The following is a 57671-nucleotide window of genomic DNA, read 5'->3' as shown; positions in this document are numbered from 1 at the left end:
GTTCCGGTGGGCCGGTGGAGGCCCTCCGCAAGAAGATCGCGGGCGAACACCCACTCGACGGTTTCCTCGGCTCCGGTGTGGAAGGTGGCGTGCACGGCGTAGGGGTCGGCCGTGTCGTACCGCAGGCCTGCGGGGACAGGCAGGGAGGACTCGCTCGACACAACGAGGCGCAGGTGCAGCTCGCAGCTGACCGTGGTGTTCATAAGCGCCAGGGCCTTTCGCTCAGTGTGCGCTCGGGGATTCGCACGTCGGCGAAATCGACATGCCACCTACGGTGCCGTTGTAAACCCCTCTGAGTGTTTTGCGTGTGTTTACGTAACTCTTCCGGCCGAGAACCGGTTCGCGAGGTACGGCCATTCCGGTGACTGGTTTCCCTCCGGTAGGGTTTGGCCGTATGAATACGGGGAGTAACGGGTTGGGCGAGGTTGCCGTGGCGACTGACGAGACCAAAGTGGATGGTGTGAAGGGCGACAGCGAGCAGGGCCTCGGTTCGAAAGCGCCGGAGTTCATCAAGGCCCGCCGTGTGCTGCATGTCAGCTGGCAGGTGGGTGTCTTCGTGATCGGCTTGGCGATCGTCGTCGCCGGCATCATCATGCTGCCCCTGCCCGGCCCCGGCTGGGTCGTGATCTTCGGCGGCATGGCGGTCTGGGCGACCGAGTTCGTCTGGGCCCAGCTGGTGCTGCGCTGGACCAAGCGCAAGGTCACCGAGGCGGCCCAGCGGGCCCTCGACCCGAAGGTGCGCCGTCGCAACATCATCCTGACGTCGATCGGCCTCGTGATCGTGGGCGTGCTCGTCGGGATCTACGTGTGGAAGTTCGGCATCGTCATGCCCTGGAAGATCAAGGACCAGTGACCCGCGACGGGGGTGCGGACGTCGTCCGGTGCGGCTCCGCGCAGGTCACACGCACCCCCTGACATGGGGTAATGTTCTCTCTGCGCCCGGGCGATTAGCTCAGTGGGAGAGCGCTTCGTTCACACCGAAGAGGTCACTGGTTCGAACCCAGTATCGCCCACCCGGATACGGCGGCCCGTCTGCGACAGCAGGCGGGCCGCCGTCGTATGCGCGCTCCGCGCTGTGCTCGGGTCCTCGGTTCCCGCGGTGTCCATGCTCGGGCAGACGAGTTCCAGCCGACCAATTTCCGCGCACCGAGGGCCAGTTTGTGTTCGGTCGGCCGATCACACGTGTTCTACCTGCGGAGTTGGGCACTCCGGCGCCCCACTCGTTCCCGATGGGCCGTCAACTTGCCGCGCCGGTCCACAAGAAATTCCTGTCCGAATCATTGACGCACCACGGGCCCCCTCGTAGCTTGTGCCAGCAAGCGCTTACTTGAAACGATTCATGCAGACGGCGATGACGCTGCGGGGAGGGGGCCCAACCATGGGAACCAGCAGGAATGTTGAGAGGCGTACGATCCTGAAGGCGGCCGGGGCCTCCGCGGCCGCGGTCGGTCTGGGTGCGACGACCGCTTGCGGCGGTGACAGCGGTTCCGGAGACGGGACGGTGACACTCCGTTACGCGTGGTGGGGTGGCGAGCCGCGCACCATCGCCATCAAGAAGACGATCGCGCTCTTCGAGAAGAAGTACCCGAAGATCAAGATCAAGCCCGAATTCACGGACTATGAGGCGTTCTGGGAGAAGTTCCAGACCCAGGCCTCCGGCGGCAATCCGCCGGACGTTTTCCAGAATGCGGTCGGCTTCCTGCGCAAGTACGACAAGCGCGGTGTTCTGCTGGATCTCAAGACGCAGGCCGACGCGGGCAATCTGAGCCTGGACAACTTCCGCAACGGCGTTCTGGCGAACGGTCAGGTCGACGGCAAGCAGATCGGCATACCCGTCGGCGCCAACACCATGGCGCTCGTCATCGACCTCAATGCCTTCAAGAAGGCGGGCGTGGAGGCGAAGTTCGGCTGGACCTGGGACGAGTACTTCGACGCGCTGCAGACGATCCAGGACAAGCTGAAGATCGCCGGTGACACCGGCTACTGCAGCATCATGTACCTCTACGACCTGTACCTGCGTCAGAACGGCAAGGCGTTCTTCACCGACTCCGATCTCGGTTTCACCGAGGACGACCTGACGCAGTGGTGGGAGGACGGCTACAAGCGCGTGCGATCCGGGCTCGTCGCCGACCCGAAGAAGGTCGAGCAGGTCAAGCCCAAGTCCGCGCTCTCGGCAGGGCTCGCCGCGTCCGAGTTCACCTGGGACAACTTCTCCATCCGCTACGAGGGCGAGGGCGAGTCGGACTACGGGCTCGCGCCGATCCCCACCACGGACGGCAAGCAGACCGGCCAGTACCTCGGCTCGCTGATGCTCAGCGCCTTCTCCGGGACCAAGCACCCGAAGGAGGTCGCCCAGTTCATCGACTTCATGGTCCACGACCCCGAGGTCGGCAAGATCATGGGCTACGACCGCGGCATCCTCGCCACCACCGAGCAGTACGAGGCGTTCAAGCCCACCGACGCCAACAACAAGGGCGTCGCGGCCTACGAGGACGAGGTCGCCAAGGCCGGCGTCCTGGGGAAGATCACCCCGCATCCGTCCGGCGCCGATGTCATCGAGGCCGCCTTCCTGCGCATCGGCGGCGAGGTCACCCAGGGCAAGACCAAGCCGGCCGACGCCGCCAAGGCACTGTTCAGCGAGGCCAAGGCCGCGTTCGCGGGCTGAGGGGACGTACCACCATGACGCTCGTCAAGGAAGCGCCCGCGCGCCCGGCCGGGAAGCGGTCCGCCGCTCCCGCCGCCGGGCGGCGCGGGCGGCGCCGCGAGAACCTCGCCGGCTATCTCTTCATGTCGCCGTGGATCGCGGGGTTCCTGGTGCTGACGGCGGGGCCGATGGTCGCGTCGCTGTACTACGCCTTCACCCGCTACAACCTCTTCACGCCGCCCGAGTGGGTGGGCTTCGACAACTTCACGACGATGTTCCAGGACCCGCGCTGGCAGAAGTCGGTCGAGGTCACCCTGAAGTACGTCGTCGTGGCCACCCCGCTGAAGCTGCTGCTCGCGCTCGGCGTCGCGCTGCTGCTCGCACAGAAACGGCGCGGACAGGGCCTGTACCGGGCCGCGTTCTACATGCCCTCGCTCATCGGCGCCAGCGTCTCCGTCGGCTTCGTGTGGCGGGCGCTGTTCTCCGACGACGCGATCGTGGACCGTACGCAGAAGATCTTCGGCCTCGACGTGGGCGGCTGGATCGGCAACCCGGACTACGTCATCTACGCCCTGGTGGCCCTGAGTATCTGGCAGTTCGGCGCACCCATGGTGATCTTCCTGGCCGGTCTCAAGCAGGTCCCGCAGGAGCTGTACGAGGCCGCCGAGGTGGACGGGGCCGGACCCCTGCGGCGGTTCTGGAACGTCACGGTGCCGATGATCTCCCCGGTGCTGTTCTTCAACGTGCTGCTGGAGTCCATCCACGCGTTCCAGGTGTTCGGCTCCGCCTATGTCGTCTCCGACACCCGGTGCGGGCCCGCCGACGCCACGCTCGTCTACACCTGTTACCTCTACCAGAAGGGCTTCAAGGAGGCCCAGATGGGCTTCGCCTCCGCGATGGCCTGGACGCTGGTGATCGCGGTGGCGCTCGTCACGGCGGTCCTGTTCTGGTCGCAGAAGAAGTGGGTGCACTACGAGGAGGCCGCCAAGTGACCAGTGCCACCAGCCCTGCCCTGCGCACCGCGAACGAGCGGCGGCGCTTCGGGTCCATCGCCTGGCACGTGGGCGCGCTCGTCGTCCTCGCGGTCGTCCTCTATCCCGTGATCTGGGTCGTGGGCGCCTCGTTCAAGCCGAGCAAGGACATCATCGCCAGCCTCGACCTGCTGCCGACCAAGCCGGTCTGGGCGAACTTCTCCGGGCTCGCCGACGGCATCTCCGGCATTTCCATCAGCAGCTTCTTCTGGAACTCGTTGATGTACGCGGTCCTCGCCGTGGTCGGTGTCGTGCTGTCCAGCTCACTGACCGCGTACGCCTTCGCCAAGATCCGGTTCGCCGGGCGGAACCTGCTCTTCACGCTGATGATCGGCACGCTGCTGCTGCCGTACCACGTGCTGCTCATCCCGCAGTACGTGCTCTTCCGCAACCTGGAACTCACCGACACCCTGGTGCCGCTGGTCGCGGGCAAGTTCCTGGCCACGGAGGCCTTCTTCGTGTTCCTGATGGTGCAGTTCATGCGGGGACTGCCGCGGGAGCTGGACGAGGCCGCCAAGCTCGACGGCTGCGGGCATCTGCGCACCTACTGGTCGATCGTGCTGCCGCTGAGCCGGCCCGCGCTCATCACCAGCGCGATCTTCACCTTCATCAACGCATGGAACGACTTCATGGGGCCGTTGATCTACCTCAACACCCCCGAGAAGTACACCGTCTCGCTGGGCCTGATGATGTTCCGCGACCAGGAGGGCATCTCCAACTACGGCAGCATGATCGCGATGTCGTTGGTGGCGCTGGTGCCGGTGATCGCCTTCTTCATGGCCTTCCAGCGGTATCTCATCGACGGTATGGCGACCTCCGGACTGAAGGGCTGAGGCGGTCACCATGGCCCAAGCACGCGTGAACCCCCGCGCGCCGCGCAAGGAGTCCGTGTTCGGCGAGCGCTTCGCGGTCTTCGCCGAGTGCCTGCTCACCGGTGTGTGGATCGCCGTGGCCTGTCTCGGGGTCGTCACCTACCCCGCGGCCTTCGCCGCCGGCGCCCGTCACCTGCGGCGTCGTACCGCTCACGAGGGCGGTGGCCTGCGGGAGTTCCTCGCGGACCTCCGGGCGGCCGCGCGCGGCGGGTGGGTCGTCGGGATCGCCGGGTGGGCGGTGGCCGTCGCGGTCTGGGTGGACGTCCTGGCCGCGCGGGCCGGGATTCCCGCCGGACCGTTCGTCGGGGCCGTCGGCATCTTCGCGCTGATCGGGGCCGCCGTCGCCCTGCTGCGGGCGGCCGCCGTCTGGACGCCGGGCGCGGCCTGGCGGGCGTTGCTCGCGGACGCCGGGCGGCGGACCGTGCTCGATCCCGCCGGGTCCTTCCTGGTCGTCTGCGGGCTGGCCGTCGTGGCCCTGTCCGCCTGGTTCGTCCCGCCGCTGGCGGTCCCCGTCCTGGGGGCCGTCGCGGCGGCGGCCGTCGCAGTGGAGGAGCGGTACCGGCACCGCTGACGGGCGCCGCCCTCGTACCAGGTCGGCCCTCCGGGCGCCGTACCTATCTCTGTCATGCCCCTGATCGCACCCTCTGCATCTCCGTACGGAAGGAAAGGCTGGACTCCCTATGTCTCCCATCCCCCGTAGGTCCATCCTCAAGGCGGCCGCCGTCGCCGGAGCCGCCGCGCAGTTCAGCTGGGCGCTAGGGGCCAAGGACGCGCAGGCCGCGCCCAGAGCCGCCGAGGCCGACGAAGGTCCTGTGACCCTGGACTGGCTGGAGGAGGGCGGCCTGGGCGCCGCCCCCGGCTCCACCGTCGGTGTGCCCTGGCCCAAGGGCGTGTACCAGGAGGACCAGACCTTCGCGCTGACGGACGCCGACGGCAAGGCCGTCCCCGTGCAGTCGTGGCCCATCGCCTACTGGCCGGACGGCTCGCTCAAGTGGACGGCCCACGCGGTGAGTTCGGGCAACGGCAAACTCACCCTCGCCGCCGGCGAGGCCGCCGCCCCGGCCAAGAAGGTCACCGTCGACAAGAGCGGCGGCACGATCACCGTCTCCACCGGGGTCATCACCGCGAAGATCGGCAAGTCCGGCGCGACACTCGTCAAGTCGGTCACCCGTGGCTCCACCGAGATCGCCAAGAACGGCCGGCTCGTGCTGATCCGCCAGCCCGAGATCGAGGACGAGGACCAGGGCACGGTCAAGACCGAGCGCTACGAGGGCGCCATCTCCGAGGTCACCGTCGAGCAGGAGGGCCCCGTCCGCGCGGTCGTCCGCATCGACGGCAAGCACCGTAAGGGCAGCCGCAGTTGGCTGCCGTTCTCCATCCGCCTCTACTTCTACGCCGGTGCCGACTCCTTCCGTATGGTGCACACCATCACCTTCGACGGCACCCAGGAGCCCGGGAAGGGCAGCGGCGACTTCATCCGCGGCATCGGCGTGCGCTTCACCGTGCCGATGCGGGACCAGTCCTACGACCGCCACATCCGCATCGGCGGCGACGGCACCGGACTGCTGCGCGAGGCCGTCAAGGGCATCACCGGACTGCGCCGCGACCCGGGCGCCGCCGTACAGGCCGCCCAGTTCGCGGGGAAGAAGCTGCCCGACCCGTCCACCTGGGACCAGCGGGTCACCACCCGGCTCCAGTACATCCCCGAGTGGGGCGACTACACCCTCTCCCAGCTCTCCGCCGACGGCTTCACGCTGCGCAAGCGCACGAAGAAGGGCCACGGCTGGATCGGCGCGGGCGGCGGCAGGCGCGCCTCCGGCTTCGGCTACGTCGGTGGCGTCAGCGGCGGACTGTCCTTCGGGCTGCGGGACTTCTGGGAGAAGTTCCCCGCCCAGCTCGACATCCGCGACGCCCAGACCGACGCGGCCGAGGTCACCATGTGGCTCTGGTCCCCCGAGGCACAGCCCATGGACCTGCGCTTCTACCACGACGGCATGGGCCAGGACACCTACCCCGAGCAGCTCGAAGGCCTCAACATCACCTACGAGGACTACGAGCCGGAGTTCGGGACGCCGTACGGCATCGCCCGCACGTCGGAGCTGTTGTTCTGGGCCAACGAGTCCACGCCCGCACCGGAAGCCCTGGCCCAACAGATCGAAGCCGTACGCGTGCTGCCGCAGCTCGCCGCCCCGCCCAAGCAGCTCATCAAGGCCAAGGTCTTCGGGCCGGGGCTGTACTCCGAGCCGGACCGCTCCACGCCCGCCAAGGCGAAGATCGAGGACCACCTCGACTTCCTCTTCACCTACTACAAGGACCAGGTGGAGCAGCGCCGCTGGTACGGCTTCTGGGACTACGGCGACATCATGCACACCTACGACACCGTCCGGCACCAGTGGCGGTACGACATCGGCGGCTACGCCTGGGACAACTCCGAGCTCTCACCGGACCTCTGGCTGTGGTTCGCGTATCTGCGCTCGGGCCGCGCGGACATCTTCCGGTTCGCCGAGGCGATGACCCGGCACACCGGTGAGGTCGACGTCTACCACCTCGGGAAATGGGCCGGCCTCGGCACCCGGCACGGCGTCCAGCACTACGCCGACAGCGCCAAGCAGCAGCGCATCGCCAACACGACGTACCGCCGCTACTACTACTTCCTCACCGCCGACGAGCGGGTCGGCGACCTCATGCACGCCAACGTCGACTCCGACGAGACCTTCCTCGTCCTCGACCCGATCCGCAAGATCCGCACCGAGCCGTACACCCCCGACCGGCACGCGCTGTCGATCGGCTTCGGCACGGACTGGAGCGGGCTCGTGTCGGCCTGGCTGACGGAGTGGGAGCGCAAGGGCCCCAAGTGGGAGAAGGCCAAGGCACGGGTGCTGTCGACGATGGAGACCATCGCCGCCCAGCCGAACGGGTTCGTGCAGGGGACCGGGCTGTACGACCTGGACACGGGCAGGTTCGCGATCGCCTCGGCGCCGGTCGTCGGGGTCTCGCACCTGTCCGCCGTGTTCGGGTTGAACGAGCTGTGCGCCGAACTCATCGACCTCGTCGACCTGCCGAAGTTCAACGAGGCGTACTTCGACTACTGCCGCTACTTCAACGCCACGAAGGCCGAGCAGGCGGCACGCTACGGCTCCAACTTCGGTTCCCTGCTGCTCTTCCAGGGGCACTCGCGCCTCGACGCCTACGCCGCTGTGAAGACTGGGGACGAGAAGCTGGCCAAGCGGGCGTGGGAGAAGTTCTACAACTCCGACGGGTACAAGGAGTCGGCGCCCTGGCGGACGGAGAAGCTGAGCGGGCCGGACGCGCTGGTGCCGGGCAGCGAGGCGGCGTGGGTGTCGACCAATGACACCGCGCTGTATGGTCTCGCCGCCATCGAGAACCTGGCGCTGCTCGGGGACAAGATGCCGTAGGGCCGGTTCGGGCGGTAGGGGACTGCGGGGCTGTTGTGGCTGGTCGCGTCCACGCGGCGGAGCCGCATATCGATACAGCCCCGCGTCCCTGGGGGCGTTTCAGTGCAGGTTGCCCAAGAAGTCCCGCATCCTTCGGGCGTCCCTGAGACGTTGCTCGTACGTCGCCCCGAGTGCGAGCAGCAGCAGGCCGGCGAGGGCCGGCGGCACCCAGCGGGGGAGGGCGTCGGTCACCTGGACGATGTACGGGGCGAGTTCGTGCAGCGCGTCCAGGGTGAGGACCGTGCCGCCGAGCAGCAGGGGTGCCTTGAGGTGGTGTCCGGCGCCCAGCAGGGTGACGGCCAGGGCCGCGAGGCCGAGCAGCAGGGGGCGGGCCCAGTTGGGGTCGCCCCAGGCTGTGAGGAGGCTCGGCACGAGGCCGGTGGCGAGTCCGGGTCCGTACGCCGTCCAGGACGAGGCCCGCGGATCGCGGCGCCGGTGCAGGGCGCCGACGAGCAGGGCCGGGACGGCGACAGGCAGGGTGTACGCCTCGGGTGTCCCGACATCCGAGGCCGCCAGGCGCACCCAGGTGGCCAGGACGAAGAGCGCGGCGGAGGCGTAGGCGACGGGCCGGCGGTCGGCGCGGATCGCCGTACCGGCGGTGATCACCCCGCACAGCGCCAGGACCAGGGCGAGCATCGGCAGGTCGGCCGAGGCCGCCGCCAGTCCGACGGCGAGCAGTCCGGCGAGCGCGCCGGCGATGTCGACCGGGACCGTCGCCGGGGAACTCCCGAGCCGCGCGGCGGGCAGGGCCGCCGCCACCGGCACCGCCAGGACCAGCAGGGCGGTGTACTGCGGCTGCCAGTCGGCCGCGGCACCTGTCGCGCAGGCGAGCGCGGCGGCGTACGCGAGTGCCGTCGGGGCCGTGACCGGCGCGAGGTGCGGCCTCCAGGAGGCGGCCGCGAACAGTGCCGTGAGCGAGGAGAGCACGGCGAGGGTCGCGGGCTCGCTCGGCAGCGAGAGGAAGGCGAGGGTGAGCGAGGTGAGGAGGGCGAGGACCGTGGCGGTCGGGCCCGGGGTCGGGAAGTCGATGGCGGGGGCCGAGTCCGGCTGAGGTGCCGCTTCCTTCTCCGGGCGCTCGCACGGGCGTATCCACGCGGCTGCGGCCAGGGCGCCGGCCGTCGTGATCCCGAGGGCCACCAGGCCTGCCACGTACGGGACTTCGAGCACCGCCGGAAGCACCAGCGCCGTCGCCCACGCCAGCGCCAGCACCCCGCTCAGGGCCCGAGGCCGCCAGACCGCGTCCCGCACCGCGAGGACCAGTACGACGGCGACGACCGCCAGGACGACGGGCACCGCCTCCGCGCCGGGCGGCCACGGCGTGGACACCGACACGGCCTCCCGTACGTCACCCGGCGCGCCGGACCACACCCGCTCCGCCCACGCGACGGGACCCATCAGCGTGATCCCCAGCAGGGGCAGAGTCCAGAGCAGGGCGAGTCCCTGTACGGCGCCGGAGGCCCGAGCCAGCCCGTGCCGTACCGTCTCCGGCAGCCGGTCCAGCCGTACCGCGGCCAACAGGGCGATTCCGCACGCCAGATACGCGGGAACCGTCCACGTGTCCGGGAGCACGGAGCGGGCAGTGCCGCCGGCCGCGGCGACCGTGAGGAGGCCCGCGGTGACGGCGAGTCCTCCCGCCTGCTTCCCGGCGACCTGCTGCCACGCCGCCGCCAGGGCGATGCCCGCCGCGAAGAGGAGGAGCGCCGCCGCACGGGCGGCGGCGCTCGGGCCGGTGGCCGTCCAGGACAGCCAGCCGGCGGCCCACACGCCCCACGCGCCCATGCCGTACGCACCGGCCATCGCGGTGATCCGTACGGTCTTGGCGGGCACCCGGAGCGCCACACCCGTGTCCAACCCGGCCGTCACGAGCACGGCGGCCGTGATCCAGTACAGGCCCGCGTCAGCCGCCACCGCCCAGAGAGTGAGGGGGAGTTGTGCGGCGACCAGGGCGGTGGGCAGGGGCAGACGCAGCGCGGAGGTGTGCGGCAGCAGCGCGTACGCCGTCCACAGGGCCACCAGCGCCGCCGAGGCGGCCGCGAGGTAACCCGTGGCGTCCACGTCGGCCAACGCGACCTCGCGCAGCGCATACGCGTCGAGCACGGTCAGCGCGAACCCGAGGCCCGCCACCGACTCGGCCGTCGACCGCAGCCCGTGCTTCAGCAGCGGCACCGGCGCGGCGAGCACCGCCACCGTGATCCCGCCGAGCACCAGGGCCCGCCCGGTGATCCCCATGTGCCCCCAGCTGACCAGCGTGAACGCCATCGCGGCGATGGTGAGCAGGACACCGCCGAGCACCAGCAGCACGTTCTGGACCCGAGGTGCCGAGGCCTCGGCGGGCCGGGGTGCGAACGAGGCAGGGGCAGGGGCCAGGGCCGGGGTCGGCCCGGCCGCCGCTTGCAGGACCGTGACCAGCCAGGCGCGGCGGTGCAGCAACTGGGCCCGGCGGGCGTCCAGCCGGCGCAGCTCAAGGTCGAGGAGCCGCAACTCCTCGGCCGGTGGCGGAATGTGCGTCATGCCCTGGAGTGTGGTCCGCGTCACGCCGTACGGCATGAGTGCGAGTACTCAGAACGTACTCAGGTACGGGAGAAACGCCCTGCGCGGGGGCAGACTCGGCCCATGGACTGGAGCCACTACCGCTTCCGCAGCCTGTGGGCACTGCCCGCACCGCCTGCCGCCGTCTACGACTTGTTGGAACAGGCCGAGGACTACCCGCGTTGGTGGCCGCAGGTGCGCGAGGTGAACCGGGTCGACGACACCAGCGGTGTGATCACGATTCGCTCGTTCCTGCCGTACGACATGACGTTCACGGCGCGTGAGGTGCGGCGGGATCGCGCGGCCGGTGTCCTGGAGATCGTCATGTCCGGAGACATCGAGGGCTGGGCCCGCTGGACCGTCACCCCGCACGGCTCCGGCACCCTCGCCCGCTACGACCAGGTCGTCGTCGTGAACAAGCCGCTGCTGAGGCGGTTCGCGGTGCCGGGACGGCCCGTGTTCCGCGCCAATCACCGGCTGATGATGCGCGCCGGGCGGCGGGGGCTTGTGGCGTACCTCGCCGATCGGCGACAAGCGGTTTGAAGGAAGCGTGCCGGGACCTGTATGGTTCAGTCCGTTCCCGGGCGATTAGCTCAGTGGGAGAGCGCTTCGTTCACACCGAAGAGGTCACTGGTTCGAACCCAGTATCGCCCACCGGGAAAGGCCGGTCCGCCACAGCGGACCGGCTTTCTTGTTGCTCTGGACCGCCTAGGCGGCCGCCGGCAGGTCCGGGCGCAGTGGCCACGCCGGGTCCACCGCCTCGTCGCTGCCGCTGCGGGCGAACCACGCCTGCAACCCGCGTGCCTGCGCCGCGTGCCACACCGCCTGCAACGTGTGCAGCTCGGCGGGGGACAGGCGCTCCAGACGGGCCGCGAAACGGCGCCCGACCGCCCGTACGACCTCCAGCGAGGCCAGCGCGTCGGCCGCCGCGTCGTGCGCGCCGTCCAGCGTGACGCCGTAGTGCGCGCACAGGTCGGTCAGCGTGCGGCGACCTTTGCGATAGCGGTCCAGGTGTTTGTCGAGCACCCGGGGATCGAGCACCAGCAGCGGCGTCGACTCGAACCAGCGGTCGAGCGACGAGGCGCGATGGCGACGCAACTCGCGGTCGAGCAGCGTGAGATCGAACGGCGCGTTCATCACCACCAACGACCGTCCTCTGGCGGCCTGTTCCGCCAGTTCGGCGGCTATCTCGTGCATCACCGGCGCCGGCCAGCGGCCGTTGCGCTGGAGATGTTCGTCCGTCAGTCCGTGTACCGCTGTCGCCGCCTCCGGCACCGGCACACCCGGGTTCACCAGCCACCGGGTCACCCGAGGCCGGGTGCCCGGGGCGTCCTGTACGACGACGGCCGCCGAAACGATCCGGTCGGTCTCGACGTCCACGCCTGTCGTCTCTGTGTCGAATGCCGCCAGCGGGCCCTCATACCAGCACGCCATATCTACACAACCCCTCGTTCACCCACGGCAGCTGACGCACCGTCTTCTGCCCGTTTGGTGATACCCGGGCTGTTTGCGCCGTACGCCGGAAGGACACAACAGGAGTGCGGGTCCTTGCAGTTCAGCGACCCGGTACCGGGATTCACCTGGCGTGGAAGGCTGTTGGTCATGGCGATAGCGCAGCCCGAGCGGGGCGGGCTGCTGCCCGAACGAACGGGCCCCCATCGCGGTTCACTCGCCACTACCGCCTGCATGGAGACACTGCAGGTGGGCTATCTGCACGCCGTCGCGGCCGCCGCCGGCTGCTCGCTGTCACAGCCGTTTCCGGACAACGGCATCGACTGGCACGTCAGCCACAGCGCGCCCGGCCACACGGTCGACGACGAGGTCACCATCAAGGTGCAGCTCAAGGCCACCTACCAGCTCGCGCCACACCCCCCTGGCCGCTTCTTCTCCTTCACGCTCGACAACGACCACCTGGCGAAGCTCGCCCGCACGCCGGTCTCGGTGCACAAGATCCTGGTCGTGATGATCGTGCCGCGGTCACAGGAGCAGTGGCTTCGGGCCGGTCACGACCGGCTCGACCTGCGGCACTGCTGCTACTGGGTCAACCTCGCCGGTCACGCGATCACCGGACGGCGCCGCACCACCGTGCGGATACCGACCTCACGCATCTTCGACGACCGGGCGCTCTGCGAGATCATGACGCGGGTCGGGACGGGAGGCAGACCATGACGCACCGCCCCCTGGAGGAACCCATACGGCCAGTGCGGCCGCACCCGGCCGAGGCGTCCTGGGACCGTCCCCCCGAGCCCGGCGAGGTCGACCCCGCCGTGCTCAGCGCCCTGCTGCACCGGCACGGCTGGCAGCGGCGCGGGGGAGCGGCAGGGCGCTACGGCCGCTGGACCCCGCCCGGACCGGGCGGCAACGGCACCAGCCTGCTCGTCCCCGAGTCCCGTGCCTTCCCCGACAGCGACGACCTGCTCGGCGAGGCCCTGATCGCCCTGTCCCGCAGCGGCATGCCCTCCGCGCGCGAGGTGCTGGTCGGGCTCGCCGTGCCCAGCGACGAGGTCCGCTGGTGGCGGGACGCGCCGAGCGGGCCGGCCGGGGCAGCGCCCTGGACCGTGGAGGAGGAGCTGCGCGGCGCGGCACGCCAGATGCTCCTCGCCGCGGCGCTCGCCACGCGCGCGCGTGCGGGCTATTACGGCGCCCGGCACCGCCGTTCGGCGGCCACGATGCTGGAGAGCGTCCTCGTCGGCCCCGCGCCCGGCGGCCGCGGCCTGACCGCCTTCGTGCCGATCGGTACGGGGCGCCCGCTCGCCGTACGCCTCCACCAGGCTCTGTACGCCGCCCGCGAAGCCATCGACTACCAGCGGGCCACCGGCGGCATGGACGCCTTCGACGGCGCCGTCGAAGCGGGCGTCAGCCGCGAGCTCACCGAGGCCCTGATCGCCCTCGTGCGCGGTACGGAGGGTGCGCGCATCGCCGTCGAGTGGGCACCCGCGGCCGGTGTGCCCGAGGACTGCGCGAGCGGCGTCGAGCCCGTCGAGTTCTCGCCCGGCGACCTGCCCGTGCTGCGCGAGGCCGGCGCCCGCTATCTGAGAGAGGAGCCGTCCGTGCCGGTCAGGATCACCGGCGCGGTCGTCCGGATGCGCAGGTCGGGGCCGCGCGGCGAGGGCACCGTACGCCTGCGCGTCCTCGCCGGCGCCGAGATCCCGCACGTCCGGCTGACCCTGGACGAGGAGTCGTACCGCATCGCCGGGCACGCCCACCTGGTCGGGCTTCCGGTACGAGTGCACGGCCGCCTGGAGAGCCGGGGCGGCTTCCGCAAGGTCACCGGGGCCTCCGGCGTCGTACCGGTACAGGTGGACGAGGCCGAGCGGGACCGGCTGATGAAGTCGCTCCAGGAGGACCTGGACTTCTTCGAGGAGGCTTGCGGGGGCGAGGACGGCTGATTGTCCGGCTCGGTCGCCTACGGGGCGCCTTGTGCCGGTGTCGAGAGACCGATCGTGCTCGACCCTTCGGGCTGCGCGCGTTCGGTCTCTCGACACCGGCGCGCCCCTTCGGCTCCCTCGCGGCCGGTGTCGTGGGGACAGTGGCTGTTGGTGGGCCGTTGCCCGGCGTCGGTGTGGGCTGGTTGGCAGGGGGAGCCGGGGTGCGGTTCCGGCAGCGCCCTATAGGGGCGCGGGACTGTGTCGATGTGCGGCTCCGCGGTGGCGCGACCAGCCACGACGAAGCCGCAGACGACCGCCGACCATCACGGCCCTCCCCGCGGAGCGCTGACGAGGAGCGCTCACGTGACCGTTTCGCGGTCGGGCGTCCAGGGTCGGTACGATCGCGTAATGCGCGCGCTCCTGGTATGGCGCCGCATTCCACCTTCAGTCAGGAGAGACCGGTGTCAGACGTCCGTGTGATCATCCAACGCGATTCCGAGCGGGAAGAACGCGTGGTGACGACGGGCACTACGGCCGCCGACCTCTTCGCCGGCGAGCGCTCGATCATCGCCGCGCGCGTGGGCGGCGAGCTCAAGGACCTGTCGTACGTGCTCTCCGACGGTGAGGAGGTCGAGGGCGTCGAGATCTCCTCCGAGGACGGTCTCAACATCCTGCGCCACTCCACCGCGCATGTGATGGCGCAGGCCGTGCAGGAGCTCTTCCCCGAGGCCAAGCTGGGCATCGGCCCGCCGGTCAAGGACGGCTTCTACTACGACTTCGACGTCGAGAAGCCGTTCACGCCCGAGGATCTCAAGGCCATCGAGAAGAAGATGCAGGAGATCCAGAAGCGGGGACAGCGCTTCTCCCGTCGTGTCGTCACCGATGAGGCCGCCCGTGAGGAGCTCGCCGCCGAGCCCTACAAGCTGGAGCTGATCGGCCTCAAGGGCTCCGCCTCGTCCGACGACGGCGCGGACGTCGAGGTCGGTGCCGGTGAGCTGACGATCTACGACAACCTGGACGCCAAGAGCGGCGACCTGTGCTGGAAGGACCTCTGCCGCGGTCCCCATCTGCCCACCACCCGCAACATCCCGGCGTTCAAGCTGATGCGCAACGCCGCCGCCTACTGGCGCGGCAGCGAGAAGAACCCGATGCTCCAGCGCATCTACGGCACCGCCTGGCCCTCCAAGGACGAGCTGAAGGCGCACCTCGACTTCCTCGCCGAGGCCGAGAAGCGCGACCACCGCAAGCTGGGCAACGAACTCGACCTCTTCTCCATCCCGGAGCAGATCGGCTCCGGCCTCGCCGTCTTCCACCCCAAGGGCGGCATCGTCCGCCGGGTCATGGAGGACTACTCGCGGCGCCGCCACGAGGAGGAGGGCTACGAGTTCGTCTACACCCCGCACGCGACGAAGGGGAAGCTCTTCGAGACGTCGGGCCACCTGGACTGGTACGCCGAGGGCATGTACCCGCCCATGCAGCTCGACGAGGGCGTGGACTACTACCTCAAGCCCATGAACTGCCCGATGCACAACCTGATCTTCGACGCGCGCGGCCGCTCCTACCGTGAACTGCCGCTGCGCCTCTTCGAGTTCGGGACCGTGTACCGGTACGAGAAGTCGGGCGTCGTGCACGGCCTCACGCGCGCGCGTGGCTTCACGCAGGACGACGCGCACATCTACTGCACGCGTGAGCAGATGTCGGACGAGCTCGACAGGACGCTCACCTTCGTCCTCGGCCTGCTCCGTGACTACGGCCTGACCGACTTCTACCTGGAGCTGTCCACCAAGGACCCGGAGAAGTTCGTCGGCTCCGACGAGGTCTGGGAGGAGGCGACCGAGACGCTGCGCCAGGTCGCCGAGAAGCAGGGCCTGCCGCTGGTTCCCGACCCGGGCGGCGCCGCCTTCTACGGTCCGAAGATCTCCGTCCAGGCCAAGGACGCCATCGGCCGTACCTGGCAGATGTCGACGATCCAGCTCGACTTCAACCTCCCGGAGCGCTTCGACCTGGAGTACACCTCCGCGGACGGCTCCAAGCAGCGCCCGGTCATGATCCACCGCGCCCTGTTCGGTTCCATCGAGCGGTTCTTCGCGGTGCTCCTGGAGCACTACGCGGGCGCCTTCCCGGCCTGGCTGGCCCCGGTCCAGGCGATCGGCATCCCGATCGGCGACGGGCACGTGGACTACCTGGAGAAGTTCGCCGCGGCCGCGAAGAAGAAGGGCCTGCGGGTCGAGGTGGACTCCTCCTCCGACCGTATGCAGAAGAAGATCCGCAACGCCCAGAAGCAGAAGGTGCCCTTCATGGTCATCGCGGGCGACGAGGACATGGCCAACAACGCCGTCTCCTTCCGCTACCGCGACGGCTCGCAGGAGAACGGCATCCCGGTCGACGAGGCCATCGCGAAGATCGCGCAGGTCGTCGAGGAGCGGGCGCAGGTCTGAGCGGACCGCGACAGAGGCCCCCGGAAGGTTCAGCTGTCCGGGGGCCTCTTGTCGCTCTCGTGGGAGAAGATCTGCAGCAGCCAGGAGGAGAACGATCCCGTCACCGCGCCGAGCAGAGCCAGCCCGCCGGCCATCATCCCCATGGCGATCGCCCGGCCGCCCGTGGTCACCGGCGTGATGTCGCCGTATCCGACCGTGCTGATGGTCTCGGCGGCCCACCACACCGCGTCCCCGAACGTCCGCATGGTGGCACCGGGCGCGCCGCGTTCCTGCTGGTAGACGGCGAGGGCACCGGCGAAGCCGAGGAGGAGGGTCGACAGGCTCGCGTAGGCGATCACGCGTGCGTGCAGGGAGAGCCGGGGTGCTCCCTGCCGGTGCTGGACGGCGTCGTAGAGCGGAACGATCCGCAGTGGTCGCAAGAGCGGCAGGATGACCACGACCGTGTGCAGGAAGTGCGTCCTGGCGAAGTGCGGGAAGCGCTGGCCGCTGAGGTGCCAGCGCACCACGTAGTCCCCGGCGAACAGCAGCCAGAGCGAGAGCAGCGTGACCCAGCACACGCTCCGCCAGACCGGAGTCATGTCCACGGTCAGGACGCGGGCGGCGTAGGCCGCCAGGAAGATCAACGAGGCGAGGAACAGGGGGATCTCGGTGCGCTGCTCCCAGCGGGCGTAAGGGCTGTCGTCGTCCACCGGGACAGCTTGGCGGGTGACCGCTCTCCCGCTGCCCCGGCGACACGCCGCGAACGGACGAAGCCATATGCTGCACGCATGACGAGTGAGCCGGAGCAGCAGTGGGGAGTGGGGATCCAGGACGCGTTCCAGCGTCTGTGGACGCCCCATCGGATGGCCTACATCCAGGGTGAGAACAAGCCGACCGGTCCCGGCGCGGACGACGGCTGCCCCTTCTGCTCGATCCCGGCCAAATCCGATGAGGACGGACTGATCGTCAAGCGTGGCGAGCAGGTGTACGCGGTCCTGAACCTGTATCCGTACAACGGCGGCCACCTCATGGTCGTGCCCTACCGTCACGTCGCCGACTACACCGATCTCACCGAGCCGGAGACGGTCGAACTCGCCGCGCTGACCAAGCAGGCGATGACGGCCTTGCGCACCGCCTCCGGTGCCCACGGCTTCAACATCGGCATGAACCAGGGCACGGTCGCCGGCGCGGGCATCGCGGCCCACCTCCACCAGCACATCGTCCCCCGCTGGGGCGGCGACACGAACTTCATGCCGGTGGTGGGGCACACACGGGTGCTGCCGCAGCTCCTGGCGGACACCCGGAAGATGCTGGCGGAGGTCTGGCCGGCCGCTTGACACCGCTCAGCCCGTCCGGCGTTCGAGGACGAGGCCCGCACGGGGCGAAGGGGGTCTGGGGGCGCAGCCCCCAGGGGACGGTCACCCAGACCCACCCCGCTCGACCGCCGGAGGCCTACGCGTCGTACACGTCGGCCTTCCTGGGCGACGGATCCTGTACCGCAGTGCTCAAGAAGGCCGAGCGCGTACCGAACTTCTCGGTGTCCACGCCGTTCTCGGCCAGCACCTTGATCGCCGCGGCATGAACGACCCGCAGCACCGGCGTGGCGGCGCGCAGCGCGTCGTCGGCCATGAACCGGTGCCGCCACGGCTGATCCGCCCACGCGTGCCGCAGCCCGAACGGCTCGGGCAGCCCTATCGTCCCGCCGAGCCAGTTCAGCAGCGGCGGATACCAGGAGATCGGGGCGCGGACGGCGAGCCGTACCACCTCGTCGGTGTTGACCAGCGGGAGCTTCACCTTCCGGGTCTCCCACGGCTTGAACGACTTGGTGACCTCCTTGGTCGGTGCCTCGGGCTTCTCCTGGAAGAGCCCGTTCACCGGACCGAGGGCATGCCCGGTCACCTCGATGCGCAGCGTCTCGTGCAGCACGGTCACCGTGATCAGCATGGTGATGATCAACTGCCCGTCCCACAGCGTCCACTGGACGCCCAGGTAGTGCCGGTCACCACTGCCGAACTGCTGCTTGTTGCAGATGTCCTGTATGGCGTGCGACTTGACCTGGTACGCGTCGACATCCGTGCCCTCGGGCCGGGACACGGCCTTGGCGCCCTCGGCGATCGGCGTGACGACCCAGTGCCGTATCGAGGGCTTCGGGAAACCGCCGGTGTTCAGCGGGCCGCGCTCCAGCATGCGCAGCTGGTCGTGGATCGAGCGGATGACGTCCCAGCTGCGGAACGGGTGTATCTCCCGGGTCGGGTCGGCGGGCGCCAGGTCCTCGGCCAGCTGCCAGCTGCCCCAGCGCGTGCCCATGCCCAGTATCCCCTTGGGCCCGGCGTAGAACACGGAGTTGGACTGCTGCTCGGCGCTCAGCTTGGCGAGAGACTGGCGCAGCTGCTCGGCCTGCGTCTCGGTGGGACTGGTCGGCACCGCCTCCGGCACCTTCGCGCCGACGCTGCTGCCGGCCAGCAGGCTGTCCCAGCGCCCCCGCAGGTCCTTCGCCGTACGCTCGCAGATCTGCTTGGCCCAGAACCAGCCGACCACCGGCATGAGCACCGAGGCCCGCGCATACCAGGCCCAGAAGCCGGTGAACGGCATACGGAGCAGGAAGAGCACGGCGAGCGCGCCCACCGCGACGAGCAGCACGGAGGCGAGTGCGCCGCCGCGCTTCTCGTCCCGCTTGACGATGGTGGTGCGCAGCGTGAAGACCAGCAGCCAGACCAGGAGCCCGGGCAGGAACAGCACACCGCAGATCACCATGACGGCGCTGAGCATCCGGTCGCGGGCCTTGCGGATGTTGTTGGCGGCCAGACAGTGCTCGACGACGACCTGCGGCTCGGTGCCGAAGGACTGGATCAGGGGCTTGCGGCCGCTGCCGAGCATGCGGTCGACCACCGCCCGCGAGAAGGCCTCACCCAGGTTGGGACGGAAGATCTTCGCCCAGCCGCGGCCTGCCTTGACCTCGGTCTTGTGCCATTCGTTGTCGGCCTTCTTGATGTCCTCGAACGGATTGTCCCGATAGGCCGCCGAGGCCAGCGCGAACGTCGCCGTCTGGCCATCGCCCGCCGTGCGAGGCACCTGCGGACCGAAGATGTCCGCGTAACCGCCCTCAACGGTCATTCCCGCCCCCGATCGCCGCACTGTCGCTTCTGCGGCCTTCCCGACTTCCGTACTGCGCACACCTGTTGATCAATGATCAGCGTATCCTCCGCCACCGACATTCGTCGGCGGACGGCCGAAGCCGCCCGCCGACGCGGAGGGGAGCGTTCCGCAAGGGCGCCAACTAGGAGGCGTCGCGCGCCTCTTCGCGAATCCTTTCCGCGATCTGCGCCGGCATCGGTTCGTGCCGCGCGTACGAACGGTTGAAGCGCGCGGTGCCGTGCGACAGCGACCGCAGATCGACGGCGTACCGCCCGATCTCGATCTCGGGCACCTCGGCCTTGATGAGGGTTCGGCCACCGCTGGTCTGCTCGGTGCCGAGGACGCGGCCGCGCCGCCCGGAGAGGTCGCTCATCACGGCGCCGACGTAGTCGTCGCCGACGAGGACGGACACCTCGGCCACCGGCTCCAGCAGATGGATCTTCGTGTCGGCCGCGGCCTCGCGCAGCGCGAGCGCGCCGGCCGTCTGGAACGCGGCGTCGGAGGAGTCCACCGAGTGCGCCTTGCCGTCGCGCAGCGTGACCCGGATGTCGACGAGCGGATGGCCGGCCGCAACTCCCTTGGCCGCCTGGGCCCTTACACCCTTCTCCACCGACGGGATGAACTGCCGCGGCACCGCGCCGCCGACGACCTTGTCCACGAACTCGATGCCCGAACCGCCCGGCAGCGGCTCCACGTCGATCTCGCAGATCGCGTACTGCCCATGACCGCCCGACTGCTTCACATGCCGGCCGCGGCCCGCCGACTTGTTCGCGAACGTCTCCCGAAGGGAGACCTTGTGCGGCACGACGTCGACCTGGACGCCGTAGCGGCTGCGGAGCCGTTCGAGCGCGACGTCCGCGTGTGCCTCGCCCAGGCACCACAGCACCACCTGGTGGGTGGCCTGGTTCTGTTCCAGCCGCATGGTCGGGTCCTCGGCGACCAGCCGGGACAGGCCCTGCGACAGCTTGTCCTCGTCCGCCTTGCTGTGTGCCTGGATGGCGAGCGGCAGCAGCGGGTCGGGCATCTGCCAGGGCTCCATCAGGAGCGGGTCGTCCTTGGCCGACAGCGTGTCGCCGGTCTCCGCGCGGGTCAGCTTCGCCACGCACGCGAGATCACCGGCGATGCAGTGGCTGAGCGTGCGCTGCTGTTTGCCGAAGGGGAGCGAGAGGGCGCCGATGCGCTCGTCGACGTCGTGGTCCTCGTGCCCACGGTCCTCCAGGCCGTGCCCGGAGACGTGCACCGTCTCGTCGGGGCGCAGGGTGCCGGAGAAGACGCGGACCAGCGAGACCCGGCCGACGTACGGGTCGGACGCGGTCTTCACGACCTCCGCGACCAGCGGCCCGTCCGGGTCGCAGATCTTCAGCTCACGGGGTGCGCCGCCGACCGTGGTGACCGTGGGCGCCGCACGCTCAAGCGGGGTCGGGAAGCCGCGCGTGATCAGCTCCAGCAGCTCCACCGTGCCGAGACCCTGCCGGGCGCCGTCGGCTGCGGGGGCGGCGGCCAGGACGGGGTGGAAGACACCCCGCGCGACAGCCCGTTCGAGATCCTCGATCAGCGTCTTGACGTCGATCTGCTCCCCGCCGAGGTACCGGTCCATCAGGGTCTCGTCCTCCGACTCGGAGATGATCCCCTCGATCAGCCGGTTGCGGGCCTCCTCGATCTCCGGCAGCTGGTCCTCGCCCGGATCGGACTCCTTGCGCTCCCCGGAGGCGTAGTCGAACAGCTGCTGCGACAGCAGCCCGACCAGTCCGGTCACGGGCGCGTGCCCGTCCGGTGCCTGCGGGCCGTGCAGCGGCAGATACAGCGGGAGCACGGCGTCGGGGTCGTCCCCGCCGAAGGCCTCCGCACAGATCCGTGTCATCTCCTCGTAGTCGGCCCGGGCGGACTCCAGGTGTGTGACGACGATCGCGCGCGGCATGCCGACGGCCGCGCACTCCTCCCACACCATGCGGGTCGAGCCGTCCACGCCGTCCGAGGCCGAGACGACGAAAAGGGCCGCGTCCGCCGCTCGCAGACCGGCCCTGAGTTCCCCGACGAAGTCGGCGTATCCGGGAGTGTCCAGAAGGTTGACCTTGATGCCGTCCCATTCGACCGGCACCAGGGAGAGCTGCACCGAGCGTTGCTGCCGGTGCTCGATCTCGTCGTAGTCCGAGACGGTGCCGCCGTCCTCCACGCGGCCCGCCCGGTTCACCGCCCCCGCCGTGAGTGCGAGGGCTTCCACCAACGTGGTCTTGCCCGATCCGGAGTGGCCGACCAGCACCACATTCCGTACGGACGCGGGGTGGTCGGCCGCCGTAGCCCTGCCGGCGGCTCCGGGGTGTGCGTTCGCCTTGTCGCCCATGATCCTGCCTCCCGTGCACGGTGAGGTCACTGTGGGCGCGGACATACGGATCCGCGTGCGATGGCGGCTCCGGTGACGCCCGCGGTCCTTCGAGCTTTCCACTCCCGTCACGGTGCGTCCATACGGCGGACGTGATCGCGCCGCCCGGCGCCGGTGGACCGGGCCGCTCACGCCCTGTACGAGTGCCCGGCGGTCGCACTCACGCGCGCGTGGCTACGATGGGCCAGCCGGTGGCGAGCAGATGCCGCACGGCGCCACACCGACCCTCGGGAAGGCCATGCTGAACAAGTACGCGCGTGCATTCTTCACGCGTGTCCTCACACCGTTCGCCGCGTTTCTGATCCGGCGGGGCGTGAGCCCCGACACGGTCACGCTCATCGGCACGGCCGGTGTGGTCGCGGGCGCGCTGGTCTTCTACCCCGTGGGCGAGTTCTTCTGGGGCACGGTCGTGATCACGCTGTTCGTGTTCTCCGACCTCGTCGACGGCAACATGGCCCGCCAGCTCGGCCGCTCCAGCCGCTGGGGCGCCTTCCTGGACTCCACGCTCGACCGGGTCGCCGACGGCGCGATCTTCGGCGGCTTCATCCTCTGGTACGCCGGTGGGGGCGACGACCTCGTCCTGTGCGCGGTCTCGATCTTCTGCCTGGCCAGCGGCCAGGTGGTGTCGTACACCAAGGCCCGCGGCGAGTCGATCGGCCTGCCGGTCGCGGTCAACGGCCTCGTCGAGCGCGCCGAGCGCCTGGTGATCTCGCTGGTCGCGGCCGGGTTCGCGGGCCTGCACAAGTTCGGGGTACCCGGCATCCAGTACCTGCTGCCCGTCGCTTTGTGGATCGTCGCCGTGGGCAGCCTCGTCACGCTGATCCAGCGGGTCGTCACGGTCCGCCGCGAGTCCGCGGAGGCGGAGGCACAGGCGGAGGCGGAGTCCGTGGCGGGCGCGCAGGACAAGCCGCAGAGCGCCTCTCAAGGGAGCGAGGCCGCCAAGTGAGTGCCCAGGAGCGCCTCACGGACGCGCTGTACGGCCTCGGCTGGGGCACCGTCAAGAAGCTCCCCGAGCCGGTCGCCGTACGGCTCGGCCGCACCATCGCCGACCTCGCCTGGAAGCGGCGCGGCAAGGGCGTCCTGCGGCTGGAGAGCAACTACGCGCGCGTGGTGCCCGATGCGAGCCCTGAGCGCCTCGCCGAGCTCTCGCGCGCGGGCATGCGGTCGTACCTGCGCTACTGGATGGAGTCCTTCCGGCTGCCCGCCTGGAGCGCCGAGCGCGTCAAGGGCAGTTTGGACATCAAGGACGTCCACTACCTGACCGACGGCCTGGACGCCGGCAACGGCGTCATAATCGCCCTGCCGCACCTGGCCAACTGGGATCTCGCGGGCGCCTGGGTCACCACCGAACTGGCGACACCGTTCACGACGGTCGCCGAGCGCCTCAAGCCCGAGACGCTGTACGACCGCTTCGTCGCCTACCGCGAGGGCCTCGGCATGGAGGTCCTGCCGCACAGCGGGGGCACCGCCTTCGGCACACTGGCCCGCAGGCTGCGCGACGGCGGCCTGGTGTGCCTGGTCGCCGACCGTGACCTGTCCGCGTCCGGCGTCGAGGTCGAGTTCTTCGGGGACACGGCCAGGATGCCCGCCGGACCGGCGCTGCTGGCCCAGCAGACGGGGGCGCTCCTGCTTCCCGTCACGCTCTGGTACGACGACTCGCCCGTCATGCGGGGGCGCGTGCATCCCCCGATCGAGGTACCCGAGGCAGGTAACCGGTCCGAGAAGACGTCTGTCATGACACAGGCGCTGGCCGACGCCTTCGCCACGGGGATCGCCGAACATCCGGAGGACTGGCACATGCTCCAGCGCTTGTGGCTCGCCGACCTGGAACCACGACCGGCCGACGGCCCGTCCGGGGAGCGTCCGTGAAGATCGGGATCGTCTGCCCGTACTCCTGGGACGTGCCGGGCGGCGTCCAGTTCCACATCCGCGACCTCGCCGAGTACTTCATCCGGCTCGGCCACGAGGTGTCCGTCCTGGCCCCGGCCGACGACGACACCCCGCTCCCGTCGTACGTGGTCTCCGCGGGCCGCGCCGTCCCGGTCCCGTACAACGGCTCGGTCGCCCGCCTGAACTTCGGCTTCCTCTCGGCGGCCCGCGTCCGCCGCTGGCTGCACGACGGCGAGTTCGACGTCATCCACATCCACGAGCCCGCCTCGCCGTCCCTCGGCCTGCTGGCCTGCTGGGCGGCCCAGGGCCCCATCGTGGCGACGTTCCACACGTCCAACCCGCGCTCCCGGGCGATGATCGCGGCCTACGCCATCCTTCAGGCGGCCCTGGAGAAGATCAGCGCCCGCATCGCGGTGAGCGAGTACGCCCGCCGCACGCTGGTGGAACACCTCGGCGGCGACGCGGTCGTCATCCCCAACGGCGTCGACGTCGACTTCTTCGCCAAGGCGGAGCCCAACCCCGAGTGGCAGGGCGACACCATCGGCTTCATCGGCCGCATCGACGAGCCCCGCAAGGGCCTGCCGGTCCTGATGAAGGCCCTGCCGAAGATCCTCGCCGCCCGGCCGCAGACCCGGCTCCTGGTGGCCGGCCGCGGCGACGAGGAGGAAGCGGTGGAGTCCCTGCCCGCCGAACTGCGCTCCCGGGTCGAGTTCCTCGGCATGATCAGCGACGAGGACAAGGCCCGCTTCCTGCGCAGCGTCGACCTGTACGTCGCCCCCAACACCGGCGGCGAGAGCTTCGGGATCATCCTCGTCGAGGCGATGTCGGCCGGCGCCCCGGTCCTCGCCTCGGACCTGGACGCCTTCGCCCAGGTCCTCGACCAGGGTGCTGCGGGCGAGCTGTTCACCAACGAGGACGCGGACGCCCTCGCCGAGGCGGCGGTACGCCTCCTGGAGGACCCGGCCCGCCGTGCGGAGCTGCGGGACCGGGGGAGCGTGCATGTGCGCCGCTTCGACTGGTCGACCGTCGGTGCGGACATCCTGTCGGTGTACGAGACGGTGACGGCGGGCGCCGCGGCGGTGGCCGCGGACGAGCGGACCGGGGGCGGCGGGAGCGGGCTGAGGGCGCGGCTGGGGCTGGCGCGGGACTGAGGGGCAGGCGCTTTCAGCCCGTCCGGCGTTTGAGGACGAGGCCCGAAGGGCCGAAGCGGGGGTCCGGGGGCGGCAGCCCTCGGACGACGGCCACGCCAGCCGACCCGCACAACACCAACGCCCCGCGCGATACCCGCCTCACCCCGCGGAGCTAGTGTGCCGCCCGTGACCGCAACTCTCATCTGGATCCTCGTAGCCCTCGTCGCGATCGGCCTCTACCTGAGCTGGACCGCGGGTCGACTGGACCGGCTGCACGCCAGGATCGACGCGGCACGCGCCGCGCTCGACGCCCAGCTGCTGCGCCGCGCCTCGGTGGCCCAGGAGCTGGCCACCTCCGGCGTACTGGATCCGGCCGCGTCGATCGTCCTGTACGAGGCCGCCCACGCCGCCCGGCAGGCCGAGGAGGAGCAGCGGGAGGTCGCCGAGAGCGAGCTGAGCCAGGCGCTGCGGGCCGTGTTCGCCGAGCCCCAGCAGGTGGAGGCCGTACGGGAGGCCCCCGGAGGCGAGGAGGCGGCCCGTGAGCTGACGGAGGCGGTCCGCCGGGTACCGATGGCCCGCCGCTTCCACAACGACGCCGTACGGGCCGCCAGGGCCCTGCGACGGCACCGCAAGGTCCGCTGGTTCCGCCTGGCGGGCCACGCCCCGTTCCCCCTGGCCTTCGAGATGGACGACGAGCCCCCGGCGGCCCTCGCGGACCGGGCTGCCTAGGCCGTGCCGAAGTCGGGGATCGTGAGGGAACCGTCCTCGGCGAGTGCGAACCCGGGATTGTGCGCGATCTCCCAGGCGTGGCCGTCCGGGTCGGCGAAGCAGCCGGAGTAGAAGCCGACGGCGTTGGTGGCGGCGGGCTTGGTGACGGTCGCCCCGGCCCGTTCGGCGGCCGTGAGCAGAGCGTCGACCTCGGCGTCGGAGCGCACGTTGTGGGCCAGGGCGATCCCGCCGAAGCCGGTCCCCGTGCCGTCCGTCAGCCCGCAGTCCCGCGCCAGCTTGTCGCGGCCCCACAGGACCAGGGCCAGTCCGCCCGCCTGGAAGAAGACGGTCTCCTCGACCTCCTGCCCCCGCCAGCCCAGGGCCTCGTAGAAGGCCCTGGAGCGGGCCACGTCCGAAACTCCCAGCGTGACCAGGCTGATGCGCTGTTCCATGCGGTGTCCCATGAATGGACACTAACGCGGCCCCGGGGGCCGCACAGATCCGCGACGAGGCGCGCGGGGGACGGAGGGAAAACGATCCACCGCCTCACTATTGGCCCTTGAAGTGGCCCCCACCCCTCACGTTTCCTCGATGCTTGCAGTAGCCCCTTTTTCACCGAGCGAGGTCACCCGTGTCCATCTCCGAAAACCAGGCCCCCGAGACCGGCACCGCGCGCGTGAAGCGCGGCATGGCCGAGCAGCTCAAGGGCGGCGTGATCATGGACGTCGTCACGCCGGAGCAGGCGAAGATCGCCGAGGACGCGGGCGCGGTCGCCGTCATGGCCCTGGAGCGGGTCCCCGCCGACATCCGCAAGGACGGCGGCGTGGCCCGGATGTCCGACCCGGACATGATCGAGGGCATCATCGACGCCGTCTCCATCCCGGTCATGGCCAAGTCCCGCATCGGCCACTTCGTCGAGGCCCAGGTCCTGCAGTCCCTCGGCGTCGACTACATCGACGAGTCCGAGGTCCTCACCCCGGCCGACGAGGTCAACCACTCCGACAAGTGGGCGTTCACCACCCCGTTCGTCTGTGGCGCCACCAACCTGGGCGAGGCCCTGCGCCGCATCGCCGAGGGTGCCGCGATGATCCGCTCCAAGGGCGAGGCCGGCACCGGCAACGTCGTCGAGGCCGTCCGCCACCTGCGCCAGATCAAGAACGAGATCGCCAAGCTGCGCGGCTTCGACAACAACGAGCTGTACGCCGCCGCCAAGGAGCTGCGCGCCCCCTACGAGCTGGTCAAGGAAGTCTCCGAGCTCGGCAAGCTCCCGGTGGTGCTGTTCTCCGCCGGCGGTGTCGCCACCCCGGCCGACGCGGCCCTGATGCGCCAGCTCGGCGCCGAGGGCGTGTTCGTCGGCTCCGGCATCTTCAAGTCCGGCGACCCGGCCAAGCGCGCCGCCGCCATCGTGAAGGCGACCACCTTCTACGACGACCCGAAGATCATCGCGGACGCGTCCCGCAACCTCGGCGAGGCCATGGTCGGCATCAACTGCGACACCCTCCCCGAGACCGAGCGCTACGCCAACCGCGGCTGGTAAGCCCACTCCAAGGACTGCACGTACATGACTGATGCACCCGTCATAGGTGTTCTGGCCCTCCAGGGCGACGTACGGGAGCACCTCATCGCCCTGGCCGCGGCCGATGCCGTGGCCAGGCCGGTGCGGCGCCCCGAAGAGCTCGCCGAGGTCGACGGCCTCGTCCTCCCCGGCGGCGAGTCCACGACCATCTCCAAGCTGGCCGTCCTCTTCGGCGTGATGGAGCCGCTCCGTGCGCGCGTACGGGACGGAATGCCCGTCTACGGCACCTGCGCCGGCATGATCATGCTCGCCGACAAGATCCTCGATCCGCGCTCGGGCCAGGAGACGATCGGCGGCATCGACATGATCGTGCGCCGCAACGCCTTCGGACGTCAGAACGAGTCCTTCGAAGCGGCGGTCGACGTGAAGGGCGTCGCGGGCGATCCTGTGGAGGGCGTCTTCATCCGCGCCCCCTGGGTCGAGTCCGTCGGCGCCGAGGCCGAGATCCTCGCCGAGCACGACGGCCACATCGTCGCGGTCCGCCAGGGCAACGCACTGGCCACGTCGTTCCACCCGGAACTGACCGGCGACCACCGTGTGCACGGCCTGTTCGTCGACATGGTGCACGCGAACCGGACGGCGGAGTCCTTGTAGGATCTCTGGCGTTCGTTCATAGATGGGTTACGCGAAGGAGACAGGCAGATGTCCGGCCACTCTAAATGGGCCACGACGAAGCACAAGAAGGCCGTGATCGACGCCAAGCGCGGCAAGCTCTTCGCGAAGCTGATCAAGAACATCGAGGTCGCGGCGCGCATGGGCGGCGTCGACCTCGAAGGAAACCCGACGCTCTACGACGCCGTTCAGAAGGCCAAGAAGCAGTCGGTTCCGAACAAGAACATCGACTCCGCGATCAAGCGCGGTGGCGGTCTCGAAGCCGGTGGCGCCGACTACGAGACGATCATGTACGAGGGTTACGGCCCGAACGGCGTCGCGGTGCTCATCGAGTGCCTCACCGACAACCGCAACCGCGCCGCCTCCGACGTCCGCGTCGCCATGACCCGCAACGGCGGCAACATGGCCGACCCGGGCTCGGTGTCGTACATGTTCAGCCGCAAGGGCGTCGTCATCGTCCCCAAGGGCGAGCTGACCGAGGACGACGTCCTCGGCGCCGTCCTGGACGCGGGTGCCGAGGAGGTCAACGACCTCGGTGAGTCCTTCGAGGTCATCAGCGAGGCCACCGACCTGGTCGCGGTCCGCACCGCCCTCCAGGAGGCCGGCATCGACTACGACTCCGCCGACTCCAGCTTCGTGCCGTCCGTCCAGGTCGAGCTGGACGAGGAGGGGGCCAAGAAGATCTTCAAGCTGATCGACGCTCTCGAGGACAGCGACGACGTGCAGAACGTCTTCGCCAACTTCGACGTCAGCGACGAGATCATGGAGAAGGTCGACGCGTAACGCCGCCGCGAGCGAAACGCGCTCAACGGGCCGACGGGGTAACCCCGTCGGCCCGTCGCGTTGCCGGGCGTTGGTGCCCGGCGTTGTCAGTGGCACCCGATAGCCTGCACAAACAGGCGATCGAAGGGAGGGCGCGGGGTGCGTGTACTGGGGGTGGACCCGGGGCTGACGCGATGCGGTGTCGGCGTGGTCGAAGGCGTCGCCGGACGCCCGCTCACCATGCTCGGCGTCGGTGTCGTACGCACGCCCGCGGACGCCGAGTTGGGACAGCGCCTCGTCGCCATCGAGCAGGGCATCGAGCAGTGGCTGGACGAGCACCGGCCCGAATTCGTCGCCGTGGAGCGGGTGTTCAGCCAGCACAACGTCCGTACGGTGATGGGCACCGCCCAGGCCAGCGCCGTCGCCATGCTCTGCGCCGCCCGCCGCGGCATCCCCGTCGCCCTGCACACGCCCAGCGAGGTCAAGGCCGCCGTCACCGGCAGCGGCCGCGCCGACAAGGCCCAGGTCGGCGCCATGGTCACCCGCCTGCTGCGGCTCAGCGCCCCGCCCAGACCGGCCGACGCCGCCGACGCCCTAGCGCTCGCCATCTGCCACATCTGGCGCGCCCCCGCCCAGAACCGACTCCAGCAGGCCGTCGCCCTGCACACCGCCAAAGCACCGAAAGGCCGTACGGCATGATCGCCTTCGTCAGCGGCACAGTGGCCGCACTCGCTCCGGACGCCGCGGTGGTCGAGGTGGGCGGGGTCGGCATGTCCGTCCAGTGCACCCCGAACACCCTGTCCACCCTGCGCCTCGGCCGGCCCGCCAGGCTGCACACCTCGCTGGTGGTCCGCGAGGACTCCCTCACGCTGTACGGCTTCGCGGAGGACGACGAACGCCAGACGTTCGAGCTGCTCCAGACCGCGAGCGGAGTCGGTCCGCGCCTGGCCCAGGCGATGCTGGCGGTGCACTCGCCCGACGCCCTGCGCCGAGCCGTCGCGACGGCCGACGAGAAGTCGCTCACCGCCGTTCCCGGCATCGGCAAGAAGGGCGCCCAGAAGCTGCTCCTGGAGCTGAAGGACCGCCTGGGCGAGCCCATCGGCGCGCCCGCCGTCGGCGCACCGGTCACCCAGGGCTGGCGCGACCAGCTGCACGCCGCCCTGATCGGCCTCGGGTACGCGACACGGGAGGCCGACGAGGCGGTCACCGCCGTGGCCCCGCAGGCCGAGGCCGCCAACGGCACGCCGCAGGTGGGCCAGTTGCTGAAGGCGGCTCTGCAGACCCTGAACAGAGCCCGCTGATCGACGGCCCTGACGCGCCCCCGTACGCCACCCACCGCGACCCCCGAGGCAATTCCATGCTGTGCCTTCCCGGGGGACAACCCCCGGACCCCCGGCCGATCGACGGTCCCCGGCACACCCGGCTAGGAGAACTTCAGTGAACTGGGACGACACGACCGAAACCCCCGCCCCCGAGCGGCTGGTGGGCTCTGTCGCCGACGGTGAGGACCAGGCCGTCGAGTCCGCGCTGCGCCCGAAGGACCTGGGCGAGTTCATCGGCCAGGAGAAGGTCCGCGAACAGCTCGACCTCGTCCTGCGCGCCGCACGCGCGCGCGGTGCCACCGCCGACCATGTGCTGCTCTCCGGCGCCCCCGGCCTCGGCAAGACGACCCTCTCGATGATCATCGCGGCCGAGATGGGCGCCCCCATCCGCATCACCTCCGGCCCGGCCATCCAGCACGCCGGCGACCTCGCGGCGATCCTCTCCTCCCTCCAGGAGGGCGAGGTCCTCTTCCTCGACGAGATCCACCGCATGTCCCGGCCCGCCGAGGAGATGCTGTACATGGCGATGGAGGACTTCCGCGTCGACGTGATCGTCGGCAAGGGGCCGGGCGCGACGGCGATCCCCCTGGAGCTGCCCCCGTTCACCTTGGTCGGCGCCACCACGCGCGCGGGTCTGCTGCCGCCCCCGCTGCGCGACCGCTTCGGCTTCACCGCGCACATGGAGTTCTACGAGCCCGCCGAACTGGAGCGCGTCGTCCACCGCTCGGCGAACCTGCTCGACGTCGAGATCGACGCCGACGGCGCCGCCGAGATCGCCGGCCGTTCCCGCGGCACACCCCGTATCGCCAACCGCCTGCTCCGCCGGGTCCGGGACTACGCCCAGGTCAAGGCCGACGGGATCATCACCAGGGACATCGCCGCGGCCGCCCTCGCCGTCTACGAGGTCGACGGTCGCGGTCTCGACCGCCTCGACCGCGGCGTCCTGGAGGCCCTGCTGAAGCTGTTCGGCGGCGGCCCGGTCGGCCTGTCCACGCTCGCGGTCGCGGTGGGGGAGGAGCGCGAGACCGTCGAGGAGGTCGCCGAACCCTTCCTCGTACGGGAGGGTCTGCTCGCCCGCACCCCGCGCGGCCGGATCGCCACGCCCGCCGCGTGGGCGCACCTCGGCCTGACCCCACCACGCTCGCAAGCTGCGGGAAACGGACAACAGGACCTGTTCGGGACGTGATGGCTCCGTCACGGCGAGCACACTGGCCGGAGCAGGAACCCCGGTGCCATGCTGAGCGTTGTTCCCTGCGCGGAGACTCGCTTAGACTCCGCCGATGCCGCCTTTGTCGGCGGCACACATACCCCCAACCATCAGGCCGCTCACCATCGCGGTCGTGTGAAGGAAGTTCCGACCCGTGAGTCTCGTGACCCTCCTCCCGTTCATCGTGCTCATCGGGGCCATGTTCCTGATGACCCGGTCGGCCAAGAAGAAGCAGCAGCAGGCCGCCGACATGCGGAACCAGATGCAGCCCGGATCCGGTGTCCGCACCATCGGGGGCATGTACGCCACGGTCAAGGAGGTCAGCGACGACACCGTCCTCGTTGACGCCGGCCCGGGCGTGGAGCTCCTTTTCGCCAAGAACGCGATCGGTGCCGTCCTCTCCGACGACGAGTACAACCGCATCGTGCACGGCATCGAGCACGATCTGAAGTCCGACGTCGTCCCGGACGACGCCTCCTCCCTCACCGGGACTGACGAGCCCGCCGCTGCCGCCGACTCCGACGAGAAGTCCGTCGACCTCGGTAAGAAGGACGAGGAGGACGCGGCCGAGGAGTCCTCCGACGCCGTGTCCGCCGAGGCGAAGACGGACGACGAGCCGAAGAAGACCGACGGCGACACCGACGCGAAGTAGCCATGCTCCGGGGCGCGCGGGCCACGCCTGCGCGCCCTCGGGCATGCTGAGCTCGCACGGGATCCCGACACCATGTCATGGCCGCCCGCCCGTTTGATCCGGAGCGAGGCGGCCCGAGAGGGAGTACGAGAAGGTGGCAGCACCTAAGAAGGGCCGGAGCGCGAGCGCCCAGAGCAAGCCAGGGCGCTCGCTGGCCCTCATCCTGATCGCCATCGCGGCGCTCACCGGAGGGATGTTCGCCTCGGGGCACACCAAGCCGCGACTGGGCATCGACCTGGCCGGCGGCACGAGCATCACGCTCCGCGCGGAGTCCGAGCCCGGCCAGGAATCCGCGATCAACAAGACCAACATGGACACCGCGGTCGAGATCATGGAACGCCGTGTCAATGGTCTGGGTGTCTCGGAGTCCGAGGTACAGACCCAGGGCGATGCGAACATCATCGTCAACATCCCCAAGGGCACGAACTCCAAGGAAGCCCGGGACCAGGTCGGCACCACCGCGAAGCTCTACTTCCGCCCGGTCCTCACCACCGAGATCTCCGGCGGCGCCGCGACGGCCACCCCCTCGCCGAGCGCCTCCGACAGCGCGTCGGGCGACTCCACCGACAAGGCGACCTCCTCCGCGTCCCCCTCCGGCGCCACCAGCCCGTCGCCGAGCTCCACCACGCAGGGCCGCGCGGTCACCGACGCCCTGAAGAAGGCCGACCCCACGCCGTCCACGAGCGCCTCCTCCAGCGCCTCTCCGTCGGCGAGCGGCAGCCCCTCCGGCGACCAGGCGAGCAGCGCCCTCGAAGCGCAGTACGCCGCGCTGGACTGCACCAAGCAGGCGGTCCGCGCCAAGGCCGGCGACGGCGTCAAGCCGACCGAGCCCACTGTCGCCTGCGGCCAGAACTCGCAGGGCCAGTGGCAGAAGTACATCCTCGGCCCCGCCGAGGTCGACGGCACGGACGTCGACAAGGCCCAGGCCGTCTGGAACGCGCAGAACGCCGCTGGCTGGACCGTGACCATGGACTTCACGGGCGCCGGCGGCAAGAAGTTCGCCAACATCACCGGCAAGCTCGCCAAGAACCAGCCGCCGCAGAACCAGTTCGCCATCGTCCTGGACGGTGAGGTCGTCTCCGACCCCTCCGTCAGCCAGGCCCTGACGGGCGGCAACGCCGAGATCTCCGGCAACTTCACCCAGCAGTCGGCCGAGAGCCTCGCCAACATGCTGTCCTACGGCGCCCTGCCGCTGACCTTCAAGGAGGACAGCGTCACCACGGTGACCCCGGCGCTCGGCACCGAGCAGCTGCAAGCCGGTCTGATCGCCGGTGCCATCGGTCTCGCCCTGGTCGTGATCTACCTGCTGGTCTACTACCGCGGCCTGTCGATCATCGCCATCCTGTCGCTGCTGGTCTCCGCCGCCCTGACCTACACGATCATGTCGCTGCTCGGTCCGGCCATCGGCTTCGCGCTGAACCTGCCGGCCGTCTGCGGTGCCATCGTCGCCATCGGCATCACGGCGGACTCGTTCATCGTGTACTTCGAACGCGTCCGCGACGAGATCCGCGAGGGCCGCACGCTGCGCCCCGCCGTCGAGCGGGCCTGGCCGCGTGCCCGGCGCACCATCCTGGTCTCGGACTTCGTGTCGTTCCTCGCCGCCGCGGTGCTCTTCATCGTCACCGTCGGCAAGGTGCAGGGCTTCGCGTTCACGCTCGGCCTGACCACCCTGCTCGACGTGGTCGTCGTGTTCCTGTTCACCAAGCCACTACTGACGATCATGGCCCGCAGCAAGTTCTTCGGCAGCGGTCACAGCTGGTCCGGCCTGGATCCCAAGCGCCTGGGTGCCCAGCCGCCACTGCGCCGTACCCGCCGTCCCTCCGCCCCCGTCGAGACGAAGGAGGCGTGAGATGTCGAAGCTCGGCAACCTCGGCGCCCGACTGCACCGTGGCGAGGTCGGCTACGACTTCGTCGGCAACCGCAAGATCTGGTACGGCCTGTCGATCCTGATCACCATCACGGCCATCGTCGGCCTGGCGGTGCGCGGCCTGAACATGGGCATCGAGTTCCAGGGCGGTGCGGTCTTCAACACCCCGAAGACCAGCGTCTCGGTCTCCCAGGCGCAGGAGTACGCGGAAAAGGCGTCCGGCCACGACGCGATCGTCCAGCAGCTCGGCAGCGGCGACAAGGCCACGCTGCGCATCCAGGTCGCCGGTATCGACACCGCCCAGGCCGACAAGGTCTCGGCGCAACTGGCCAAGGACCTGGGCGTCGCGGAGAAGGACGTCACCGGCGAGCTCGTCGGCCCCAGCTGGGGTGAACAGATCGCCAACAAGGCATGGCAGGGTCTGGGGATCTTCCTGGTCCTGGTGGTGATCTATCTGGCGATCGCGTTCGAGTGGCGCATGGCGGTCGCCGCGTTCGTCGCTCTGATCCACGACATCACCATCACGGTCGGCATCTACGCCCTCGTCGGCTTCGAGGTCACGCCGGGCACGGTGATCGGTCTGCTGACCATCCTCGGTTATTCGCTCTACGACACGGTCGTCGTCTTCGACAGCCTCAAGGAGCAGACGAAGGACATCACCAAGCAGACCCGCTGGACCTACAGCGACATCGCCAACCGCTCCATCAACAGCACCCTGGTCCGCTCGGTCAACACCACGGTGGTCGCGCTGCTGCCGGTGGGCGGTCTGCTGTTCATCGGTGGCGGTTTCCTCGGCGCCGGCATGCTCAACGACATCTCGCTGTCGCTGTTCGTCGGTCTCGCCGCCGGTGCGTACTCCTCGATCTTCATCGCCACGCCGCTCGTCGCCGACCTCAAGGAGCGCGAGCCGCAGATGAAGGCCCTGAAGAAGCGTGTGCTCGCCAAGCGGGCGCAGGCCGCGGCACAGGGCGAGACCCCGGACGCCCCGGCCACCGACGAGCCCTTCGACCACGAGCCGGAGGACGCGGCCGCCGCGGTCGTAGGATCCCGCAGCCAGCCCGCGTCCCGCAGCCGGGGCCGTGGCCGACCCTCGGGGAAGCGCCGATGACCGACATCAAGGAGCTCCTGCTCAGCCGTATCCGCGATGTGGCGGACTACCCGGAGCCGGGTGTGATGTTCAAGGACATCACCCCGCTCCTGGCGGACCCGGCGGCGTTCACCGCGCTCACCGACGCCCTGGCCGAGATCGCCGGGAACACCGGCGCCACGAAGATAGTCGGCCTGGAGGCCCGCGGCTTCATCCTGGGCGCCCCGGTCGCCGTCCGCGCGGGCGTCGGCTTCATCCCCGTACGCAAGGCGGGCAAGCTCCCCGGGGCGACCCTCAGCCAGGCGTACGACCTGGAGTACGGCTCCGCGGAGATCGAGGTCCATGCCGAGGACCTCGCCGCGGGCGACCGCGTCCTGGTCATCGACGACGTCCTGGCCACGGGCGGCACCGCCGAGGCCTCGATCGAGCTGATCCGCCGGGCCGGCGCCGAGGTGGCCGGCCTGGCCGTCCTGATGGAACTGGGCTTCCTGGGCGGCCGCGCACGCCTGGAGCCGGCTCTCACGGGAGCGCCGCTGGAGGCACTGCTGGTGGTCTGACCCGCACGGCGGCGCGGCCCCACATCACGGCGAACGGCCGTCCCGGCACTTCCGGGACGGCCGTTTCGCATGTGACGCGGGGTGGACAGCCGCGTTCCAAAGGGGCGCGGGGAAACTGCGGGACCGGCCACGACGGCGCCGCGGCCGCGCGGGGTTCTCAGGTCCCGTCCCACATACCTCCGTCAACCCGGGGGTCACCCTCCGAGCACTTTCGAGACGCCTCCAGAACACCCCGAGCCGCCTCCAGGAATGCAGGCGGCAGCCTCTCGTGTTTCTCAGGTAGACGGCCCTCACATCGGCCTGAAGGCGATCCTGCGGCGCAGGATCGCTACCATGGGTTCTCCGGAGCCTGACCGGGGGACCCGGATCGCGCACGAGGAGCCCTCTTGCCAGACGAGGCCCAGCACCTGACCGCCGCCAAGCCCGAGTCCGCCTCGGCGCCCGCGGCGAAGCCCGCGCCGAACGCGCCGCACGCCAAGAACGACTCGCGCGGGACGGTCGAGCACGCCCAGTCCGCGCCCGTCGACAAGCCGGCCGAGCAGGCGCGACCCAAGCCTGTCCCGCCGGAGCGGCCCGTCAACACGCCCGCGGCCCGCCCGAACACCGGCCAGCCCGCCCGATCCGGCTCCTCCAACCGCGTCCGCGCCCGCCTCGCCCGCCTCGGCGTCCAGCGCTCCAACCCGTACAACCCGGTGCTGGAGCCACTGCTGCGGATAGTCCGCAGCAACGACCCCAAGATCGAGACGGCCACGCTCCGCACGATCGAGAAGGCCTACCAGGTCGCCGAGCGCTGGCACCGCGGCCAGAAGCGCAAGAGCGGCGACCCGTACATCACGCACCCCCTCGCCGTCACCACCATCCTCGCCGAGCTGGGTATGGATCCGGCCACCCTGATGGCGGGCCTGCTGCACGACACCGTCGAGGACACCGAGTACGGCCTCGACCAGCTCCGCCGCGACTTCGGCGACTCCGTGGCCCTCCTCGTCGACGGCGTCACCAAGCTCGACAAGGTCAAGTTCGGCGAGGCCGCGCAGGCCGAGACCGTGCGCAAGATGGTCGTCGCCATGGCCAAGGACCCCCGCGTCCTGGTCATCAAGCTCGCCGACCGCCTGCACAACATGCGCACCATGCGCTACCTCAAGCGCGAGAAGCAGGAGAAGAAGGCGCGCGAGACGCTGGAGATCTACGCGCCGCTCGCCCACCGCCTCGGCATGAACACCATCAAGTGGGAACTGGAGGACCTCGCCTTCGCGATCCTCTACCCCAAGATGTACGACGAGATCGTACGGCTGGTGGCCGAGCGGGCACCGAAGCGTGACGAGTATCTGGCCATAGTGACCGACGAGGTCCAGCAGGACCTGCGGGCCGCCCGCATCAAGGCGACCGTCACCGGCCGCCCGAAGCACTACTACAGCGTCTACCAGAAGATGATCGTCCGCGGTCGCGACTTCGCGGAGATCTACGACCTGGTGGGGATTCGTGTCCTTGTCGACACGGTCCGCGACTGCTACGCCGCCCTCGGCACCGTGCACGCGCGATGGAACCCGGTCCCCGGCCGGTTCAAGGACTACATCGCGATGCCCAAGTTCAACATGTACCAGTCGCTGCACACGACGGTCATCGGCCCCAACGGCAAGCCCGTCGAGCTCCAGATCCGCACGTTCGACATGCACCGCCGTGCCGAGTACGGCATCGCCGCGCACTGGAAGTACAAGCAGGAGGCCGTCGCCGGTGCCTCCAAGGTCCGCACCGACGCGCCCAAGTCGTCCGGCAAGGGCAAGGACGACCACCTCAACGACATGGCGTGGCTGCGCCAGTTGCTTGACTGGCAGAAGGAGACCGAGGACCCGGGCGAGTTCCTGGAGTCCCTGCGCTTCGACCTGTCCCGCAACGAGGTCTTCGTCTTCACCCCGAAGGGCGACGTCATAGCGCTCCCGGCCGGGGCCACGCCGGTCGACTTCGCCTACGCCGTCCACACCGAGGTCGGCCACCGCACCATAGGGGCACGGGTCAACGGCCGCCTCGTACCGCTCGAATCCACCCTGGACAACGGCGACTTGGTGGAGGTCTTCACCTCCAAGGCACCCGGCGCGGGCCCCTCCCGCGACTGGCTCGGCTTCGTGAAGTCGCCGCGCGCCCGCAACAAGATCCGCGCCTGGTTCTCCAAGGAGCGCCGCGACGAGGCCATCGAGCAGGGCAAGGACGCCATCGTCCGCGCGATGCGCAAGCAGAACCTGCCGATCCAGCGCATCCTCACCGGCGACTCGCTCGTCACGCTCGCCCACGAGATGCGCTACGCCGACATCTCCGCGCTGTACGCGGCGATCGGCGAGGGGCATGTCTCCGCGCAGAACATCGTGCAGAAGCTCGTCCAGGCGCTCGGCGGCGAGGAAGCCGCCACGGAGGAGATCGACGAGTCGGTCCCGCCGGCCCGCGGCCGCAGCCGCAAGCGCCGCTCCAGCGCCGATCCGGGCGTGATCGTCAAGGGCGTCGAGGACGTATGGGTCAAGCTGGCCCGCTGCTGTACGCCCGTACCGGGCGACCCGATCATCGGCTTCGTCACGCGCGGTAGCGGAGTATCGGTTCACCGCAGCGACTGCGTGAACGTGGAGTCACTGTCCCGCGAGCCCGAGCGCATCCTAGAGGTCGAGTGGGCGCCCACCCAGTCCTCGGTCTTCCTGGTCGCCATCCAGGTCGAGGCCCTGGACCGCTCCCGGCTCCTCTCCGACGTCACGCGCGTTCTGTCCGACCAGCATGTCAACATCCTCTCCGCGGCCGTCCAGACCTCCCGCGACCGCGTCGCCACCTCCCGCTTCACCTTCGAGATGGGCGACCCGAAGCACCTCGGGCACGTCCTGAAGGCGGTCAGGGGAGTGGAGGGCGTCTACGACGTGTACCGCGTGACATCGGCGCGCAGCCGGGCGTAAGGCATACGAGAGAGGGGCTCCCGTACATCACGTACGGGAGCCCCTCTCGCGTGACCGCGGTCCGTCAGCCGCCGAACTCCTCCAGGCCCTTCAGAGCCTGGTCCAGAAGCGCCTGACGCCCTTCCAGCTCACGCTCCAGCTTGTCGGCCCTGGCGTTGTTGCCCTGGCCGCGCGCCTGCTCGATCTGGCCGCGCAGCTTGTCCACGGCGGCCTGGAGCTGGCCGGTCAGCCCTTCGGCACGCGCGCGTGCCTCCGGGTTGGTCCGGCGCCACTCGGTCTCCTCGGCGTCCTGCAGGGCCCGCTCGACGGCGTGCATCCGGCCCTCGACCTTCGGCCGGGCGTCGCGCGGCACGTGCCCGATGGCCTCCCAGCGCTCGTTGATCGAGCGGAAGGCGGCGCGTGCGCCCTTCAGGTCGCCGATCGGCAGGAGCTTCTCGGCCTCCTCGGCCAGCTCCTCCTTCAGCTTCAGGTTCTCGGCCTGCTCGGCGTCGCGCTCGGCGAAGACCGAGCTGCGGGCCGCGAAGAAGACGTCCTGGGCGCCGCGGAAGCGGTTCCACAGGTCGTCCTCGTGCTCGCGCTGGGCGCGGCCGGCGGCCTTCCACTCCGACATCAGGTCGCGGTAGCGCGCCGCCGTCGTCCCCCAGTCGGTCGACCCGGACAGCGACTCGGCCTCGGCGACCAGGCGCTCCTTGGTCTTGCGGGCCTCCTCGCGCTGGGCGTCCAGCTGAGCGAAGTGCGCCTTGCGGCGCTTGGAGAACGCCGACCGGGCGTGTGAGAAGCGGTGCCACAGCTCGTCGTCCGACTTGCGGTCGAGCCGCGGCAGGCCCTTCCACGTGTCCACCAGGGCCCGCAGCCGCTCACCCGCGGCCCGCCACTGGTCGGACTGCGCCAGCTCCTCGGCCTCGGTGACCAGCGCCTCCTTGGCGTGGCGCGCCTCGTCCGACTGCTTCGCCCGCTGCTGCTTGCGCTCCTCGCGCCGCTTGTCGACCGTCTCGACCAGCTTGTCCAGCCGGGTCTTCAGGGCGTCCAGATCGCCGACCGCGTGATGGGCGTCGACCTGCTCGCGAATGTGGTCGATCGCGGCGTGGGCGTCCTTCGCCGACAGGTCGGTGGTCTTCACTCGCTTCTCGAGGAGGCCGATCTCGACAACCAGGCCCTCGTACTTGCGCTCGAAATAGGCCAGCGCCTCTTCGGGGGTGCCGGCCTGCCAAGACCCGACGACCTGCTCGCCGTCGGCCGTACGCACGTACACGGTCCCCGTCTCGTCGACGCGGCCCCACGGGTCGCTGCTCACAGCGCCTCCTCCACATGATGCCTGCGAGGGGCTTGTGTTCCCCCGGGCATCGTCCACAGTTTCGTCACGGCCAACATAGGCGACCGGCGGGTTGCCTGTCCGCATCCCGCGCGACCGAAATTTCGCAGTTGGGGGTCAGGATTTGGTGACCGTCGCCTTGTTGATGACCACCGTCGCGTTCGGCGCCCCGTCGCCCTGGCCGGTGCTCTCGCCGGCGTCGGCAATCTTCTTGAGTACCTTCATGCCGGATTCGGAAACGGTACCGAACGGTGTGTAGCTCGGCGGAAGCTGACTGTCCTGGTAGACGAGGAAGAACTGGCTGCCGCCGGAGTTCTTCTGCCCGGTGTTCGCCATCGCGATGGTGCCCGCCGGATAGATGTTGTTCTTGAGGCTTTTGTCCTTCAGGTTCTCGTCCGGGATGTTGTACCCGGGACCACCCGTTCCAGTGCCCGTCGGGTCGCCGCACTGGAGCACGTAGATGCCGTTGGTGGTGAGCCGGTGGCACTTGGAGTGGTCGAAGTAGCGCTTGCCGGCAAGGAAGTCGAACGAGTTCACGGTGTGCGGCGCGGCCGACGCCTTCAGCGCGATGTCTATGTCACCGCACGTGGTCGCGAGCTTCATCGTGTACTTCGCCGACTTGTCGACCGTCAGCGCCGGCTCCTTCTTCCAGGTCGCCGTCCTGACCTTGCCCTCGGCGGGCTTCTCGCACGGGTCCGGAGCCTTGCTGGGCGACGCGCTGGGCGTGACCTCCGCGCCCGCGTTCTCCTTGCTGTCGTCGTCCCCCTTGAGGACTCCGGTCGTGTACAGCGCGAGGCTGCCGATGACGACGACGCCGAGCACCGACGCGACCACCGAGTTGCGCATGCGCGCCTTGCGCCGGGCGGACGTGCGCCGCTGCTGCTGCCGCAAGAACTTCTCCCGGGCGAGCTGACGCCGCCGCTGTTCCTGGCTGACCACCGGGTTCTCTCCTCATGCGTCGTGTGTGTCGACCGGTACGCGTGCGTGCGGTGAGCCGACTGCCTGCGTGTGCCCCGTACCGTATATGGGTTCGCTGAGGAATCGGCAGCGCCGGTAGGCTCTGACCACAGGCGGAGCCCGCCGACAAACCACTCGTGTCGACACAAACGAAGGACGATCGTGCTCATTGCCGGGTTCCCCGCCGGGGCCTGGGGGACGAACTGTTATCTCGTCGCCCCCGCCGCCGGTGAGGAGTGCGTGATCATCGACCCGGGCCACGAAGCGGCCCCCGGAGTCGAGGAAGCACTGAAGAAGCATCGGCTCAAGCCCGTCGCCGTCGTCCTCACCCACGGCCACCTCGATCACGTGGCCTCGGTCGTCCCGGTGTGCGGGGCGCACGACGTACCGGCCTGGATCCACCCCGAGGACCGGTACATGATGAGCGACCCCGAGAAGGCGCTCGGCCGCTCCATCGGCATGCAGCTGATGGGCGAGCTGACCATCGGGGAGCCGGACGACGTCAAGGAGCTGACCGATGGCGCGAAGCTGGAGCTGGCGGGGATGGAACTCTCCGTCGCGCACGCGCCCGGCCATACCAAGGGGTCGGTGACCTTCGGCCTGCCCGAGGCGGCGGACATCCCGCCGATCCTCTTCTCGGGCGACCTGCTGTTCGCCGGCTCCGTCGGACGCACCGACCTGCCCGGCGGTGACATGGCCGAGATCCTCGACTCGCTGGCCCGCGTGTGCCTGCCGCTCGACGACTCGACCGTGGTGCTGTCCGGCCACGGCCCCCAGACGACCATCGGCCAGGAGCGCGCCACCAACCCGTATCTGCGGCAAGCGGCCGTCGGCCGCCAGGATCACAGTGCGAATGTCGACGCTCCCCGACGAGGAATGTGACGAGACCTTCCGTGAGCACCTTCAAGGCCCCCAAGGGCACGTACGACCTGATCCCGCCGGACTCCGCCAAGTTCCTGGCCGTCCGTGAGGCGATCGCGGCTCCCCTGCGCAACTCCGGCTACGGCTACATCGAGACGCCCGGCTTCGAGAGCGTCGAACTGTTCGCACGCGGTGTCGGCGAGTCCACCGACATCGTGACCAAGGAGATGTACGCCTTCGAGACCAAGGGCGGCGACCAGCTGGCCCTGCGCCCCGAGGGCACGGCCTCCGTCCTGCGCGCGGCGCTGGAGGCCAACCTGCACAAGGCGGGCAACCTCCCGGTCAAGCTCTGGTACTCGGGCTCGTACTACCGCTACGAGCGCCCCCAGAAGGGCCGTTACCGGCACTTCTCCCAGGTCGGCGCCGAGGCGATCGGTGCCGAGGACCCGGCGCTGGACGCCGAGTTGATCATCCTGGCCGACCAGGCGTACCGCTCGCTCGGCCTCAGCAACTTCCGGATCCTGCTGAACAGTCTGGGCGACAAGGAGTGCCGCCCGGTGTACCGAGCCGCGCTCCAGGACTTCCTGCGCGGCCTGGACCTGGACGAGGACACCCTTCGCCGCGCGGAGATCAACCCGCTGCGCGTCCTCGACGACAAGCGCGAGTCGGTCCAGAAGCAGCTGGGGGACGCCCCGCTCCTGCGCGACTACCTCTGCGACGCCTGCAAGGCGTACCACGAGGAGGTCCGCGAGCTGATCACGGCGGCCGGCGTCTCCTTCGAGGACGACCCGAAGCTGGTGCGGGGCCTGGACTACTACACGCGTACGACCTTCGAGTTCGTCCACGACGGTCTGGGCTCCCAGTCCGCGGTGGGCGGCGGCGGCCGTTACGACGGCCTGTCCGAGATGATCGGCGGCCCCGCGCTGCCGTCCGTCGGCTGGGCGCTCGGCGTCGACCGCACGGTGCTCGCCCTGGAGGCGGAGGGCGTGGAGCTCGAACTCCCCGCGTCCACCAGCGTGTTCGCCGTCCCGCTCGGCGAGGAGGCCCGCCGGGTTCTGTTCGCCAAGGTCACCGAGCTGCGCAAGAACGGCATCGCGGCGGACTTCTCCTACGGCGCCAAGGGCCTCAAGGGCGCCATGAAGAACGCCAACCGCAGCGGCGCCCGCTACACGATCGTGGCCGGCGAACGCGACCTCGCCGAGGGCGTCGTCCAGCTCAAGGACATGGAGTCCGGTGAGCAGGCGGCCGTCGGGGTCAACGAGATCGTGGCGGAGCTGGAAGCCCGACTGGGCTGAATTTCCGGAGCGGTGAATTCCGGAGGGCGGGGACCCGGTTGGTCCCCGCCCTCCGCTGTCCCGTGGGTGTCCTGAACCGAATGCCTTTACGCCGTCGCGCGCATTTGCTTATGTCCGGTGAACTGCGGGCACGCGTGCGTGTACGGCAGAATGTGGCGTGTCCGGAGATATTCCAACTCTCAAGTGACGGAATCGCGTGATGAGCAAGACGACAGTCAAAGACGTCTCCACCGAGCCCGAGCCGGAGCGCGCCGAAGCACCGCCGCAATTGCTGGGCGGCAGCCGTGCGTTCGCCCTGCTGCTGGTGATCACCGGCGCGGCCGGGCTGCTCGCCGCGTGGGTCATCACGATCGACAAGTTCAAGATTCTCGAGGCCAAGATCGCGGGGACGACCTTCACACCCGGTTGCAGCCTCAACCCGATCGTCTCCTGCGGCAGCGTCATGCAGAGCAAGCAGGCGTCCGTCTTCGGGTTCCCCAACCCCATGCTCGGCCTGGTCTGTTACGGCATCGTCATCTGCGTCGGCATGAGCCTGCTCGCCCGCGCCCGCTTCCCCCGCTGGTACTGGCTGACCTTCAACTGCGGCACCCTCTTCGGTGTCGCCTTCTGCACCTGGCTGATGTACCAGTCGCTCTACAACATCGGCGCGCTCTGCCTGTGGTGCTCGCTGGCCTGGGTGGCCACGCTCACCATGTTCTGGTACGTGACCTCCTTCAACATCCGCAACGGCTTCCTGCCCGCCCCACGCCCGCTGAAGAACTTCCTCGCCGAGTTCACCTGGGTGCTCCCGGTGACGCACTGCGGCGTCATCGCCATGCTGATCCTGACCCGCTGGGGCAGCCAGCTCTGGGCCGCCTGACCCGCTCCGAGCCCGATGTCAGTGCGGTGATTTAGGGTTTCAGACGTGGAGCCCGACCTGTTCACCGCCGCAGCAGAAGAACGCCAGGAGAAGGACCCCGCGGGGAGCCCCCTGGCGGTGCGCATGCGTCCGCGCACCCTCGACGAGGTCGTGGGCCAGCAGCACCTGCTGAAGCCGGGCTCGCCGCTGCGCAGGCTCGTCGGCGAGTCCGGCGGCGGCCCCGCCGGACCATCCTCGGTCATCCTCTGGGGCCCGCCGGGCACCGGCAAGACCACCCTGGCGTACGTCGTCTCCAAGGCCACCAACAAGCGCTTCGTCGAGCTGTCCGCCATCACCGCCGGGGTGAAGGAGGTCCGCGCGGTCATCGACGGCGCCCGCCGCGCCACCGGCGGCTTCGGCAAGGAGACCGTCCTCTTCCTCGACGAGATCCACCGCTTCAGCAAGGCCCAGCAGGACTCCCTCCTCCCAGCCGTCGAGAACCGCTGGGTGACCCTGATCGCGGCGACCACCGAGAACCCGTACTTCTCGATCATCTCCCCGCTGCTGTCCCGCTCCCTCCTCCTCACCCTCGAACCCCTCACCGACGACGACGTCAGGGGCCTGCTGAGGCGGGCGCTGAGCGACGAGCGCGGCCTGAAGGACGCCGTCGGCCTGCCCGAGGACACCGAGGCGCACCTGCTGCGGATCGCCGGCGGCGACGCCCGCCGCGCCCTGACCGCCCTGGAGGCCGCGGCCGGGGCCGCCCTGGACCAGGGCGAGGCCGAGATCAGCCTCCGGACGCTGGAGCAGACCGTCGACCGGGCGGCGGTGAAGTACGACCGCGACGGCGACCAGCACTACGACGTCGCCAGCGCCCTCATCAAGTCCATCCGCGGCTCCGACGTCGACGCCGCCCTGCACTACCTGGCCCGGATGATCGAGGCCGGCGAGGACCCCCGCTTCATCGCCCGCCGACTGATGATCTCGGCCAGCGAGGACATCGGCCTCGCCGACCCGAACGCCCTGCCGATCGCGGTCGCCGCCGCCCAGGCCGTAGCCATGATCGGCTTCCCCGAGGCCGCCCTCACCCTCAGCCACGCCACCATCGCCCTCGCCCTCGCCCCCAAGTCCAACGCCGCGACCACCGCGATCGGCGCCGCCCTGGAGGACGTACGCAAGGGACAGGCCGGCCCCGTGCCGCCGCACCTGCGCGACGGGCACTACAAGGGCGCCGCCAAGCTCGGGCACGCGCAGGGGTACGTGTATCCGCACGACCTGGCAGAGGGCATCGCCGAGCAGCAGTACGCGCCGGACGCCCTCAAGGACCGCCAGTACTACACCCCGACCCGGCACGGTGCCGAGGCGCGGTACGCGGACGCCGTCGAGTGGACCAGGAAGCACCTCGGTCGGAAGCGGTCCTGAGCACCCTGTAGAATTCTTCGAAGTGCTGTGTCCCGTGCAGTCAGAACGGGACGGTCAGCCGGAGACCCGGTCCTCGCGGACCGGCTCCAGGAGCGTCGCGCACCGTCGAACGGTGTCGCGGGCAGCCCACCACCACTCGTCGCACGACGAGAACGGTCGGTGGGCCACTCGCGTGCTGCACGTATGTGCCCAGACCAGGGGAGCGGCTGCCCACCCCGTCCGTCCGGACGAGGAGGGTTTCCCCGGCTGCGGATGCGACCTCCCACAACACTGACAAGCCGAAGAAAACAGACAAGGAAGATCAAGTGGCGAACCAGTCCCGCCCCAAGGTCAAGAAGTCGCGTGCCCTCGGTATCGCGCTGACCCCGAAGGCCGTCAAGTACTTCGAGGCCCGTCCCTACCCGCCGGGTGAGCACGGCCGTGGCCGCAAGCAGAACTCGGACTACAAGGTCCGTCTGCTGGAGAAGCAGCGTCTGCGTGCGCAGTACGACGTGTCCGAGCGCCAGCTCGTCCGCGCCTACGAGCGTGCCTCCAAGGTTCAGGGCAAGACCGGTGAGGCTCTGATCATCGAGCTCGAGCGTCGTCTCGACGCCCTGGTCCTGCGTTCGGGCATCGCCCGCACCATCTACCAGGCCCGTCAGATGGTCGTTCACGGCCACATCGAGGTCAACGGCGGCAAGGTCGACAAGCCGTCGTTCCGCGTCCGTCCCGACGACGTCGTGATGGTCCGCGAGCGCAGCCGCGAGAAGACCCTCTTCTCCATCGCCCGTGAGGGTGGCTTCGCCCCCGAGGGCGAGACCCCGCGCTACCTCCAGGTGAACCTCAAGGCCCTGGCGTTCCGCCTGGACCGTGAGCCGAACCGCAAGGAGATCCCGGTGATCTGCGACGAGCAGCTCGTCGTCGAGTACTACGCCCGTTGATCTCTCGACGGTCGTAGGACTTCTGCGCCTGAAGCCCGTCGTCTCCCCGCCCTTCCGGGTGGGCGAGGCGGCGGGTTTTCGCATGGCGTCGCTCCTTGCGACGCGGCTCCCGCGCCGCAGGCAATCCGGTGTGGAGCGGCATCCCCGGCGCGATAGGCTCGGTGCACGACTTTTTCGATGCAGACCGATGTAGAGGCACGTTTCAGGGAGCGGGTGCACACAGTGTCCGGTGGAGAGGTGGCCGGGATCCTGGTGGCCGTCTTCTGGGCGATTCTGGTCTCCTTCCTCGCCGTCGCGTTGGCGAGGCTGGCCCAGACACTCAGGGCGACCACCAAGCTGGTCGCGGACGTGACCGACCAGGCTGTCCCGCTCCTGGCAGACGCCTCCTCGGCCGTGCGCTCCGCACAGACCCAGATCGACCGGGTCGACGCGATCGCCTCCGATGTCCAGGAGGTCACGTCGAACGCCTCCGCACTGTCGACCACCGTCGCCTCCACGTTCGGCGGCCCCCTGGTCAAGGTCGCGGCCTTCGGCTACGGCGTGCGCCGTGCCCTCGGTGGCCGCAAGGACGACGAACCCGCCAAGGCACCCCGGCGCACCGTGATCGTGGGCCGCACGGTTCCGGCGTCGCGGCGGGGCAAGCGCAACCTCCGCGGAAAGAGGGACTGAGACCCAGCATGTTCCGCCGTACGTTCTGGTTCACCACGGGCGTCGCCGCCGGTGTGTGGGCCACCACCAAGGTCAACCGGAAGCTGAAGCAGCTGACCCCCGAGAGCCTCGCCGCGACCGCGACGAACAAGGCGATCGAGGCGGGTCACCGGCTCAAGGACCGCGCGGTGGGCTTCGCCCTCGACGTCCGCGACAACATGGCCCAGCGGGAGGCCGAACTCGAAGAGGCCCTGGGCATCCAGGAGTCCCCCGAACTTCCCGCAGCCCGGCGGTACACCGCCATCGAGAACCGCAACAAGCCGAAGACGTACGTCATCGACAACACGACGTACACGGACAACCGAAACGAGGACCACTGATGGAGTCGGCCGAGATTCGCCGCCGCTGGCTGAGCTTCTTCGAGGAGCGCGGGCACACCGTCGTCCCTTCGGCGTCGCTCATCGCGGACGACCCGACTCTGCTCCTCGTCCCGGCCGGCATGGTGCCCTTCAAGCCCTACTTCCTGGGTGAGGTCAAGCCGCCCTTCGACCGCGCCACCAGCGTCCAGAAGTGCGTGCGCACGCCGGACATCGAAGAGGTCGGCAAGACCACCCGGCACGGCACCTTCTTCCAGATGTGCGGCAACTTCTCCTTCGGCGACTACTTCAAAGAAGGCGCCATCAAGTACGCCTGGGAGCTGCTCACCAGCCCCCAGGACAAGGGCGGTTACGGCCTGGAGCCGGAGAAGCTCTGGATCACCGTCTACAAGGACGACGACGAGGCCGAGCGCATCTGGCACGACGTCGTCGGCGTGCCGAAGGAGCGCATCCAGCGCCTCGGCATGAAGGACAACTACTGGTCCATGGGCGTCCCCGGCCCGTGCGGCCCCTGTTCCGAGATCAACTACGACCGCGGCCCCGAGTTCGGCGTCGAGGGCGGCCCCGCCGTCAACGACGAGCGGTACGTGGAGATCTGGAACCTCGTCTTCATGCAGTACGAGCGGGGCGAGGGCGTCGGCAAGGACAACTTCGAGATCCTCGGCGAGCTCCCGAGCAAGAACATCGACACCGGCCTCGGCCTGGAGCGCCTCGCCATGATTCTGCAGGGCGTGCAGAACATGTACGAGATCGACACCTCCATGGCCGTCATCAAGAAGGCCACCGACCTGACGGGTGTGGCGTACGGCGACGCCCACGCCTCGGACGTGTCCCTGCGCGTGGTCACCGACCACATGCGCACGTCGGTGATGCTCATCGGCGACGGCGTGACGCCCGGCAACGAGGGCCGTGGCTACGTGCTGCGCCGCATCATGCGCCGCGCCATCCGCAACATGCGTCTGCTCGGCGCCACCGGTCCGGTCGTCAAGGACCTGATCGATGTCGTCATCGGCATGATGGGCCAGCAGTACCCGGAGCTCGTCACCGACCGCGAGCGCATCGAGAAGGTCGCCCTCGCCGAGGAGAACGCCTTCCTCAAGACGCTGAAGGCCGGCACCAACATCCTCGACACGGCCGTCAGCGACACCAAGGCCGCGGGCTCTACCGTGCTGGCCGGCGACAAGGCCTTCCTGCTCCACGACACCTGGGGCTTCCCGATCGACCTCACCCTGGAGATGGCCGCCGAGCAGGGGCTTTCCGTGGACGAGGACGGCTTCCGCCGCCTGATGAAGGAGCAGCGGGAGCGCGCCAAGGCCGACGCCCAGGCCAAGAAGACCGGCCACGCCGGCGCCGGCGCCTACCGGGAGATCGCCGACAAGGTCGGTGAGACCGAGTTCATCGGCTACGGCGACACCGAAGGCGAGTCCACCATCGTCGGCATCCTCGTCGACGGCGCCTCCTCCCCGGCCGCCACCGAGGGCGACGAGGTCGAGATCGTCCTCGACCGCACCCCGTTCTACGCCGAGGGCGGTGGCCAGATCGGCGACACCGGCCGCATCAAGGTCGACACGGGTGCCGTCATCGAGATCCGCGACTGCCAGAAGCCGGTCCCGGGTGTGTACGTCCACAAGGGCGTCGTCCAGGTCGGCGAGGTGACGGTCGGCGCCAAGGCGCACGCCTCCATCGACTCGCTCCGCCGCAGGGCCATCGCCCGCGCCCACTCGGCCACGCACCTCACCCACCAGGCCCTGCGTGACGCCCTCGGCCCGACGGCCGCGCAGGCCGGTTCCGAGAACCAGCCCGGCCGCTTCCGCTTCGACTTCGGTTCGCCGTCCGCCGTGCCGACGGCAGTGATGACCGACGTCGAGCAGAAGATCAACGAGGTGCTCGCCCGCGATCTTGACGTGCACGCCGAGGTCATGGGCATCGACGAGGCCAAGAAGCAGGGCGCCATCGCCGAGTTCGGCGAGAAGTACGGCGAGCGCGTCCGCGTCGTGACCATCGGCGACTTCTCCAAGGAGCTCTGCGGTGGCACGCATGTGCACAACACCGCCCAGCTCGGCCTGGTAAAGCTGCTCGGCGAGTCGTCCATCGGCTCCGGTGTGCGCCGTATCGAGGCCCTGGTCGGCGTGGACGCCTACAACTTCCTCGCCCGTGAGCACACGGTCGTCGCCCAGCTCCAGGAGCTGATCAAGGGCCGTCCGGAGGAGCTCCCGGAGAAGGTCTCCGCCATGCTCGGCAAGCTCAAGGACGCCGAGAAGGAGATCGAGAAGTTCCGCGCCGAGAAGGTACTCCAGGCTGCCGCCGGTCTCGCCGAGTCAGCCAAGGACGTCCGCGGCATCGCCGTCGTCACCGGCCAGGTCCCGGACGGCACCACGGCCGACGACCTGCGCAAGCTGGTCCTCGACGTGCGCGGCCGCATCCAGGGCGGACGCGCCGCCGTGGTCGCCCTCTTCGCGGTCAGCAACGGCAAGCCGCTCACGGTCATCGCCACCAACGAGGCCGCCCGCGAGCGTGGCCTCAAGGCCGGTGACCTGGTCCGTACGGCCGCCAAGACGCTCGGCGGCGGCGGTGGCGGCAAGCCGGACGTCGCCCAGGGCGGCGGCCAGAACCCGGCCGCCGTCGGCGAGGCCGTCGACGCCGTCGAGCGGCTCGTGGCGGACACGGCCAAGTGAGCGCCGAAGCAGCGGCGAGTGGTGACGGCCCGGGCATGCGCCGCGGCCGTCGCCTCGCCATCGACGTGGGGGACGCCCGCATCGGCGTCGCCTCGTGCGACCCGGACGGGATCCTCGCCACCCCGGTGGAGACGGTCCCGGGCCGGGACGTCCCGGCAGCTCACCGCCGCCTCAGGCAACTCGTCGACGAGTACGAGCCGATCGAGGTCGTCGTAGGTCTCCCTCGCTCCCTCAAGGGGGGCGAGGGCCCGGCCGCGGTCAAGGTCAGGGGCTTCACCCAGGAACTGGCCCGCATGATCGCGCCCGTACCGGTCAGGCTTGTGGATGAGCGGATGACGACCGTGACGGCCAGTCAGGGACTGCGCGCTTCGGGGGTGAAGTCGAAGAAGGGCCGGTCGGTGATCGACCAGGCGGCCGCTGTGATCATCCTGCAGCAGGCGCTCGAATCCGAACGGGTGTCAGGTAAAGCACCCGGAGAGAGCGTCGAAGTGGTTATCTGATCGCGATACGGTAACGTTCCGCGCGATGCACCGGTGTTCGAACAGCCGGGGCACAAAGAGAGGCGGGACGGGAACCGGATCTTCAGCAGCCGCGTGACCGCCGCCTCGCGGCTCTAGGGGATCGATGACTGAGTATGGCCGGGGCCCAGGCTCCGAACCGTGGCATCCCGAGGACCCGTTGTTCGGGGACGGCGGATGGGAAGGGCAGCAGGCCCACGCGGGCCATCAGGCTGCCTACGGCGGCCAGCCGCAGCACTATCCGGAGCAGTCGCAGCAGGAGCCGCAGCACTACGGCGACTGGGGCAACGGCCAGCAGGCCGTATACGGTCAGGCGCAGCAGTACCAGCAGCAGGGTGAGCAGTACCCGGAGCAGGGCCAGCAGTACCAGCAGCAGGGCCAGCAGTACCCGCACCAGTACGAACAGCAGCAGTACCCGGGCCAGGGACAGCAGCCGTACGACAACAACGGCTGGGCCGACGGCACACATGGGCACACCCAGTACCCCGACCCGGCGGACCCGTACGGCCAGCAGGCCGCGGCGTTCGGCGGTGAGCAGCCCGACTACTACGGCACCCCCGACGCGTACCCGCCGCCGGCGCCGCCGAGCCGCCGGCAAGCCGAGCCGGAACCGCCCCAGACCGACTGGGATCCCGGTCCTGACCAGGGCGAGCACGCCTTCTTCGCCGGTGGCGGCGACGAGGGCGTGGACGATTCCGACGATGAGTCGGGAGGCGGCCGCGGCCGCGGTGACCGTAAGGGCCGGGGCGGAAAGCCCAAGAAGCGGCGCAGCGGGATGGCCTGTCTGGTGGTCGTGCTGATCTTCGGCGGCGGAGTCGCCGGGGTCGGATATTTCGGTTATCAGTTTTACCAGGATCGTTTCGGCGATGCGCCGGACTTCGCGGGTGACGGCACGAGCGAGACGGTGACCGTCGAGATCCCCAAGGGCGCGTTCGGATCCGAGATCGGGCAGAAGCTCAAGGCGGCCGGCGTCGTGAAGAGCGTCGACGCTTTCGTCGCCGCTCAGCAGCAGAACGCCAACGGGGACAAGATCCAGGCGGGTGCCTATCTGCTGAAGAAACAGATGTCCGCCGCCAGCGCCGTCGAGATGATGCTCAGCCCCGAAAGCCAGAACAACGTCCTGGTCAGGCCCGGAGAGCGCAACAAGGCCGTCTACAAGACGATCGACGAAAAGCTCGAATTGTCGGCCGGCACCACCGAGAAGATCGCCGAGGACAAATACAAGAGCCTCGGACTTCCGAGCTGGGCGAACAGCAACAGTGAGATCAAGGATCCGCTGGAGGGCTTCCTCTACCCGGGCACCTACCCTGCCGCCAAGGGCATGAAGCCCGAGGTGGTCCTCAAGGAAATGGTCACCCACGCCGCGGACAAGTACGACGAGCTGAACCTGGAGACCAAGGCCAAGGCCCTCAAGCTGGACAACCCGCTGCAGGTCATCACGGTCGCGAGCCTCGTCCAGGCCGAGGGCAAGACGAACGACGACTACCGCAAGATGGCGGAGGTGGTCTACAACCGCCTCGACCTCGCGAATCCCGAGACCTACGGTGCCCTTCAGTTCGACTCGACCTTCAATTACCTGAAGGGCCAGAGCAATATCGACATCAGCGAGTCGGAGATCAAGAGCAACCAGGACCCGTACAACACGTACACCCAGAAGGGTCTGCCGCCCGGTCCGATCGGAAACCCGGGCGAGGGTGCGCTGAAGGGGACGCTGAATCCCACAAACCAGGGTTGGTACTACTTCGTGGCGACCGACGGCGTGAACAAGACGGAATTCGCCAAGACCCACGACGATTTCTTGAAGCTCAAGGACAAGTTCAATGAGAGCAGGGGCAACTGACGCCCGCCGGGCGGCCGTTCTGGGCTCGCCCATCGCCCACTCCCTCTCCCCGGTGCTGCATCGCGCCGCCTACGAGGAACTCGGGCTCACGGGCTGGTCGTACGACCGGTTCGAGATCGACGAAGCCGCACTTCCCGGGTTCCTCGCGGAACTCGGCCCGGAGTGGGCCGGCCTGTCGTTGACCATGCCGCTCAAGCGGGCCGTCATCCCGCTGCTCGACGAGATCAGCGAGACGGCGGCATCCGTCGAGGCGGTCAACACCGTCGTCCTCACCGAGGACGGCCGCCGCGTCGGCGACAACACCGACATCCCCGGGATGGTCGCCGCACTGCGGGAACGCGGCATCGAACAGGTCGACTCGGCTGCCATCCTCGGCGCGGGCGCCACGGCGTCCTCCGCCCTGGCCGCGCTCGCGCGCATCTGCACCGGCGAGGTCGTGGCGTACGTACGCAGCGAGGCCCGCGCGGCCGAGATGCGGCAGTGGGGCAAGCGCCTCGACGTCGACATTCGTACGGCGGACTGGGCCGACGCGGACCGGGCGCTGCGTGCCCCGCTGGTGATCGCGACCACCCCGGCCGGTACGACGGATGCCCTGGCCGCGTCCGTACCGGAGCGCCCCGCCACCCTGTTCGACGTGCTCTACGACCCCTGGCCGACCGCCCTCGCGGCACGGTGGTCCATGTACGGCGGAGCTGTCGTCAGCGGGCTCGACCTGCTCGTGCACCAGGCGGTCCTGCAGGTACAGCAGATGACCGGCCGGGTCGCGGTGCCCGTCGAGGCCATGCGAAAAGCGGGGGAGCGCGCTCTCGCGGCCCGCTAGGATCCGCTGAGTTCCGCAGGGGGCGGAGAAGAGCACAGGGGGAGTACCAGACGTGACCAGTGGTGTGCCGATGGCGTCCGGCAAGGGCGAGATATTCGAGATCGTCCTGCAGTTCATGCCGGACTGGGTGCAGATCCCCGTGCTGGTCCTGATCGTGTTGCTCGTCGTCGGGTCGTGGGTCTTCAAGCTGAAGCGCAAGATCGACCGTCGGCGTGCGGCACGCGGGGGACAGGCCGTCCACGTGGCGGCGCAGCACGGACAGGGGCGGGGCGCCGACCACCTGGGGCCGTACGCTCCCCAGCAGGCCGCGCCGCAGCCGGCGCGGCAGCCGAGCGGCGCCGATTTCCTCGGGGCTTACGCGCCGCAACAGGGCCAGGGCAACAGCTCCGTGTGATCCCCTCCGGGGCCCGGCGCCGTCGCCCCGCCGTCCGCTTGGTGGACCGGCGGCCGGGTACCGGGCCCGGACGTGGGAGGATCGAAGGTGGCGGGCCGGGGCCGCGCACCTGGTCACGCCGTCGACGTACGCGAGGACGCGCGTACGCAGGGCAGTACCAGGGCGCGAGCACTGAGGAGCACCGTTGAGCAGGTTGCGCTGGCTGACCGCGGGGGAGTCCCACGGTCCCGCACTCGTGGCGACGCTGGAGGGCCTTCCCGCCGGCGTGCCGATCACCACGGAGATGGTGGCGGACCACCTGGCCCGGCGCCGGCTCGGTTATGGACGCGGTGCGCGCATGAAGTTCGAGCGCGACGAGGTCACCTTCCTCGGCGGCGTCCGGCACGGCCTCACCCTCGGTTCTCCGGTCGCGATCATGGTGGGCAACACCGAGTGGCCGAAGTGGGAACAGGTCATGGCGGCCGACCCGGTCGACCCCGAGATCCTCGCGGGCCTGGCCCGCAACGCCCCGCTGACCCGCCCGCGCCCCGGCCACGCCGACCTCGCGGGCATGCAGAAGTACGGCTTCGACGAGGCCCGGCCGATCCTGGAGCGCGCCTCCGCCCGTGAGACGGCGGCCCGCGTGGCGCTGGGCGCGGTGGCCCGGTCGTACCTGAAGGAGACGGCCGGCGTCGAGATCGTCAGCCATGTCGTGGAGCTGTGCTCGGTGAAGGCGCCGCAGGGTGTGTACCCGACGCCCGCCGACGTCGAGAAGCTGGACGCCGACCCGCTGCGCTGCCTGGACGCGGACGCGTCGAAGGCGATGGTCGCGGAGGTCGACCAGGCCCACAAGGACGGCGACACCCTCGGTGGTGTGGTCGAGGTGCTCGCGTACGGCGTTCCCGTGGGCCTCGGCTCGCACGTGCACTGGGACCGCAAGCTGGACGCCCGTCTCGCCGGTGCTCTCATGGGCATCCAGGCGATCAAGGGCGTCGAACTCGGCGACGGCTTCGAGCTCGCCCGCGTGCCCGGCTCCAAGGCGCACGACGAGATCGTGAACACGCCCGAGGGCATCCGCCGCGTCTCCGGCCGTTCCGGCGGCACCGAGGGCGGCCTCACCACCGGTGAGCTGCTGCGGGTCCGCGCCGCGATGAAGCCGATCGCGACCGTGCCGCGCGCCCTGCAGACCGTGGACGTCACCACGGGTGAGGCGACGCAGGCGCACCACCAGCGCTCCGACGTGTCCGCGGTCCCCGCCGCCGGCATCGTCGCCGAGGCCATGGTGGCCCTCGTGCTCGCGGACGCGGTGGCGGAGAAGTTCGGCGGCGACTCGGTGACCGAGACCCGCCGCAATGTGCGTTCGTACCTCGACAACCTGGCCATCCGGTGAGCGCAGCACCCATGGTCGTCCTGGTCGGTCCGATGGGCGTCGGCAAGTCGACCGTCGGACAGCTGCTGGCCGAGCGGCTCGGCGTGGTCTACCGGGACACCGACGACGACATCGTGGCCGAGCAGGGCCGGTCGATCGCCGAGATCTTCGTCGACGAGGGCGAGTCCGCCTTCCGGGCGATCGAGAAGCAGGCGGTGCGCCGGGCGCTCGCCGAGCACGACGGGGTCCTGGCCCTCGGCGGCGGCGCGATCCTCGACGAGGACACGCGTGCGCTGCTGGCCGGGCAGCGGGTGGCGTACCTGTCGATGGACGTCGAGGAGGCGGTCAAGCGCACCGGCCTCAACGCCGCCCGCCCGCTGCTCGCGGTCAACCCGCGCAAGCAGTGGCGCGAGCTGATGGAGGCCCGCCGTCATCTGTACGAGGGGGTCGCCACGGCGGTCGTGGCCACCGACGGCCGTACGCCCGAAGAAGTGACCCAAGCCGCCCTGGACGCACTGGAGTTGAAGGAAGCATGAGCGAGGCAGTGACGCGGATCCAGGTCGGCGGCACCGCGGGCAGCGAGCCCTACGAGGTCCTGGTGGGCCGTCAACTCCTGGGCGAGCTCGGCGGGTTGATCGGTGACAAGGCCCAGCGGGTCGCTGTCGTCCACCCGGAGGCGCTGGCCGAGACCGGCGAGGCGCTGCGGGCCGATCTCGCCGACCAGGGCTACGAGGCCGTCGCCATCCAGGTGCCCAACGCCGAGGAGGCCAAGACCGCCGAGGTCGCCGCCTACTGCTGGAAGGCGCTCGGCCAGTCCGGCTTCACCCGCACCGACGTCGTCGTCGGTGTCGGCGGCGGCGCGACCACCGACCTCGCCGGATTCGTCGCCGCGACCTGGCTGCGCGGGGTGCGTTGGATCGCCGTACCGACCACCGTGCTCGCGATGGTCGACGCGGCCGTCGGCGGCAAGACCGGCATCAACACCGCCGAGGGCAAGAACCTCGTCGGCTCCTTCCACCCGCCGGCCGGTGTGCTCTGCGACCTGGTGGCTCTGGACTCCCTCCCGGTCAACGACTACGTGTCCGGGCTCGCCGAGATCATCAAGGCCGGCTTCATCGCCGACCCGGCGATCCTGGAGCTCATCGAATCCGACCCCGAGGCCGCCCGCACCCCGGCGGGCCCGCACACGGCCGAGCTGATCGAGCGCTCCATCCGGGTCAAGGCCGAGGTCGTCTCCTCGGACCTGAAGGAGTCCGGCCTGCGGGAGATCCTCAACTACGGCCACACCCTCGGCCACGCCATCGAGAAGAACGAGCGCTACAAGTGGCGGCACGGCGCCGCGGTCTCCGTCGGCATGCACTTCGCCGCCGAACTCGGCCGTCTCGCCGGGCGGTTGGACGACGCGACGGCCGACCGCCACCGCACCATCCTCGAATCCGTGGGCCTGCCGCTGCACTACCGCTACGACCAGTGGCCCAAGCTGCTGGAGACCATGAAGGTCGACAAGAAGTCCCGCGGCAACCTGCTGCGCTTCATCGTGCTGGACGGCCTGGCCAAGCCGACCGTCCTGGAGGGCCCCGACCCGGCCGTCCTGCTCGCCGCGTACGGCGAAGTCGGCCAGTAAGTCCCCGCAAGCGCGCTTCCGTCCGATTCGCCTGTGGCGATGGGCACTTCGGACCGCCCCCGGCCGTTCACCAAACGGCGGCCGGGGGCGGTACCGTTCGGATGGGTGTCCCCCCACGCCTTTCGGGCAGTGGGGGAGAGCGGGGTTCATGCCCTGCTGCCAGCGCCAATGGCCATGGAAGACGAGATGGAGTGGCACCGGATGCAGCACGCAGTGGGTTCTCCGCTGCCGCCGCCCCACCAGTCGGGGCACGGCTGGACGCCGGCCGCACAACACTCGGGTCCGCATCACCCGGGCACTCACCAGGGGCCCGCCCCGCACGCACCGCACCAGGGATCCGCTCCCGTGCCCCCGCCGCCCCCGGCACCGGGCTTCACACCCCCCGGACCGGTCCCGCCCGCGCCCCAGCAGGCCCACGTCCCGCCGACACCCGAGACCACGGGCCATGTGCCGCTGCCGCCCGGCGGCCCCGTCGGTATGCCGAGCGCCCCGCCCACCACGACGGCACCCGACCCGGCGGGCACGACCCTCGCGGTCCTGCTCATCGGTCCGGCGGGGGCCGGCAAGACGAGCGTCGCCAAGTACTGGGCGGACCACCGCCGGGTCCCCACGGCCCACATCAGCCTCGACGACGTACGCGAATGGGTCCGCTCGGGCTTCGCCGACCCCCAGTCCGGGTGGAACGACAACTCCGAGGCCCAGTACCGCCTCGCCCGCCGCACCTGCGGCTTCGCCGCCCGCAACTTCCTGGCCAACGGCATCTCGTGCATCCTCGACGACGCGGTCTTCCCCGACCGTCCCGTGGTCGGCCTCGGCGGCTGGAAGCGCCACGTGGGCCCCGGCCTCCTCCCCGTCGTCCTGCTCCCGGGCCTGGAGATCGTCCTGGAGCGCAACGCCGAACGCTCGGGCAACCGCCGCCTCACCGACGAGGAGGTCGCCCGCATCCACGGCCGCATGGCCGGCTGGTACGGCTCGGGCCTCCCGATCATCGACAACTCCCAACTGGACGTCCCACAAACGGCCCAGGTCCTCAACGACGTACTCTCCCGCTCCATCGCCAGCCCCCCCAGCTGGTAACCAACAAGAGCGGGCGCCCCTCAAGGGGACACGCGACTCCACCGCGTGGCCGAGATCAAGCCCCCGAGCTGGCGGCCGACGTGCGTGGACGCCCTGAGGGGCGCGAGGCTGTTCCGATGTGCGGCTCTGCCGCGTGGGCGCGATCAGGCCCTGAGCTGGTGGCGGACGTGCGTGGACGCCCTGAGGGGCGTGAGGCTGTTCCGATGCGCCTCCGCCGCGTGGGCGCGATCAGGCCCTGAGGTGGTGGCGGACGTGCGTGGACGCCCTGAGGGGCGTGAGGCTGTTCCGATGCGCCTCCGCCGCGTGGGCGCGATCAGGCCCTGAGCTGGCGGCGGACGTGCGTGGACGCCCTGAGGGGCGTGAGGCTGTTCCGATGTGCGCCTCCGCCGCGTGGGCGCGATCAGGCCCCCGAGCTGGCGGCCGACGTGCGTGGACGCCCTAAGGGGCGCGAGGAACTGCGCGAGCAACCCCCACCCACCCGCAGACCGCACACAACCTCGCGCGGCACCCCGTACCGAACCCCTACGAACCCGCAGACCGCAATCAACCTCGCGCGGCAACTCGTACCGAACCCCCAC

The 57671-nt window shown here is 69.9% G+C and carries 51 protein-coding genes and 2 tRNA genes (1 of these 53 running past the window's edge); 44 read left to right on the top strand and 9 right to left on the bottom strand.

From position 1 onward, the window contains the following. A protein-coding gene (locus ADK36_RS22180; RefSeq protein WP_004002642.1) for an SsgA family sporulation/cell division regulator crosses the window boundary here: on the bottom strand, positions 1-203 show its start. Its footprint begins 211 nt before the window's first position; 203 of the gene's 414 nt are visible here — the first part of the coding sequence; the start codon lies at positions 201-203; the stop codon falls past the left edge of the window. Between the two features lie 191 nt (positions 204-394). Here ADK36_RS22180 and ADK36_RS22175 point away from each other — a divergent pair, with 191 nt between their 5' ends. The 7 genes from ADK36_RS22175 to ADK36_RS22145 all read left to right on the top strand — a co-directional run bounded on the left by ADK36_RS22175 (position 395) and on the right by ADK36_RS22145 (position 7963). Further along, positions 395-853: a TIGR02611 family protein gene (locus ADK36_RS22175; RefSeq protein WP_048581116.1), complete on the top strand. Its 459-nt coding sequence runs from the start codon at positions 395-397 to the stop codon at positions 851-853. 88 nt (positions 854-941) lie between these two features. Further along, a tRNA-Val gene (locus ADK36_RS22170) sits at positions 942-1013 on the top strand. A gap of 365 nt (positions 1014-1378) precedes the next feature. Next, complete coding sequence (locus ADK36_RS22165) at positions 1379-2665, top strand: extracellular solute-binding protein (protein WP_048581115.1); 1287 nt, start codon at positions 1379-1381, stop codon at positions 2663-2665. Positions 2666-2679: 14 nt separating this feature from the next. Then, on the top strand, positions 2680-3636 hold the full coding sequence (locus ADK36_RS22160; RefSeq protein ID WP_048581114.1) for a carbohydrate ABC transporter permease: 957 nt from the start codon (positions 2680-2682) through the stop codon (positions 3634-3636). Beyond that, positions 3633-4508, top strand: a complete 876-nt coding sequence (locus tag ADK36_RS22155) for a carbohydrate ABC transporter permease (RefSeq protein ID WP_048581113.1) — start codon at positions 3633-3635, stop codon at positions 4506-4508. Before ADK36_RS22160 ends, ADK36_RS22155 begins: the two co-directional genes overlap by 4 nt. A gap of 10 nt (positions 4509-4518) precedes the next feature. Continuing rightward, positions 4519-5118 carry a hypothetical protein gene (locus tag ADK36_RS22150; RefSeq protein WP_053198732.1) on the top strand — a complete coding sequence of 200 codons (600 nt, stop codon included), beginning with the start codon at positions 4519-4521 and terminating at the stop codon, positions 5116-5118. Positions 5119-5227: 109 nt separating this feature from the next. Beyond that, complete coding sequence (locus tag ADK36_RS22145) at positions 5228-7963, top strand: hypothetical protein (protein ID WP_053198730.1); 2736 nt, start codon at positions 5228-5230, stop codon at positions 7961-7963. Between the two features lie 99 nt (positions 7964-8062). On the opposite strand, the gene ADK36_RS22140 is transcribed toward ADK36_RS22145, so the two are convergent. Continuing rightward, the gene (locus ADK36_RS22140) at positions 8063-10513 is read right to left on the bottom strand and encodes an SCO7613 C-terminal domain-containing membrane protein (RefSeq protein ID WP_078942739.1); all 2451 of its coding nucleotides are present in this window, start codon (positions 10511-10513) and stop codon (positions 8063-8065) included. A 102-nt stretch (positions 10514-10615) separates the two neighbouring features. On the opposite strand from ADK36_RS22140, the gene ADK36_RS22135 reads away from it, so the two are divergent. Both ADK36_RS22135 and ADK36_RS22130 read left to right on the top strand, forming a co-directional pair. Then, a complete protein-coding gene (locus ADK36_RS22135) occupies positions 10616-11074 on the top strand; it encodes an SRPBCC family protein (RefSeq protein WP_048581109.1) in 459 nt (152 codons plus the stop codon). 39 nt (positions 11075-11113) lie between these two features. After that, a tRNA-Val gene (locus tag ADK36_RS22130) sits at positions 11114-11185 on the top strand. Positions 11186-11239: 54 nt separating this feature from the next. Here ADK36_RS22130 and ADK36_RS22125 read toward each other — a convergent pair. Beyond that, complete coding sequence (locus tag ADK36_RS22125) at positions 11240-11965, bottom strand: 3'-5' exonuclease (RefSeq protein ID WP_053198727.1); 726 nt, start codon at positions 11963-11965, stop codon at positions 11240-11242. Positions 11966-12133: 168 nt separating this feature from the next. On the opposite strand from ADK36_RS22125, the gene ADK36_RS22120 reads away from it, so the two are divergent. The 3 genes from ADK36_RS22120 to thrS all read left to right on the top strand — a co-directional run bounded on the left by ADK36_RS22120 (position 12134) and on the right by thrS (position 16337). Next, positions 12134-12700, top strand: a complete 567-nt coding sequence (locus ADK36_RS22120) for a DUF4365 domain-containing protein (protein ID WP_048581188.1) — start codon at positions 12134-12136, stop codon at positions 12698-12700. Beyond that, the gene (locus ADK36_RS22115; RefSeq protein WP_048581107.1) at positions 12697-13920 is read left to right on the top strand and encodes a hypothetical protein; all 1224 of its coding nucleotides are present in this window, start codon (positions 12697-12699) and stop codon (positions 13918-13920) included. Before ADK36_RS22120 ends, ADK36_RS22115 begins: the two co-directional genes overlap by 4 nt. A 440-nt stretch (positions 13921-14360) precedes the next feature. Further along, positions 14361-16337, top strand: coding sequence for a threonine--tRNA ligase (gene thrS / locus ADK36_RS22110; protein ID WP_048581106.1), 1977 nt, complete (start codon positions 14361-14363; stop codon positions 16335-16337). Positions 16338-16366: 29 nt separating this feature from the next. Here thrS and ADK36_RS22105 read toward each other — a convergent pair whose 3' ends face one another. Further along, positions 16367-17026, bottom strand: a complete 660-nt coding sequence (locus tag ADK36_RS22105; protein ID WP_053198724.1) for a potassium channel family protein — start codon at positions 17024-17026, stop codon at positions 16367-16369. 78 nt (positions 17027-17104) lie between these two features. On the opposite strand from ADK36_RS22105, the gene ADK36_RS22100 reads away from it, so the two are divergent. Further along, positions 17105-17653: an HIT family protein gene (locus tag ADK36_RS22100; RefSeq protein WP_048581104.1), complete on the top strand. Its 549-nt coding sequence runs from the start codon at positions 17105-17107 to the stop codon at positions 17651-17653. 115 nt (positions 17654-17768) lie between these two features. Here the strand turns inward: ADK36_RS22100 and ADK36_RS22095 are convergent, their stop codons facing one another. Then, complete coding sequence (locus ADK36_RS22095) at positions 17769-19430, bottom strand: hypothetical protein (protein ID WP_048581103.1); 1662 nt, start codon at positions 19428-19430, stop codon at positions 17769-17771. 163 nt (positions 19431-19593) lie between these two features. Further along, the gene (locus ADK36_RS22090; RefSeq protein ID WP_053198723.1) at positions 19594-21792 is read right to left on the bottom strand and encodes an elongation factor G-like protein EF-G2; all 2199 of its coding nucleotides are present in this window, start codon (positions 21790-21792) and stop codon (positions 19594-19596) included. A gap of 277 nt (positions 21793-22069) precedes the next feature. On the opposite strand from ADK36_RS22090, the gene pgsA reads away from it, so the two are divergent. The 4 genes from pgsA to ADK36_RS22070 all read left to right on the top strand — a co-directional run bounded on the left by pgsA (position 22070) and on the right by ADK36_RS22070 (position 25580). Then, positions 22070-22777 (top strand): phosphatidylinositol phosphate synthase, encoded by a 708-nt coding sequence (gene pgsA, locus ADK36_RS22085; RefSeq protein ID WP_048581187.1) that lies wholly within the window; start codon positions 22070-22072, stop codon positions 22775-22777. Continuing rightward, positions 22774-23700 (top strand): phosphatidylinositol mannoside acyltransferase, encoded by a 927-nt coding sequence (locus ADK36_RS22080; RefSeq protein WP_048581101.1) that lies wholly within the window; start codon positions 22774-22776, stop codon positions 23698-23700. Before pgsA ends, ADK36_RS22080 begins: the two co-directional genes overlap by 4 nt. After that, a complete protein-coding gene (locus tag ADK36_RS22075; RefSeq protein ID WP_048581100.1) occupies positions 23697-24872 on the top strand; it encodes a glycosyltransferase family 4 protein in 1176 nt (391 codons plus the stop codon). Before ADK36_RS22080 ends, ADK36_RS22075 begins: the two co-directional genes overlap by 4 nt. 165 nt (positions 24873-25037) lie before the next feature. Beyond that, on the top strand, positions 25038-25580 hold the full coding sequence (locus ADK36_RS22070) for a membrane protein (protein WP_048581186.1): 543 nt from the start codon (positions 25038-25040) through the stop codon (positions 25578-25580). On the opposite strand, the gene ADK36_RS22065 is transcribed toward ADK36_RS22070, so the two are convergent. Then, positions 25577-26011: a VOC family protein gene (locus tag ADK36_RS22065; protein WP_048581099.1), complete on the bottom strand. Its 435-nt coding sequence runs from the start codon at positions 26009-26011 to the stop codon at positions 25577-25579. The two genes, ADK36_RS22070 and ADK36_RS22065, sit on opposite strands and share 4 nt — an antisense overlap. 179 nt (positions 26012-26190) lie before the next feature. Here ADK36_RS22065 and pdxS point away from each other — a divergent pair, with 179 nt between their 5' ends. The 11 genes from pdxS to relA all read left to right on the top strand — a co-directional run bounded on the left by pdxS (position 26191) and on the right by relA (position 38167). Beyond that, positions 26191-27096, top strand: coding sequence for a pyridoxal 5'-phosphate synthase lyase subunit PdxS (gene pdxS / locus ADK36_RS22060; protein ID WP_048581098.1), 906 nt, complete (start codon positions 26191-26193; stop codon positions 27094-27096). A 24-nt stretch (positions 27097-27120) separates the two neighbouring features. Further along, on the top strand, positions 27121-27729 hold the full coding sequence (gene pdxT / locus ADK36_RS22055) for a pyridoxal 5'-phosphate synthase glutaminase subunit PdxT (protein ID WP_048581097.1): 609 nt from the start codon (positions 27121-27123) through the stop codon (positions 27727-27729). Between the two features lie 48 nt (positions 27730-27777). After that, positions 27778-28530: a YebC/PmpR family DNA-binding transcriptional regulator gene (locus ADK36_RS22050; protein ID WP_048581096.1), complete on the top strand. Its 753-nt coding sequence runs from the start codon at positions 27778-27780 to the stop codon at positions 28528-28530. A gap of 138 nt (positions 28531-28668) precedes the next feature. Continuing rightward, a complete protein-coding gene (gene ruvC, locus ADK36_RS22045; RefSeq protein ID WP_048581095.1) occupies positions 28669-29208 on the top strand; it encodes a crossover junction endodeoxyribonuclease RuvC in 540 nt (179 codons plus the stop codon). Further along, on the top strand, positions 29205-29810 hold the full coding sequence (gene ruvA, locus ADK36_RS22040; RefSeq protein WP_048581094.1) for a Holliday junction branch migration protein RuvA: 606 nt from the start codon (positions 29205-29207) through the stop codon (positions 29808-29810). The genes ruvC and ruvA overlap by 4 nt, the downstream gene beginning before the upstream one ends. 136 nt (positions 29811-29946) lie before the next feature. Further along, a complete protein-coding gene (gene ruvB, locus ADK36_RS22035) occupies positions 29947-31017 on the top strand; it encodes a Holliday junction branch migration DNA helicase RuvB (protein ID WP_048581093.1) in 1071 nt (356 codons plus the stop codon). A 175-nt stretch (positions 31018-31192) separates the two neighbouring features. Next, on the top strand, positions 31193-31690 hold the full coding sequence (gene yajC / locus ADK36_RS22030) for a preprotein translocase subunit YajC (protein WP_048581092.1): 498 nt from the start codon (positions 31193-31195) through the stop codon (positions 31688-31690). A gap of 133 nt (positions 31691-31823) precedes the next feature. Continuing rightward, positions 31824-33578, top strand: coding sequence for a protein translocase subunit SecD (gene secD, locus ADK36_RS22025; protein WP_048581091.1), 1755 nt, complete (start codon positions 31824-31826; stop codon positions 33576-33578). A 1-nt stretch (position 33579) separates the two neighbouring features. Beyond that, positions 33580-34704, top strand: a complete 1125-nt coding sequence (gene secF, locus ADK36_RS22020; protein ID WP_048581090.1) for a protein translocase subunit SecF — start codon at positions 33580-33582, stop codon at positions 34702-34704. Then, entirely contained in the window at positions 34701-35240 is a 540-nt protein-coding gene (locus ADK36_RS22015; RefSeq protein ID WP_048581089.1) for an adenine phosphoribosyltransferase, read from the top strand. Before secF ends, ADK36_RS22015 begins: the two co-directional genes overlap by 4 nt. A 386-nt stretch (positions 35241-35626) precedes the next feature. After that, positions 35627-38167 carry a GTP pyrophosphokinase gene (gene relA / locus ADK36_RS22010; RefSeq protein WP_048581088.1) on the top strand — a complete coding sequence of 847 codons (2541 nt, stop codon included), beginning with the start codon at positions 35627-35629 and terminating at the stop codon, positions 38165-38167. A gap of 64 nt (positions 38168-38231) precedes the next feature. On the opposite strand, the gene ADK36_RS22005 is transcribed toward relA, so the two are convergent. Then, positions 38232-39461 (bottom strand): DUF349 domain-containing protein, encoded by a 1230-nt coding sequence (locus ADK36_RS22005; protein WP_048581087.1) that lies wholly within the window; start codon positions 39459-39461, stop codon positions 38232-38234. A gap of 135 nt (positions 39462-39596) precedes the next feature. Continuing rightward, positions 39597-40418, bottom strand: coding sequence for a peptidylprolyl isomerase (locus ADK36_RS22000; protein WP_048581086.1), 822 nt, complete (start codon positions 40416-40418; stop codon positions 39597-39599). A 180-nt stretch (positions 40419-40598) separates the two neighbouring features. Here ADK36_RS22000 and ADK36_RS21995 point away from each other — a divergent pair, with 180 nt between their 5' ends. The 16 genes from ADK36_RS21995 to ADK36_RS21920 all read left to right on the top strand — a co-directional run bounded on the left by ADK36_RS21995 (position 40599) and on the right by ADK36_RS21920 (position 57093). Next, positions 40599-41318, top strand: a complete 720-nt coding sequence (locus tag ADK36_RS21995; RefSeq protein WP_030053234.1) for an MBL fold metallo-hydrolase — start codon at positions 40599-40601, stop codon at positions 41316-41318. Positions 41319-41329: 11 nt separating this feature from the next. Then, positions 41330-42592 carry a histidine--tRNA ligase gene (hisS, locus tag ADK36_RS21990; protein WP_048581085.1) on the top strand — a complete coding sequence of 421 codons (1263 nt, stop codon included), beginning with the start codon at positions 41330-41332 and terminating at the stop codon, positions 42590-42592. A 199-nt stretch (positions 42593-42791) separates the two neighbouring features. After that, entirely contained in the window at positions 42792-43451 is a 660-nt protein-coding gene (locus ADK36_RS21985; protein ID WP_053198721.1) for a vitamin K epoxide reductase family protein, read from the top strand. 45 nt (positions 43452-43496) lie between these two features. After that, positions 43497-44852, top strand: coding sequence for a replication-associated recombination protein A (locus tag ADK36_RS21980; protein WP_048581083.1), 1356 nt, complete (start codon positions 43497-43499; stop codon positions 44850-44852). Positions 44853-45157: 305 nt separating this feature from the next. Then, positions 45158-45772: a 30S ribosomal protein S4 gene (gene rpsD / locus ADK36_RS21975; protein WP_030053239.1), complete on the top strand. Its 615-nt coding sequence runs from the start codon at positions 45158-45160 to the stop codon at positions 45770-45772. 222 nt (positions 45773-45994) lie between these two features. Continuing rightward, a complete protein-coding gene (locus ADK36_RS21970) occupies positions 45995-46441 on the top strand; it encodes a DUF948 domain-containing protein (RefSeq protein WP_048581082.1) in 447 nt (148 codons plus the stop codon). An 8-nt stretch (positions 46442-46449) separates the two neighbouring features. Continuing rightward, positions 46450-46800, top strand: a complete 351-nt coding sequence (locus ADK36_RS21965; RefSeq protein ID WP_048581081.1) for a hypothetical protein — start codon at positions 46450-46452, stop codon at positions 46798-46800. Further along, on the top strand, positions 46800-49472 hold the full coding sequence (gene alaS, locus ADK36_RS21960) for an alanine--tRNA ligase (RefSeq protein WP_048581080.1): 2673 nt from the start codon (positions 46800-46802) through the stop codon (positions 49470-49472). The genes ADK36_RS21965 and alaS overlap by 1 nt, the downstream gene beginning before the upstream one ends. Before the next feature lie 35 nt (positions 49473-49507). Continuing rightward, the gene (ruvX, locus tag ADK36_RS21955; protein WP_048581079.1) at positions 49508-49972 is read left to right on the top strand and encodes a Holliday junction resolvase RuvX; all 465 of its coding nucleotides are present in this window, start codon (positions 49508-49510) and stop codon (positions 49970-49972) included. 124 nt (positions 49973-50096) lie between these two features. Further along, positions 50097-51830, top strand: a complete 1734-nt coding sequence (gene mltG / locus ADK36_RS21950) for an endolytic transglycosylase MltG (protein ID WP_048581078.1) — start codon at positions 50097-50099, stop codon at positions 51828-51830. Further along, positions 51811-52650 (top strand): shikimate dehydrogenase, encoded by an 840-nt coding sequence (locus ADK36_RS21945; RefSeq protein ID WP_048581077.1) that lies wholly within the window; start codon positions 51811-51813, stop codon positions 52648-52650. The genes mltG and ADK36_RS21945 overlap by 20 nt, the downstream gene beginning before the upstream one ends. A 52-nt stretch (positions 52651-52702) precedes the next feature. After that, positions 52703-53044, top strand: a complete 342-nt coding sequence (locus ADK36_RS21940; protein WP_048581076.1) for a hypothetical protein — start codon at positions 52703-52705, stop codon at positions 53042-53044. A gap of 184 nt (positions 53045-53228) precedes the next feature. Further along, positions 53229-54413 carry a chorismate synthase gene (gene aroC / locus ADK36_RS21935; protein ID WP_048581075.1) on the top strand — a complete coding sequence of 395 codons (1185 nt, stop codon included), beginning with the start codon at positions 53229-53231 and terminating at the stop codon, positions 54411-54413. An 11-nt stretch (positions 54414-54424) separates the two neighbouring features. Further along, positions 54425-54928, top strand: coding sequence for a shikimate kinase (locus tag ADK36_RS21930; protein ID WP_107083678.1), 504 nt, complete (start codon positions 54425-54427; stop codon positions 54926-54928). Next, entirely contained in the window at positions 54925-56016 is a 1092-nt protein-coding gene (aroB, locus tag ADK36_RS21925; protein WP_048581073.1) for a 3-dehydroquinate synthase, read from the top strand. The genes ADK36_RS21930 and aroB overlap by 4 nt, the downstream gene beginning before the upstream one ends. A 201-nt stretch (positions 56017-56217) precedes the next feature. Continuing rightward, the gene (locus ADK36_RS21920) at positions 56218-57093 is read left to right on the top strand and encodes a Pro-rich N-terminal domain-containing protein (protein ID WP_078916178.1); all 876 of its coding nucleotides are present in this window, start codon (positions 56218-56220) and stop codon (positions 57091-57093) included. Positions 57094-57671 lie beyond the last annotated feature (578 nt).

Origin of the sequence: Streptomyces viridochromogenes, from assembly GCF_001270495.1 — a bacterium.
GTDB classification, from domain to species: domain Bacteria; phylum Actinomycetota; class Actinomycetes; order Streptomycetales; family Streptomycetaceae; genus Streptomyces; species Streptomyces viridochromogenes_A.
This window is presented reverse-complemented; position numbering and strand designations above follow the sequence as displayed.

What these genes read in the sequence shown, in the direction of transcription:
- ADK36_RS22150 (WP_053198732.1), top strand. Translation starts at nt 4,519, where the DNA reads ATGGCCCAAGCACGCGTGAACCCCCGCGCGCCGCGCAAGGAGTCCGTG.
- aroB (WP_048581073.1), top strand. Translation starts at nt 54,925, where the DNA reads ATGAGCGAGGCAGTGACGCGGATCCAGGTCGGCGGCACCGCGGGCAGC.
- ADK36_RS21985 (WP_053198721.1), top strand. Translation starts at nt 42,792, where the DNA reads ATGAGCAAGACGACAGTCAAAGACGTCTCCACCGAGCCCGAGCCGGAG.
- ruvX (WP_048581079.1), top strand. Translation starts at nt 49,508, where the DNA reads ATGCGCCGCGGCCGTCGCCTCGCCATCGACGTGGGGGACGCCCGCATC.
- pdxT (WP_048581097.1), top strand. Translation starts at nt 27,121, where the DNA reads ATGACTGATGCACCCGTCATAGGTGTTCTGGCCCTCCAGGGCGACGTA.
- ADK36_RS21920 (WP_078916178.1), top strand. Translation starts at nt 56,218, where the DNA reads ATGCAGCACGCAGTGGGTTCTCCGCTGCCGCCGCCCCACCAGTCGGGG.
- mltG (WP_048581078.1), top strand. Translation starts at nt 50,097, where the DNA reads ATGACTGAGTATGGCCGGGGCCCAGGCTCCGAACCGTGGCATCCCGAG.
- ADK36_RS22120 (WP_048581188.1), top strand. Translation starts at nt 12,134, where the DNA reads ATGGCGATAGCGCAGCCCGAGCGGGGCGGGCTGCTGCCCGAACGAACG.
- ADK36_RS22050 (WP_048581096.1), top strand. Translation starts at nt 27,778, where the DNA reads ATGTCCGGCCACTCTAAATGGGCCACGACGAAGCACAAGAAGGCCGTG.
- ADK36_RS21965 (WP_048581081.1), top strand. Translation starts at nt 46,450, where the DNA reads ATGTTCCGCCGTACGTTCTGGTTCACCACGGGCGTCGCCGCCGGTGTG.
- ADK36_RS22125 (WP_053198727.1), bottom strand. Translation starts at nt 11,965, where the DNA reads ATGGCGTGCTGGTATGAGGGCCCGCTGGCGGCATTCGACACAGAGACG.
- ADK36_RS21945 (WP_048581077.1), top strand. Translation starts at nt 51,811, where the DNA reads ATGAGAGCAGGGGCAACTGACGCCCGCCGGGCGGCCGTTCTGGGCTCG.
- ADK36_RS22100 (WP_048581104.1), top strand. Translation starts at nt 17,105, where the DNA reads ATGACGAGTGAGCCGGAGCAGCAGTGGGGAGTGGGGATCCAGGACGCG.
- ADK36_RS22135 (WP_048581109.1), top strand. Translation starts at nt 10,616, where the DNA reads ATGGACTGGAGCCACTACCGCTTCCGCAGCCTGTGGGCACTGCCCGCA.
- ruvA (WP_048581094.1), top strand. Translation starts at nt 29,205, where the DNA reads ATGATCGCCTTCGTCAGCGGCACAGTGGCCGCACTCGCTCCGGACGCC.
- ADK36_RS22095 (WP_048581103.1), bottom strand. Translation starts at nt 19,430, where the DNA reads ATGACCGTTGAGGGCGGTTACGCGGACATCTTCGGTCCGCAGGTGCCT.
- ADK36_RS22145 (WP_053198730.1), top strand. Translation starts at nt 5,228, where the DNA reads ATGTCTCCCATCCCCCGTAGGTCCATCCTCAAGGCGGCCGCCGTCGCC.
- ADK36_RS22160 (WP_048581114.1), top strand. Translation starts at nt 2,680, where the DNA reads ATGACGCTCGTCAAGGAAGCGCCCGCGCGCCCGGCCGGGAAGCGGTCC.
- ADK36_RS22115 (WP_048581107.1), top strand. Translation starts at nt 12,697, where the DNA reads ATGACGCACCGCCCCCTGGAGGAACCCATACGGCCAGTGCGGCCGCAC.
- ADK36_RS22175 (WP_048581116.1), top strand. Translation starts at nt 395, where the DNA reads ATGAATACGGGGAGTAACGGGTTGGGCGAGGTTGCCGTGGCGACTGAC.
- secF (WP_048581090.1), top strand. Translation starts at nt 33,580, where the DNA reads ATGTCGAAGCTCGGCAACCTCGGCGCCCGACTGCACCGTGGCGAGGTC.
- ADK36_RS22065 (WP_048581099.1), bottom strand. Translation starts at nt 26,011, where the DNA reads ATGGAACAGCGCATCAGCCTGGTCACGCTGGGAGTTTCGGACGTGGCC.
- ADK36_RS21930 (WP_107083678.1), top strand. Translation starts at nt 54,425, where the DNA reads ATGGTCGTCCTGGTCGGTCCGATGGGCGTCGGCAAGTCGACCGTCGGA.
- ADK36_RS22015 (WP_048581089.1), top strand. Translation starts at nt 34,701, where the DNA reads ATGACCGACATCAAGGAGCTCCTGCTCAGCCGTATCCGCGATGTGGCG.
- pgsA (WP_048581187.1), top strand. Translation starts at nt 22,070, where the DNA reads ATGCTGAACAAGTACGCGCGTGCATTCTTCACGCGTGTCCTCACACCG.
- ADK36_RS22165 (WP_048581115.1), top strand. Translation starts at nt 1,379, where the DNA reads ATGGGAACCAGCAGGAATGTTGAGAGGCGTACGATCCTGAAGGCGGCC.
- ADK36_RS22140 (WP_078942739.1), bottom strand. Translation starts at nt 10,513, where the DNA reads ATGACGCACATTCCGCCACCGGCCGAGGAGTTGCGGCTCCTCGACCTT.
- ADK36_RS22090 (WP_053198723.1), bottom strand. Translation starts at nt 21,792, where the DNA reads ATGGGCGACAAGGCGAACGCACACCCCGGAGCCGCCGGCAGGGCTACG.
- alaS (WP_048581080.1), top strand. Translation starts at nt 46,800, where the DNA reads ATGGAGTCGGCCGAGATTCGCCGCCGCTGGCTGAGCTTCTTCGAGGAG.